This window comes from Patulibacter brassicae, assembly GCF_033949425.1.
Classification (GTDB): Bacteria; Actinomycetota; Thermoleophilia; order Solirubrobacterales; family Solirubrobacteraceae; genus Patulibacter; species Patulibacter brassicae.
This window is the reverse complement of record NZ_JAXAVX010000011.1, coordinates 54969-110783: the sequence shown is the minus strand read 5'-3', so window position 1 is coordinate 110783 and position 55815 is coordinate 54969. Positions and strand designations below refer to the sequence as shown.

The following is a 55815-nucleotide window of genomic DNA, read 5'->3' as shown; positions in this document are numbered from 1 at the left end:
TCGATCCGGTCGTGGACGACGCCGATCCGCAGCACGCTCTGGAGCCGCTCGTCGTCGTAGCGGCCGCAGAAGATCGACGCGAAGTACCGCACGAGCGTGTCGCCGAGCCGGTCGATCGACGAGTTGCGCTCGATGATCGCGCGCAGCTCGGGCTGCGTGAGCACGTGGTCGTAGAACGACGTCTTCACCGCGTCGCCGACCTCGCGCACGTCCCCGACGGACGCCAGGAGCTCGAGATCGCGCTCGTTCAGCAGGACGAACGCGAGCAGGTCGGTCCAGCGCCGCTCGCCGACGCGCAGCGGCGCGCCGCGCGTGTCGGGATCCAGCGGCGCGAGCGCGACGGCGGAGGTGCCGGTCGTGCCGTCGAGGTTCTGGTGCATGTGGGGCCTTCCGCCGGAACGGTGGTCGCCGGCGGGATCCCGCCGGCGCGGACGCCCCGGTCGATCGGCAGGGCGACCGGCGACTTGACGGCCGTCCAGGTCCCGTCCGCCCCCGGCGGCCCCGCTGCAGGAACCGCCGGCCCGGGTCTCCTAGCCTTGCGGGTGATGATCTTCTACGAGCCCGACGCGCGCGACCGCGCGCTGCTGCCCCACGACCCGTTCAAGGCGCTCGTGGCCCCGCGGCCGATCGGGTGGGTCTCCACGCGCGACGCGGCCGGCCGGGTGAACCTCGCCCCGTACAGCTTCTTCAACGCCGTCGCCGACCGTCCGCCGATGCTCCTGTTCAGCAGCGCCGGGATGAAGGACTCGGCGAGCTTCGCGATCGAGACGGGCGAGTTCGTCTGGAACCTGCCGACGTTCGCGCTGCGCGAGGCGATGAACGCGAGCTCCGCGCCGCTGCCGCGCGGCACCTCGGAGTTCGAGCACGCGGGCCTGACGCTCGCCGACTCCCGGCACGTCGCCGCGCCCCGGGTCGCCGAGGCGCCCGTCGCGATGGAGTGTCGCGTCACCCAGGTGCTCGAGCTGCGCGACGTCGAGGGAACGGACATCGACCGCCACGTGATCATCGGCCAGGTCGTCGGGGTCCACCTCGACGAGCGGTTCGTGCTGCCCGACGGGCGCGTGGACACCGCCGCGCTGCAGCCGATCGCCCGTTGCGGCTACCTCGACGAGTACGCGGTCACCGACGAGCTCTTCGCGCTCCGGCGGCCGACCGGCGGCTGAGCCCCGTCGCGCGGGCGCGATCGCCCCGACGCCCGGTCGACTGCCCTCAGGCCGCGGCGGGCTCGGCCGGCGCTTGCGCGGCGTCGAGCTCGAGCGCGCGGTCGCCGAGGGCCCGCAGCGCCTCGACCGCCTCGGCGACCGACGACGGCTCGTCCGGCGCCTGGCGCAGGAACGCTTCGACGGGCTCGCGCAGCGCGATCGCCGTGTCGGTCCGCGGGTCCGAGCCGGGCTGGTAGGCGCCGATCGCGATGAGGTCGGCCCGGTCGCGGTGGTCGGCCAGCAGGCCCCGCACGCGCGTGGCGGCCGCCCGCTCGTCGGCGCCGGTGAGGTCGCCCACGAGCCGGGACACGCTCTGCAGGACGTCGATCGCGGGGTAGTGGCCGCGGTGGGCCATGTCGCGCGTCAGCACGACGTGCCCGTCGAGGATCGAGCGGACCGCGTCCGCGATCGGCTCGTTCATGTCGTCGCCGTCGACGAGCACCGTGTAGAGCCCGGTGATCGACCCGCGCGGCGAGGTCCCAGCGCGCTCGAGCAGGCGCGGCAGCTGCGCGAAGACGCTCGGCGTGTAGCCGCGGGTGGCGGGCGGCTCGCCGATCGCCAGGCCGACCTCGCGCTGGGCCGTCGCGAAGCGGGTGACGGAGTCCATCATGAGGACGACGTCCTGGCCCTGGTCGCGGAAGTGCTCGGCGATCGCGGTCGCCGTGTAGGCGGCCCGGATGCGCACGAGCGCCGGCTGGTCGGAGGTCGCGCAGACGACGACGGAGCGCTCGAGCGCCGAGCCGAGGTCCCGCTCGACGAACTCGCGCAGCTCGCGGCCGCGCTCGCCGACGAGGGCGATGACGTTCACGTCGGCGGTCGTCGAGCGGGCGATCATCCCCAGCAGCGACGACTTGCCGACGCCGGAGCCGGCGAAGATCCCCAAGCGCTGCCCGCGTCCGCACGGCACGAGCGCGTCGAGCGCGCGCACGCCGAGGCCGATCCGCTCGGTGATCCGCGGGCGGCTCAGCGGGTCGGGCGGCGGGGCGACCGTCGAGCGCAGCGGCCCGTCGGGCTCCTCCAGCCCGTCGATCGGGCGGCCGAGGCCGTCGAGCACGCGGCCGAGCAGCTCCTCCCCCACCGCCAGCCGGAACGGGTGCCCGCTCGCGGTCACGGTCGTTCCCGGTCCGATGCCGGTGAGCTCGCCGAGGGGCATGAGCAGCGTCCGGCCGGCGCGGAAGCCGACGACCTCCGCCGGGACGGGCTCCAGGCCGGTCCCGCGGCGCGCCGGATGGACGTGGCAGAGCTCGCCGACCTCGGCCCGCAGGCCCGTCGCCTCGACGACGAGCCCGATCACGTCGGCCACGAGGCCGTTCTGGCGGCCGAGGTCGGCGCTCTTCACCGCCTGCAGGTAGTGCCCGAGCCCTCCCGGGCCGTCGGTGGCGTCGGGCTCGGCGAGGACCTCGTGGCTCAGCGGCGGGATCATCGGCGGGCCGTCTCCCGCAGGAGCTGGCGCGCGCGGTCGAGCTTCGCCTCGATCCGCACGTCGACCTCGCCGGCGGCGGTGCGCACGAGCGCGCCGCCGCGGCCGACGCGGCGCTCGCCGAGCAGCTCGCAGCGCTCGATCCCGCCGAGCTCGTCGCGCAGGCCCTCGAGCCCGTCGCGCAGCGCCGGCAGGTCGTCCGGGTGCACGAGGATCGTGATCTGCGACCGGTCCACGAGGCCGCGCAGGCCCCCGCGGACGACGTCGAGGACCCGCTCGGGATCGGCCTCGATCGCTCCGACGACGATCTTCTCGGCGAGCTGCAGGGCGAGCTCCACCGCGTCGCGCTCGAGGCGCTCGGCCAGCTCGCCCGCCGCGCCCCGCGCCTCCTGGACCGCCTCGGCGAGCGCGCAGGCGGAGGGCTCGAGCGTCGCCGCCGTCTCCGCCCGCGCCTGCGCCAGGCCCTCGGCCCGGCCCGCGGCGCGCGCCTGCTCGCGGATCGCGTCGGCCTCGGCGCGGGCGTCGGCGATCGCCCGCGAGAGCTCGCCGACGGTCGGCGGGCGCTCGGCGGGCTGCAGGGTCGGGAACGCGAACGCGTGCGCCGCGCGCTCCGGCTCGACGTCGGGCAGCGCCGCGACGTCGTGGTCGATCAGCGGTCCGTGCACGTCACACCATGTCGTCGCCGTTGCCACGCCCGATGACGAGCGTGCCGGCCTCCTCGAGCCGTCGCACGACGGCGACGATCCGGCCCTGGGCCTCCTCCACCACGCGCTTGAGCTGCGGCGGCTGGAACTCCATCTCGTCGCGGAGCATCTCCGCGGCGCGCTGGGAGAGGTTCGCGAGGATCCGGTCCTGGACCTGGGCGTCGACGCCGCGCAGCGCGAGCGCGAGGTCGCGCTGCTCCACGTCGCGCAGGACGAGCTGGATCGAGCGGTCGTCGAGCCCGGCGACGTCCTCGAAGACGAAGAGCTTGCGGCGCACCTCCTCGGCGAGCTCGGGGTCGCTCTCCGCCAGCGCGTCGAGGACGTTGCGCTCGGTGCCGCGGTCGGTGTTGTTCAGGATCTGCGCGAGCGTGTCGACGCCGCCGGCCGCCTGGTAGTCCTGCTCGATCACCGAGGCGACCTTGTTGCGCACGACCGCCTCGATCCGCTTGACGACCTCGGGGTTCGTCTCGCTCATCGTGCCGACGCGCAGCGCGATGTCGGCCTGCTCGGCGGGCTCCATCCCGGCGAGGACCTGCGAGGCCAGCCGGGTGGAGAGGTTCGCGATCACGAGCGCGCGCGTCTGCGGCGACTCCGCCCGCAGGAACGCGGCGACCTGCTCGGGCGGCGTGCGGCGCAGGAACTCGAACGGCCGCATCTCGATCACGGACGCGAGGCGCCCGATGATCTCCTCGGCGCGGTCGGCGCCGAGCGAGCGCTCGAGCACCTCGCGGGCGAACTCGACGCCGCCCTCGGCGAAGGACTGCAGCGCCACCGTCATCGCGGCGGCCTCCTCGAAGACGCCTTCGATGTGGTCGGGCTGGACCTGCCCGAGCTTCGCCATCTCGAGCGTCAGCGCCTCGATCTCCTCGTCGCGCAGGTGCTTGAAGACCTGCGCGGCGCGGTCGGTCCCCAGCGAGACGAGGAGGATCGCGGCCTTGCGCCGGCCGGAGATCCCGAGCGGCACGAGCGGCCGGCCGGACGGGGTGGTCGGCGTGGCCTCGAGCGCGAACGGATCCGGGTCGACGACCTCGAAGCCGTCCTCGGTGAAGGGCTCGACGGCCATCAGTCCTCACCCATCCAGTGGCGGACCTGGTGGGCGACCTTCTCGGGCTCGCGCTCGGCGAGCTCCTCGATCTGGCGCCGCGCGACCGGGGCCTGGTACTCGCCCAGCGGCGGGACGCCGACGGGCGCGAGCTGCGCGGTCGGCTGCTCGGCGTGCAGCGCGCGGATCGAGCGCGGCGGCTCGAGCTCGTCGAGCCACGCGGCGCTCGCCAGCGGCTCGCCCTCCCGCCGGCGCAGGTGACGGCCGACGAGCACGAGGAAGACGATCGTCGCGAGCCCCAGCAGCGCCCACTTGACGGCCGCGAGGATCCCGCCGGGCACCATCGGCCCGGCGGCCGGCGCCGGTGGAGCGGCGAACGGCACGCGGGTGACGGTCAGCTGGTCGCCGCGCTGGCGGTCGATGCCCGCCGCGGCGGCCACCGCGCTCTGGATCGCGGGGATCTGCGCCTGCGGCACCTTGTCGGAGACCATCACCGCGACGCTCTGCTTCTGCACGCCGCCGGCGGCGATCTCGCGCTTCTCGACGGTCTTGTCGTTGCCCAGCTCGCGGTCGGTCGTCTCGTTCGAGTACCGGGAGTTGCCGCCGCCTCCGGCCCCGCCGGCCGCGTAGCCGGGAACGGTCGACGCGGAGTTGCTGGCGCCACCGGCACCGCCGGTCCCGCGCATCTCCTCGTTCGACGTCTTCTCCTTCAGCGGCACCGAGCGGCGCCCGTAGCGCAGCTGCTCCTGCGTGGCCTTGTCCGCGTCGATGTCGGCGCTCACGCGGACGCGGGCCTTGTCCGGTCCGACGGTCTGCGCGAGGAGCGTCGTGAGGCTCGTCTCCATCGTGCGCTGGTACTTCTGCGCCGCGCTCTGCTTCGCGAGCGTGGCGCCGCCGGTCCCGCCGGAGGCGTCGCCCGCGGCGCCGCTGGGCCACAGCAGCTGACCGGCCGCATCGGTGATCGTGACGTTCTGCGGGCGCAGCGACTTGACGCTCGAGGCGACGAGCCGGGCGATCCCCTGCACCGCCGACGGATCGATGTCCGCCGCGCCGAGGAGGACCGCGGCGCTCGGCTGCGGGGCGTCCTCGGTGAAGAGCGCGTCGTTGTCGTCGGGCAGCACGAGCTGCACGGACGCCGAGCCGACGCCCTGGATCTGGCGGATCGTGTTCGCGAGCTCGCCCTCCATCGCGCGCTGGTAGGTCACGCGCTGCTGCATCTGGCTCGTGCCCATGCTCTGCTCGTCGAAGAGCTCGAAGCCGGGCTGGATCTTGCCGCCGGAGACCCCGCCGACCTCGGCGAGGGCGATCCGCGCGTTCGCGACGTCGGCCTTCTGGACGGCGAGGGCCGTGCCGTTGTTCTGCAGCTCGTAGCCGACGCCCTTCTCGTCCAGCGCGGCGGTCATCTTGCCGGTCTGCGCCGGGTCCAGGGCGGTGACGATCGTCGTGTAGCTCGGCTTCGTGGCGAGCGAGAACATGATGTAGAGGACCACCAGCACGCCGACGGCGGCACCGCCGACGGCGATCCTCCCGCGGGTCGAGAGGTTGGCCAGGAGCTTCGGGAGCGGCATCGGCGCTCCTCAGGGGCGCGTCGTGCTCCGCGCCGCGACGGTGGTGGTCGCGCGGGCGGAGGACGGGCCGGGGATGACGGTCGGGGACATCAGATCTGGGTGTGGAGGACGGTGGTGAGCGCCTCGACGCCCTTCGTGCGCAGGGTGCTGGCCATCTGCATCGCGAGCTTCGCCTTCTCGGCCGCCATGACGACCGACTCGACGTTCTCGGCGGTGCCGGAGGCGAGCGCGGCGGCGCCGTCGGCGGCCGCCTGCTGCGTGCGCTCCAGGCCGCCGATGGCGTTGCTCAGGACGTTGCCGAACGCCGACGCGCCGGCGGGGTCGACGAGCTGGCCGCCGTCGAGCTCGACGGGCGGGGTCGAGATCGGCTGGATCGTCGACTCGGCGCCGAGGACCATGCTCGGATCGATCGGTGGGATCGTCATCGCAGCAGGTCGAGGGTGCGGGTGAACATCTGCTTCGTCGCCTGCATCGCGGTGACGTTCGCCTCGTAGGCGCGGGACGAGGAGATGAGGTCGACCATCTCGGTGACGGTGTCGACGGCGGGCATCTCGACGTAGCCGTCGGCGTTCGCGTCGGGGTGGCCGGGGTCGTAGACCAGGCGCGGCGGCGCCGGGTGCTCGACGACCCCGGCCACCTCGACGCCGCCGGCCGCTCCGGCGCCCCCCGGCGCCGCGGCGGTCCGCATCGCCCCGTCGAGCGCTCCGCGGAAGGCCGTCCCCCCGGAGGCCTCCTCGAGCACGACGGTCTTGCGACGGTACGGTCCGCCCTCGGCGGTCCGGGTGGTCTGGGCGTTGGCGAGGTTCTCCGCCGTCACGTCCATCTGGAGGCGGTTCGCGGTCAGCGCCGAGGCGCTGACGTCGATCGCGCCGAAGAGGCTCATGCGCCGCTCCCGATCGCGGTGGTGAGGATGTCGATCCGGCTGCGGGCGACGCTCACGAGCGCCTGCTGGTCGAGCGCGTTCTTCGCCAGCTCGGCGGACTCGCGCTCGAGGTCGATCCCGTTGCCGTCGGCCGACTGCGCCCCGCGCTCGACCGCGGGCGTGAAGGCGGCCGAGGTCTCCCCCGTCGCCATCGCGCTGCGCAGCTGCGCGTGGAAGTCGACGTCCTGGCGCTGGTAGCCGGGCGTGTTGACGTTGGCCAGGTTCGCCGTCAGCAGCTGCTGACGCATGGCGGCGCCCTGGATGGCGCTGTTCAGCGCCTGCTGGGTCGGGTCGATGAGGCTCACGGCAGGGGTGGTCGTCGTCCGATCCATCCGTGGATCGTGGCCACGTCCCGTCCGTGGGACGCCCTCGTCATCGGCCGTCCGCGATCGCCCTTGACCGGCCCCGGCCATCCGTCCAGGAGCGTCCTTCGGGACGGCCCACCGGTGCGTGTCGGCGTGCGCTCACCGAGCGCACCGGCCCGACACGCGATCGCGGCGACGACGGACGTCGCCCCCGGCGGCGACGCGACGGTCGGACCCGGTCCGACGCGCGCTCGACCGGCGCCGGCCGCGTGGAGCGCGCGCTCCGCGGGTCAGATCACGTGATCGACGCCGCCGACGGCCCCGACCGGCCCGCCGTAGGCGGCAGCGGTGCGCCGGCCGGTCTGCACCGCCTCGCGCCGGCCGTCGAGCCGGGTGCGCTCGTCCAGCAGCCGCCGGCCGAGGGCGTCGCAGAGCGCCGCGGCACGTCGCAGCGCCGGGCGGGCGGCGTCCGGCGGCACCCCGGGCAGCGCCGAGACGATCTCCACCCAGCGGCCCTGGAGCCGCTCGACCTCGTCGAGCCGGCCGGCCTCGGCGGCGGCGAGCTGGCGGCCGACGAGCTCGACGAGCTCGTCGTAGGCGGCCAGGCGCGCGTCGCCGTCGGCGGGCAGCGGCGCGCGCTCGCGCGGCTCCGGCACGGTGAACCGCGCGGGGTCAGGTCCCGATCGCGGCATACGCCTGGCGCAGCTCGGCGGCCTGCCGGACGATGTCCAGCACCTTCGCCGGATCGCGCTCGATCCGGGCGGCGTCGAGGTGGCGACGCCAGAAGAGGTAGATCGCCTCGAGCCGGGCGGCGATCTCGCCGCCCCGCTCGTGGTCGAGCGTCACCACGAGCTCGCTGATGATCGCCTCGGCCCGCTGCATGCGGGCGGAGGCGGTGGTCGTGTCGCCGGCCTCGAGGGCTGCGGCGGCCTGGCGCAGGAAGCGACCGATGCCGTCGTACAGGAGCACCACGAGGCCGACCGGCGAGGCGGTCAGGACGGCACCGTCGCGGTAGGCGTTGGGGGCGGCGTACGTGCTCACGCCCCCGTGATCGGTCGCGCTCCCGCCGGCTGAAGCCCTCGTCGGTCGTCCATCGGTCGACCGTCGACCGGCCGACGCCCGCGCCGGCACGTCGATCCGCGCGCCGCGCGGACGACGAGCCCCTGGTGCGTCGCGTGAGCCCCGGCCCCCGGGGCCCACGCGACGCACCAGCGGTCAGATCCGTCCCCGCGCCGCTCGGAGAAGATCGTCGATGTCGCGGCACACGTCCGTCGGTCGGAAGCGCACGTCCTGCCAGGCGAACCGCGCCGTGCGGATCCCCGCCTTCAGCAGCTCCCGATCACGGCGACGGTCGGCCTCGAACGCGCGAGCGCGTGCGTGGGTGGAGCGCCCGTCGAGCTCGACCGCGAGCCGGTGCTCGGCGAACCACAGATCCGGGACGACGCGCCGACCGTCGGCGAGCGTCAGGGGCGCATTGACGCGGAACCCGTCGACGCCGGCCCGGCGGAGGACGCGGGTCGTGAAGCGCTCCAGCAGGCTCCGGTACTCCTCCCCGCTGATCGTCAGGAAGGGCTCCCACGCGCGTCGGAGCTTCGGCACGCCAGGCCACCGCTGCCGCGCCACGAGCTCCTGCAGGAGCGGCACGTCGAGGAGCCCGATGCGCTCCAGTCCGTCGAGGTGGTCCTGGAGCCCTGCGACCGGGACGACTGCTGCCAGATCGACGAGTGCGCGCGGCCAGCGGCAGGCGACGAGTCCGTGGCGGTCCCGGCGGAGATCGGCCTCCGGGAGCCGCCGCGTCCGGCGGACGGCCGCCCCGGACAACCGCAGGGGTCCTCCGACGACGAGGACCTGCGGGACGGCCGGCCACGGTGCCGCTCCCACGAGGGCCAGCGCCGAGGCCCCGCCCAGCGCCCCTCGCCCGCACGTCGCGAGCACGGCGGCGTGTGCCTCCCCGTACGGCGACAGCTCGGGACGACCCACCGCGTACACCGCCGGGTGTCGGTCGTGCAGCGACCCGCTGCGGCGACGCCGGTCGATCGCCGACGTGGACAGGCCGGCCTCGAGGAGTTGCCGCCGCCCGGCCGCGCCTCCCTGACGCCTCGCGATCGCCAGCGCTCGCTCCCACCCCGTCACCCGACGATCGTCTCGCGGTCCTGCGTGTCCGGACCAGGGCGGACGGGTCAAGACGTCGTGCCGCACCAGTGCCAACGCTGGCGCGGACCACCCGGTGCCGGTCTGGTGCGTCGTGTGAGCCCCGGCCCCCGGGGCTCACACGACGCACCAGGCCACGAACGACGAGCGGACGACCGCGGCGGGCGGGCGGGCCGGTCTACGTGCCCAGCGCGGCGATCTGCGACGACAGCCAGCTCGACTGCGCCTGCCACCCGGACATCGCGGTCTCGAGCCGGCCGAACTGGGCGGTCAGGGCCGCCTCCTTCGCCTCGAGCAGCGAGTCGAGGTCCGCCATCCGGCGGCTGATGTCGGCGAGCGTCGCGTCGGACGCCGAGACGCGGGCGGTCAACGTGCCGCTCGTGCCGGTGAAGCTCTTGATCGTCTCGGCCAGCCCGCTCAGGACGCCGGAGGGGTCGCCGAGGGTGCTGCGCACCGCGGCGGGGTCGGCGGCGAGCGCCGCGCGGAGCTTCGTCTCGTCGAAGGTCAGCTTGCCCTTCACCGCGTCGGCCGAGTACGTCGCCGTCCCGCTCGGCGCGCCGGTGCTGATGCCGAGCGCCTCGAGCGGCAGCGACATGCCCCCGCCCGCGTCGGTGGCGACCAGCGCGTCGCGGATGCCGTTCAGGACGGCGTTCATCGTCGGGTCGGCGGCGAGCACGCCCTTCGTGCCGCCCGGGTCGTTCGCGGTCTGCTTGCGCAGCAGGTCGACCGCGCTGTTGTACGCGTCGACGAACGCCTTGCCGGCCTTCGCGACCGCGTCGGGATCGACGCCGGGCACGCCGACGTTCACCGTCGTGGGCGACGACGTCGTCGCCAGGAGGGTCAGCTGGACGCCGGGGATCGCGTCGGTGAGGACGTTCGACGCGGCGCTGTGCGCCACGCCGTCGACGAGGACGGAGGCGTTCTGGCCGGCCCGCAGCTGCTCGTCGGCCAGCACGCCCGGCGCTGAGGCGCTGAAGCCGCTCGCCGCGCCGGTCTCCCGCGAGGCGAAGACGATCCGGTCCTGGCCCGCGACCGTCGTGCGCGACGCCACGACGTGGAGGCTCGCGTCGCCGTTGATGCGGGTGACGAGGTCGTCGAGCGTCGTACCCGCCCCGACCTGGATCGTGTCGCTCCAGCTGCCGCCGGCGAGCGTGATCGTGCCGTCGGCGGCCGGCGGCGTGAAGGCGTAGGAGGCCTGCGACGCGCGGGCGAGGCTCGTGACCTCGAGCTGGTAGCCGCCGGCGGCCGCGCCGGCGCTGACGGTGGCGGTCGCCTTCGTCGGATCCGCGACGCTCGCCGTCTGGCGGTTGCCGAAGAGCGCGGGGTCGGTCAGCGCCTGCGCCGCCGTGCGGAGGCCGTTGAGGGTCGTGATCGCCGTCTGGACCGCGGTCCTCGCGTTTGTCTCGTTCGTCTGCTGCGTCGTGAGGCGGACCCGCGGCTGCTTCTCGATCGCCATGAGGCTCGTGATGATCGAGTTCGTGTCGAGCCCCGAGGCGAGGCCGCCGATCGACATGCTCGGCACGTCAGGCCTCCCGGTCGACGCGCCCCGGCAGGGCGCCGCCGCGCTGCGGCTCGGCGTCGCCGGCCACGATGTCCATCGCCTCGGTCGGCGGCACGCGCCGCACGACCTGCCCGTCGACGTCGACGAGGTCGATCTTCACCCGCATCGCGTCGCTGGTGTCGTAGCGCAGCTCCAGGCCCTGCTCGCGCAGCTCCTGCAGCCGTGCGAAGCCGGCGTCGATCTGCGCGAGGACCTCCGGCGGCGGGCTGGAGCCGACGCCGTCGAACTGCTCGGCGTCGTCGAGGGCGCGGACCGGCTCCGGTGCGTCGGCGGGCAGGGAGCGGCCGGCGCGCTCGGGCGTCGTCACGATCGAGATGCGGTCGGTGCTGCGAACGTCGCTGATCATGGTCTCCGGGGTCCCGCGGCGCCGGGATGGTCGGGGTCGAACGCCGGACGGTCACGCCGGTGATCGTCCGAACGTCCGCAACCTTGAATGCTCCGTGCTCGGCCGCCCACCCCTCCCGGACGGATGTCGCCGCCGTCGGCCTCCGGTTCTCAGGTTCCGTGTGACGTCGCGCACACGACCGTGCGGCCGACCGGCGCGGAGGCGGCGCTCAGGCCGTCGCCGCCGCGGCGGAGAGCCCGAGCAGCTCCACCGACCGCTCGCGCATGAGGTTCTTCTGGACCTTGCCGGTCACCGTCATCGGGAACGGCTCGCCGCAGACGACGTAGCGCGGCACCTTGAAGTGCGCCAGGCGGTCGGCGCAGAACGCCCGCACCCCGTCGGCGTCCAGCGGCGCGGCGCCCTCGCGGACCTGGATCCACGCGCAGAGCTCCTCCCCGTAGCGCTCGTCGGGCACGCCGACGACCTGCGCGTCGGCGATGTCGGGGTGGGTGTAGAGGAACTCCTCGACCTCCCGCGGGTAGACGTTCTCCCCGCCGCGGATGACCATGTCCTTCGCGCGACCGACGACGTTGAGGTAGCCCTGCTCGTCCATCGTCGCCAGGTCGCCCGTGTGCATCCAGCCGGCCGCGTCGATCGCCTCGGCCGTCTTCTCCGGGTCCTCCCAGTAGCCGCGCATGACGGAGTAGCCGCGGGTGCAGAGCTCGCCGACCTCGCCGCGCGGCACCGTCCGTCCCTCCGGGTCCACGACCTTGACCTCCAGGTGCGGACCGACCCGGCCGATCGTCCCGACGCGCCGCTCGAGCGGGTCGTCGCGCCGGGTCTGCGTCGAGACGGGCGAGGTCTCGGTCATGCCGTAGCAGATGGACACCTCCGCCATGTGCATCTCGTCGACGACGCGGCGCATCACCTCGGTCGGGCACGGCGACCCGGCCATGATCCCCGTCCGCAGGGACGAGAGGTCGTGCGTGGCGAAGCCCGGATCGCCGAGCATCGCGATGAACATCGTCGGCACCCCGTAGAGCGACGTGCAGCGCTCCGCCGCGACCGCCTCCAGCGTCGCCGCAGGCTCGAAGGCGGGGGCCGGCACCACGATGCAGGCCCCGTGGGCGAGCGCGGCGAGGTTGCCCATGACCATGCCGAAGCAGTGGTAGAAGGGCACCGGCACGCAGATCCGGTCCTCGGCCCCGTAGCCGCAGAGCGCCCCGACCGAGAGGCCGTTGTTGAGGATGTTGTGGTGCGTGAGCGTCGCGCCCTTCGGGAAGCCCGTCGTGCCGCTCGTGTACTGGATGTTGATCGGGTCGTCCGGGTCCAGCGACGCGAGGCGCTCGGCGACGGCCGCGGCGTCCACGTCCGTGCCGGCGAGCGCCTCCCACGCCGGGTCGCCGAGGACGATCGCCTCCTCGAGCGCGGGCAGCCCGCCGGCGACCTCGTCCACCATCGCGCGGTAGTCGCTGGTCTTGAAGCGCGCCGCCGAGAGCAGCAGCCGGACGCCCGACTGCCGCAGCGCGTAGGCCAGCTCGTGGGTCCGGTACGCCGGGTTGACGTTCACGAGGATCGCGCCGACCGTCGCCGTGGCGTACTGCGCCAGCACCCACTCGGCGCCGTTCGGCGCCCAGATCCCGACCCGATCGCCGGCGGCGATCCCGCGTCGCAGCAGCCCGGAGGCGAGGCGGGCGACGCGCGCCTCCAGCTCGGCGTACGTCCACCGCACGGACTGGTGGCGCACGACGAGCGCCTCGCGGTCGGGGTGCTCCGCGGCGATCCGCCGCAGGCACGCGCCGATCGTCTCGCCGAGCAGCGGGGTGCTGGACGGGCCGTTGGCGTACGAGGCGCGGGCGGGCATGGCCGACGGTACCGCGCCCGGCCGCCGCGCCTCAAGGGTCCCGGCGCGCGGCCGATCACCGCGACGATGGACCGTGGACTCTCGATCGCGGCGGCCGGCATGGTCGCCGAGCAGGCACGCCAGGACCAGCTCTCCGGGGACCTCGCCAACGCGGCGACGCCGGGGTACAAGCGGGACCGGACGACGCAGACGAGCTTCGGCGAGGTCCTGCTGAGCAACACCCGCGACGGCCGGGCGGTCGGCACCGTCGGCTTCGGCCCGTACGCCGACGCGACGACGACCGACCTGCGCCCGCAGGCCTCGCGCACGACCGACGAGCCGCTCGACTTCGCGATCCAGGGCGAGGGCTTCTTCCGGGTCCGCACCCCCGACGGCGTGCGCTACACGCGCAACGGCCAGTTCACGAGCTCGGCCGCCGGCCTGCTCGTGGACCGGGCGGGCAACGCCGTGCTCGGGGCGGACGGCGGCACGATCCGCGTGGGGGCCGACGGGCGCGTGGCGCCCGGGTCGGTGGGCGTCGTCGAGCTGCGCGACGCGCGCAAGGTCGGCGAGGGCTTCTTCACCGGCACCCCGGCCGGTGCGGCGGCGGGCACGGTCCGCTCCGGCGAGCTCGAGGGCTCGGGCGTGGACCCGACCCGCGCGATGGTCGAGATGATCGCGTCGCTGCGCTCGTTCGAGGCCGGGCAGCGGTCGATCACGACGATCGACGGCACCCTCGGGCGGGCCGCCAGCCAGGTCGCCAACCCGACCGGCAACGCGTAGCCCCGTCCCTCGGCCGATCGTCCGGACGCGGCTCAAGTCCCCCTGGACGACGCCGACTACCGGGCCATGCTGCAAGGCCTCTACGCCGCCGCCGCGGGCATGTCCGCCCAGCAGTCGCGGATGGACGCCGTGTCGAACGACGTCGCGAACGTCAACACGACCGGCTACAAGTCGCAGCGCCTCGCCTTCCGCGACCTCCTCTACGTCCGCCAGGGCGTGGAGGGCGTGCAGGTCGGCTCCGGCGCCGCGGCCGAGACGCTCGGGCGCAGCCGCGCGCAGGGCGCCCTGACCCAGACCGGCCGATCGCTCGACGTCGCGCTCGCGGGCCAGGGCATGCTCGAGGTCCGGCGCCCGGACGGCACGACCGCGCTGACCCGCGCGGGCGACCTGCAGGTCGACGCCCGCGGCCGCCTGACGACGGTCGACGGCTCGTTCGTGCAGGGCGTGCGCCCGCTCCCGGCCGGCACCTCGGCCGACAGCCTCTCGATCGCCGCCGACGGCACGGTCACGAGCGCCCAGGGCACGCAGCTCGGGCGGCTGCGGATCGTCGCCGTCGCCAACCCGGACGGACTCGCCCCGGTCGGCGACAACCTCCTCCAGCCGACCGCCGCCAGCGGCGCGCCGCGCCCCGATGGCGCGACGACCGTGATCCAGGGGCACCTGGAGGCCTCGAACGTCTCGCTCGCCGACGCGATGACCGACCTCGTCGAGTCCCAGCGCGCGTTCTCCATGGCCAGCCGGGCGGTGCAGACGCAGGACCAGATGATGGAGATCGCCAACGGGGTCCGCCGATGACGGTGCCCGCCGTCGCCGGGGGCGTCCTGCCGAGCCTGCCCGTCGCGGGCGTCCCTCGCGCGGTGCGGGAGGGCGCGCGCGAGGTCCAGGACGCGTACCGCAGCGCGCTCGCCTTCGAGCAGGTCCTCGTCCAGCAGCTCGCGGAGGGGCTCACGGAGACCGCGACGCCCGCCGGCGAGGACGCCGGCTCGGCGACGAGCCAGGCGTACCGCCAGCAGCTGCCCCAGGCGCTCGCGGACGGCGTCGGCGCGGCCGGCGGCCTCGGTCTCGCGGCGCAGCTCTACCCCGGCTTCCTCCCCACGACCTCTCCCCCCGACCCCCAGCGGAGCACCCCATGACCGGCGGATCCCTCTTCGGACGCGAACTGCTCATCCACCTCGACGAGCAGCAGCGCTCCTTCGAGCGCCTCCAGATCGCCCTCGAGCTCCAGGCCCAGGCGATCCGGGAGCGCGACGTCGACGGCGTCCTGCGCCAGAGCGGCCTCATCGAGGTCGAGGGCACGTTCCGCGGCACGGTGGAGGCACGCCGCCAGGCGCTCCTGCACCGCGGTGCGGGCCTCCTCGGCGTCGACCCGGGGACCGTCACCCTCACGGACCTCTGCCAGCTCGTCGAGGGCCCCGAGGCCAACGAGGCGCAGGAGCGCAGCGACCGGCTCGTCGAGCTGCTGGAGGACGTGCGGCGGCTGCACGACGTCAACCGGGCCCTGCTCCGCCAGGAGATCGTCTTCCTCGAGCACCTCCTCTCGCTGTCGGGACGCAGCTTCCCGTCCACCTACAGCGCGCCGCGCGGCGCCCGCCGTCGCTCCTCGGAGGCGGCGGAGGCGTCGTTGCGCGCGCTCGACCTCCAGGCCTGATGCCGATCTCGAGCTTCACCGGACTGGAGACCGCGCGCCGCGGGCTGCTGGCGCAGCAGCGGGCGATCGAGGTCTCCGGGCACAACATCGCCAACCAGGCCACGCCGGGCTACACCCGGCAGCGGGCCGAGCTCACCGCCGCGCCGGCGCTGTCGCTCGTGCTCGGGGCCGGGAGCGCTCCGGTGGCGCAGCTCGGGACCGGCGCCAACCTCACCGGCATCGGCCGGATCCGCGACCAGTTCGCCGACGTCCAGTACCGCGCCCAGGTCACGCGGCTGGGCGACGTCAGCACCCGCGGCGAGCTCCTCGGCCAGGCCGAGACGGCGTTCGCCGAGCCCGGCGCGAACGGCCTGTCGGCGGCGATCGACAAGGTCTGGCGTGCGTGGAGCGACCTCGCCAACGACCCGACCTCGCTGCCCGCGCGGCAGGTGGTGCTCGACGCCACGCGGACCGTCGCCGACGCGTACGCGCAGCTCGACAGCCAGCTGGCCGCCGTCCAGCAGCACGCGGGCGAGGAGTACGCGGCGCTCACCGCCGAGGGCGGGCCGATCCACCTCGCGGCGAAGGAGCTCGCCGACCTGAACGACGCCATCGGCGCCGCCTACGCGCGCGGCGACGACCCGAACGACCTCCTCGACCGGCGCGACCTCGTGCTGGACCAGCTCGCCGAGTACGGCCAGGTGCAGGTCCAGCAGACGCTCGACGGCGGCGGGCAGCCCGTGAAGGGCAAGATCGACGTCCTGCTCGGCAGCGATCCGACCCCGATCGTCTCGGGCGGCGCGTCGCGCGAGCCGTGGGCGCTGGCGTTCGCCGCCAGCGGCCCCGGCACCGGCAAGCTCGGCGCGCTCGCGGGGATCGCGTCCGCCGGCGGCTCGGTCGACCAGTACCGCCAGGCGCTCGCGTCCTCGGCGCAGGCGCTCGCCTCGTCGATCAACGCGCTGCACCAGGGCGCCGGCGGCCCGGCGATCCTCGTGTCGGCGACCGGCCCGATCACGCCCGGCGTGGCGCGGCGTCCGCTCGACGTCGACGCCGCCATCGATCCGGCGCAGGGCGGCAGCCTCTCGGCGTTCGTCGCCGGCTCCGCGCCCGGGCTCAACGACGTGGCCACGAAGATCGGCGCGCTCGCCGGCTCGGCCGGCCCGCAGCAGTACCAGGCCCTCGTGGGCAAGATCGGCGGCGACGTCGCCGCGGTCACGCGCGAGGAGAGCACCGTGCGGGCCCTGACGACGGCGCTCGCGGACCGCCGCGACGCGGTCTCCGGCGTCTCCCTCGACGAGGAGATGGCCGACCTCATCCGCTTCCAGCGCGGCTACCAGGCGTCCGCGCGCATGCTCTCCACGGTCGACGAGATGCTCGACCAGCTCATCAACCGCACCGGGCGGGTCGGGCTGTGATCGCCCCACCCGCCCCCGCGTCCCGGCCCGTCGGCGGGCGCCCGTCCCGCCGACCCGGCCGCCTCGGCGTCCCGGGCCGCGCGCACCGTCCACACGACCACGCCGCCCGTCCCGGCGAGGAGGCTGCGGCATGACGACCCGCATCACCGGCGCGATGAGCCAGCGCCACCTGCTGACGAACCTCGCCGGCAACACGCGTCGCCTGAACGACGCCTTCGACCAGCTGTCCTCGGGGAAGGCCATCAACCGTCCCTCCGACGACCCCTACGGCGTCACCCGCGCGATAGGGCTGCGCAGCGAGCTCTCGCAGGTCGCCCAGCAGCAGCGCAACGTCGAGAACGCCCAGGGCTGGAACACCGCCTCGGACTCGGCGCTCTCGTCGGTCAGCGACCTCCTGCGCCGGGCGCGCACGCTGCTCATCGGCGCCGGCAACGACGTCGGCGGCCAGCAGTCGCGCGACGCGGCCGCGGCCGAGCTCGACCAGCTCATCGAGTCGGTGAAGTCGGCGGCGAACACGACGTACGCCGGCACCCACGTCTTCGCGGGGTCGAACACCGGCACGCCCCCGTACGCGACGGGCTCCGACGCCTACACCGGCGACGCCGGCGGGATCGTCCGCACGATCGGCCCGGGCGTCGACGTGCAGGTGAACGTCGACCTCGGTGGCCAGGTGCTCGGGTCCGGCGGCGCGGACGGGAAGGTCCTCGCGACGCTGCGCGACATCGCCGCGCACATGCGCTCGGGCACGACCGCCGACCGCGAGGCGCTGCGCTCGACCGACATCCAGGCGCTCGACGCCGGCATCGACGCGCTCGGCGCGCTGCGGGCGCAGGTCGGCGCGACCGGCAACCGGCTCGAGGGCGCCTCCGAGCGGCTCGCGCAGGTCGAGGAGAACGCGACGAAGCAGCGCTCCCTCATCGAGGACGCCGACTACGCCTCGGCGATCATGCAGTACTCGACGGAGCAGTCCGTCTACCAGGCCGCGCTGAAGTCCGGCGCGCAGATCCTCCAGACGTCCCTCGTGGACTTCCTCCGGTGAGCACCATGCCCCACGTCCTGGACAGCACCCGCTTCGGCCGGCTCGAGATCGCCGAGTCGTCCGTGATCCGCTTCCCCGACGGGCTCGTCGGGCTCGACGGCTCGCGGTTCGTCCTGCTCTCGGCCAACCCCGCCCGCGACCCCGCCCCGACCGGCGCGTTCGCGTGGCTGCACTCGCTCGACGACGCGACGCTCGCGCTGCCGGTCACGCGGCCGCAGCGGTTCTTCCCGGAGTACGTCGTCGAGCTCGACGAGCACGACGCGCCGGCCGGCCTGCGGGCGCTCGAGGACCCGGACGCCGCCGAGATCTGGGTGACGGTCCGCGCCGCCGCGCGGCTCGAGGAGTTCGTCGCGAACCTCCGCGCGCCGATCGTCGTCGCCGGCGGCCAGGGCTGGCAGGTCCTGAACGCCCACCGCGACGCGGCCCTGCGCGTGCCGCTCGGGACCGGTGCCGTCGCGCCGGGGCCCGCGCCGGCGCCCGTCCGCACGACGAGCACCGCCGCCGCCTGACCCCGGAGCGCGCCGCCCGGTCGACCGAGGTCCCACGGATCTCGGTCCCGGCGGGGTAACCTGCCGTCCATGACCGCGTCCGGAGCCGCTCGCACGTGCTGATCGTCAGCCGCAAGGCGGGCGAGCAGGTGATGATCGGCGACGACGTCGTCGTCACCGTCGTCGAGGTCAGCGGGCAGACGGTGCGGCTGGGCATCGAGGCGCCCCGCTCCCTCCCGGTCTACCGCGCCGAGCTCTGGGCCTCGGTGCGCGACGAGAACCGCGCCGCCGCCGCCTCGGCCGACGACGCCCCGCCGCTGCCGGAGGACGCATGAGCGACGCCCCGCCCCCCGCGCGCCGGCTCACCGACGCCGACGTCCAGCTGCGGCCGTCGCGGCCCTTCGCGGCGAACCTCGCCATCGTCGTCGGGGCGTTCGCCGGCGCGACGCTCGTCGCCGAGCTCGCGGGTGCCGCGAACCTCGGGACCGCAATGAGCTTCGGGCAGATCGGCTTCGCGATCGCGCTCGTGTACGTGCTCGTCCGGCGCTGAGCGACGCAGCCGCTGGCGCGTTCGACCACGTCGCGCGCTACCGTGCTCGCCGTGCTGCGTCGCCGTCTCCCCGCCGTCCTCCTCGTCCTGCTCGTCGCCCTCGTGCCGGCCCTCGCGGCCCAGGCGTCGGATGCCGGGCTGCGCTCGATCGTGCGCAAGCACGAGGCGCCGCTGCGCAAGGCGCAGGCGGACGTCGCCGACTCGCTGGTGAAGGTCGTCCGGCCGAACCCGTCGACGACCCAGGCCAAGCGCCTGAAGGCGCGCGTGAAGACGCTGCGCTCCCGCGTGGCGACCGTCGCCCGCGCGCTGCGCGACGAGGACGGCGACGGCTTCGCGACCGCCGAGGCGCAGGAGCAGGCCCTGCGGGGGCTGACGCAGCTGCGGCTCGGCTACACCGACATCGACAAGGCCGTCTCGCGCTTCGCGGTGCCGAAGAAGAAGCTGCCGAAGAGCGCCGCCGGGATGCGCAAGCTCTACAAGCAGATCGAGACCGAGGTGAACCGCGGGCTCAAGCGGATCACCACCGGCAACGCCGACCTGAAGCGCGCGTTCGACGTGATCCTCGGCCGCGTCGTGCCGACGACGCCGGCGGTGCCGCCGACGGAGACGACCCCGGCGCCCGCTCCGGAGCCCGTGCCCGTGCCGGTCGACCCGGTCCCGGTGCCGACCGAGACGACGCCGGCTCCGGCGCCCGCCGGCTGAGTCGCCGGCCGCGGGCCCGCGCCTCCGCGCCCGCGTCGTCGTCCCGGAGCCCCGGCTCCGGACGCCGGCGCCCGCACCCGAAGCGCCGTCCGCCGCGCCGCCGGAGCGCCGTCGACCGGGACTCAGCGGCGTCGGGCGCGACCCGGGCGCCCGACGGCCGCCGGCGGCGGCCGGTGGCGCTCGAGCGCCGCCGCGAGCGCGAGGGGCGCCCCGCCGAGCAGCAGGGGCAGCAGCGCCAGCGGCAGCGCGATCGGTCGCGCGCCGCGGTCCTCCCCCGCCCCGAGCGCGCCGACGACGAGCAGCACGACTGCCCCGCCGAGCCCGAGCAGGACCGTCGCCGTCACCCCGGTGCCCGTCGGTGCCCGCGCTGCCGCAGCGGCCATCGCCAGGAAGCCCAGGGGCAGCAGCGCCAGCGCGACGGCGCGGTCGTCGGACCCCAGTCCCAGGCCGTCCAGGAGCTCGAGCAGGTCGTCGCCGGCGGGCCAGCCCACCGCGGCGCCGAGCGCGGCGACCGCCGCCAGCGCGCCGGCGAGCGCCCCGAGCGACGCGAGCCGCGCCACGCCGACCCGGCGCGCGGGGCCGCTGTCCGCAGCGCGACGCGTTCGCAGGAGCACCGCGAGCCCGAGCAGGACCAGCGCGAGCGCGAGGCGGCCGCCGCGCGGCGCCCACGCGATGAGCAGCAGCGCCCCGACGCCGAGCGGCGCGGCAGCCGCCGGGACGAGACGAGCCGCCGGCCGCGGGGCGGTCACGTCGACGTGTCCCGACGGGCGACGACGCCGGCGGCGTCGGACCGGACGTCGACGACCGAGGCCGTCATCCGTCGCGGCGCGCCGGCAGGACGCCGAGCTCGGTCAGCCGCCGGTCGAACGCCGCGATCCGCTCGGTGTCTGCGTAGAAGTCGTCCTGCTCGACGACCTTGCCCCAGCGCGTGCGCACGACGATCGCGGTGCGATTCGCGTAGAGCTCCTCGCCGGCGGGGCCCACGGCCCGGTCGTCGAACCGCGCGACCGCGGTGAGCGCCCACGGCGGGCCGCCGATCCACAGCTCGCGGATCTCTCCGCGCAGGCCGGCGGCGACGAAGTCGCGCAGGAAGCGCTCGATGGCGGCACGGCCGCGATGCTCGCCGGCCCACCGGTGCTCCCCCTCGGCGAAGCGCAGCACCGCATCGTCGGCGAACCCCGCCAGGAACGGCCCGGGGTCGCCGTCTCCGAGGCGGGCGACGTCTGCGCGGAGCTTCGCCAGGAGCGCGGCTCGCAGGGCCGCGCGCCCGGCGAGGGCGGCACCGGCGCCGAGGAGGACGGGGCGAAGAGCGGACACGGGACGGCTCCTTGGGGCGGAAGGGACGGGCTACCGACCCTACGACCCACGTGACGGAGGCGCCAGCGCAGCCGGACGCCACGCCATGTTCGGTATCCGGATCCGCTTTCACGGGTCGGCCGATATCGCGGCGTCGTATGATCGCCCCATGGCGTCGATCGTCGGCTTTCCGAACCCGGTCAACGAGAAGGCCGCGCGGGTCGTCGCCGGCGTCGTGGCCCTCACCTCGCTCGTGGCGCTCGTCACGGGCTGGCACTGGCTCCTGCTGCCCCTCGCCTACGGGTTCATCGCCCGGGCGATCACCGGCCCGACGCTCAGCCCGCTCGGACGCTTCGCGATGGACGTCGTCGCCCCGCGCCTCGGCGAGCCCAAGCGCGTCCCGGGCCCGCCGAAGCGGTTCGCGCAGGCGATCGGCGCGGTCGCCACGACGATCGGCGCGGTCGTCGGCGTGCTGCTCGGCGTGGAGGCCGTCGCGATCGTGATGCTCGCGATGATGGTCGTCTTCGCGACGCTCGAGTCCGTCTTCGCGTTCTGCGTGGGCTGCCTCGCGTTCGCCGGCCTCATGCGCATCGGGGTGATCCCCGAGGACACCTGCGAGGCCTGCAACGACATCTGGTCGCGCTACGGGCGCGACGGCGCCGCCGGTCCCGGACCGGCCGCCACCGACGCCGCCTGACCGGCGCGCCGCGCGACCGTCAGGTCCGTGCGGCGGCCAGCGCGACGAACGGCTCCAGCGCGGCCGGGTCCCGCAGCGACTCGCGCGACGCCGCCTGCTCCGGCGGGGTCCCGGTGAGGATCCGCTTCACCGGCACCTCGAGCTTCTTGCCCGAGAGCGTCGTCGGGATCGCGGGCACGAGCCGCAGCTCGTCCGGCACGTGGCGCGGCGAGAGCGATCGCCGCAGCGCTCGCGCGCAGGTGGCCGCGAGCTCGTCGCGCAGCGCCGCGCGCCGGTCCTCGTCCTCGGGCACGCCGCCCGCCGGGGCGACGAAGAGCAGCAGCCGCCCGGCCCCGCCCGGATCCTGCTCGTCCTCGAGATGGACGACGAGGCTGTCCGCGACGCCCTCCTGCTCCTCGACGACCCGGTAGATCTCGGCGGTGCCCAGGCGCACCCCGCCGCGGTTGAGGGTCGCGTCCGAGCGCCCGCCGATGACGAGCGACCCGTCGTCGCGGACCGTCACCCAGTCGCCGTGGCACCAGCGACCGGGGAAGCGCTCGAAGTACGAGGCGCGGTAGCGCGACCCGTCCTCGTCGCCGAGGAGCCCGATCGGCATCGACGGCATCGGCGAGCCGATGACGAGCTCGCCGGTCTCCCCGTGGAGGGCCGTGCCGTCCTCGCCGAGCGCCCGGACGTCGCAGCCGGGCCAGGCGCCGGAGATCTCGCCGGCGCGGACCGGCAGCAGCGGCGAGCCGCCGACGAAGGCCGTGCAGACGTCCGTGCCGCCGGAGATCGAGCTCAGCAGCAGGTCGTCGACGTCCGGCGCCGCCGGATCGACGGGCCGCGGCGCGACCGCCTCGTAGACCCAGCTCCAGCCCTCGGGCGGCAGCGGCGCTCCCGTCGAGCCGACGAGGCGCAGCGCCGAGAGGTCGGCGAGCTCGCGGGGCACGAGACCGGCCTTGCGGCAGGCCATGAGGAACGGCGCGCTCGTGCCGAGCTGCGTCACGCCCTCCTCCCCCGCCATCCGCCAGGTCTCGCCGAGGTCCGGCGCGCCCGGGTCGCCGTCGAAGAGCACGATCGCGGCGCCGACGAGCAGGCCGGAGACGAGGTAGTTCCACATCATCCAGCCGGTCGTCGAGAACCAGAAGAACCGGTCCTGCGGTCGTTCGTCGGGGTCCTCGTCGCCGGAGCGCAGGTCCTGCATGAGCGCCAGCGCCTTGAGGTGCTCGAGCGTCATGCCGCCGTGACCGTGCACGATCGGCTTCGGCAGCCCGGTCGTCCCGGACGAGAAGAGGACGTAGAGCGGGTGGTCGAAGGGCACGGGCTCGCACCGCAGCGCGGCGGGCTCGGCGAGCAGCGCGTCCCACGTCAGGCGGGCCGGTCCGGCGCCGTGGAGCGCGTCCTCGCCGTCGGGGTGCAGGTAGGGGACGGCGACGACGTGGCGCAGCGACGGCAGCGATCCGACGATCTCGGCGGCCTGCGCGCGCCGGTCGATGGCCTTCGCGCCGTAGCGGTAGCCGTCGCCGCAGAGCAGGACGTCGGGCTCGAGCTGCCCGAGCCGGTCGACGACGGAGCGGACGCCGAACTCCGGCGGACAGGACGCCCAGGTCGCGCCGAGCGCCGCGCTGGCCAGGAGCCCGATCACCGCCTCGGGGACGTTCGGCAGGTACGCCGCCACCCGGCTGCCGCGCCCGACGCCGAGTCGGGCCAGGCCCGCCGCGCACCGGGCGACCGCGTCGCGCAGCTCGTCGCGCGAGAGGGCGATCCGCTCGCGGGTCTGGGAGCGGGCGATGATCGCGGGGGCGTCGCCGCGGTGGGCCAGGGCGGCCTCGGCGTAGTTCAGCGTGCCGCCGGGGCACCAGCGGGCGCCCGGCATCGCCGCGTCCGCGAGGAACGCCTCGGGACGAGCGTGCCAGGGCACCCCGAGCGCGTCGGAGACGTGCCGCCAGAAGCCGTCGGGATCCTCGACCGACCACGCGACGAGGTCCCCGTGGCCGTCCAGCGGGCGGCCCGCCGCGGCGCTCGCGGAGGCCACGAAGCGGCCCAGTCGCGTGCGGTGCCGCGCCTCCTCGGCCACGCCGCGCAACAGCGCGCCGCGGGCTGCGTCCTCGGTCACGTGGAGTCCTCCCTCGCCATCGGTCGACCGTCCCCCGCAGCCTATGGCCCGCGCGGCGCGCCCGCGGGCGTCCTGCGCCCACCCCTGCGGCGTCGCTCGCCCACCGGAACGGGACGCGCGGGCCGTCCGCCCGCCGCGATCCGCGACGGGCACCCGTCCGGCGCCGCGCACCGGCCGCTACCCTCCCGCGGGTGCACGCGCTGCTCGCCGACCTCGCCACGCCGCTGGCCCTGATGCCCGAGTGGCTCAGCCCGCGGCACATCTTCGAGGAGTACGGCCTGATCGCGATCGTCGCGATCATCTTCGCCGAGACCGGCCTCCTGATCGGCTTCTTCCTGCCCGGCGACACGCTGCTGTTCAGCGCCGGCATCCTCGCGAAGCTCAACCCGAACGGCGACCCGCTGTGGCTCATGCTCACCGCGGTCCCGATCGCCGCGATCGCCGGCAACCTCGTCGGCTACGAGATCGGCCGCCGAGCCGGCCCCGCCATCTTCACCCGCGACGACTCGCGGTTCTTCCGCAAGGAGCACCTCGTCCGCTCCCACGCGTTCTTCGAGCGCTACGGCCCCCTGACGATCTTCCTCGCCCGCTTCGTGCCGATCGTCCGGACCTTCGCCGCGGTCGTGGCCGGCGCGGTGCAGATGGAGTACCGGAAGTTCGTCATCTGGTCGATCCTCGGCGCGGTCGCCTGGTGCACCGGCCTCATCCTCGTCGGCTACGGCGCGGCCTCGCTGCTGCCCCGCAGCACCGCGGAGTGGATCGAGGGGCACATCGACCTCCTCATCATCGGCGTCGTGCTCGTCACCGTCGCCTCGGTGGTCTTCGAGGGCTTCCACGGCAAGCACCGGCGCGAGAAGGCCGCGGCGGCCGGCGCCGACGCCGGGCAGGCCACGGCCGACGTCGTCACGGGCGCCGCCCCCGGCCCGGAGGCCGTCGACCCCGCCACCGGCGAGCGCCGCGAGGCCGCCGGCCGCGCCGACTGACCGGCGCGCGGGACGCGCCGCCACGACGGGCGCGACGCGGCGACGGCCGACGCCGCGCACGTCGCACGCCCCGCCGGCTCGGGCGCGCGACGCACGGCGCACGCCGACCGCGCCCGGCACGTCGCGTGCCGCGCCGGCCGACGCACGTGACGCACCGCGCACGCCTCGGCCGCGGCCGGCTTGCCCGCGCGCGGCGGCCCCGCGACGCCCTACTTCTCGCGCGTGCCCTGCTCGCGCATCGCCTTGCGCGCCAGGCGGCGGATCTCGCGCTGGCGCCGGCGCTCGGCCCGGGCCGCCGCGGCCGAGCCGCGCACGGGCGTGGCGCCCGGCTCCTCGAAGCCGTTCGGCGGCGCGTCCGGCGCCGGCAGCTGCGGCGCCGGGGCCGGCGTCGTCGCGCTGCCCCGGGACGTCGTCGACGTCCGGGCCGGCGTCGGCGGCGTGCCGGCCGTCGTCGTGCCCTGGCCCAGCGACACGATCCGCCACTCGCCGTCGGCCTCGCGCAGCTGCAGGACGTCGCGGGAGGGCCGCTGTCCCGCCGCGGTCGTCTCGATCCCGACGCTCGCGCGGTCGTCGGCGACCGCGACGCTCGTGATCCGCACCCGCGGCTCGCGGACCTCGCCCAGGCCGGTCGCCAGCGCGCGCTCGCACGGCAGGCCGATCGCCGCCAGCCGCTGGCGCAGGTCGTCGGCGAGCAGGTCCTCGCAGATGAGCCCGTAGTCCTTCGCGGCGACCGCGTTGCCGAACCGCTCGACGCTCGCGCGCGCCCGGTCGCCGTCGTCGACGGTCCACGAGCGGATGGCGAGGACGACCGCGACGATCGCGGCGAGGGCGAGCACTCCGGTGATGACGCGACGACGCACGGGGTCAGCCTATCTGTGGCGCGACGGCCGGGTCCCCGACCGCGCCGGCTTCGCGGCGGAGCGCCGTCGATCCGCCGACGGGCCGCGGTCCGAGCGGTCCCGGGTCGTACGATCAGCCCATGTCCGGGTCCGGGAACCTGCCGTGGATGCGCTGCTACCGGTGCTGGTCGACCTCGCTGGAGCTGCACGTCCACTACGACGGCATCCACCGCGTCGACGCCACCACCGGCACGCCCGCGATCGCCGTCGAGGAGCACCAGGAGGCCGTCGTGCAGTGCCTGGACTGCATGCACGACCAGCCGCACATGCTCTTCCGCGACGGCCGGCTCGTCGCCGACGACACGCGCTGGGAGCGGCTCGTCATGGGCACGCCGTGGGTCGCGTCCTGCACCGTGACGGTCGCCGCCGACGAGGTCGAGAGCTGCTCGGGCCCCGAGGCCGGCGAGCAGCTGAGCTTCGCCGCCCTCGGCGACGCCGGCACCCAGGAGTTCTTCAGCCACGTCCGCTTCCACACCCACGAGGACGACCGGATCGTCGTGCACCTCCTCGTCGAGCTCTACGCCCGCTCGGCCGACGAGGCGGGCGAGGTCCTCGAGCAGTCCGCCCAGGGACCGCTCGTCATCACGTCCCTGGCCGAGGAGTCGCGTCCGCCCGCCGTCTCCTCCGACGGCGGGGGCCATCCGTGAGCACCGGTCCGGCGGTGCCGCTGGAGCCCGGCGACGAGCTCGACCTGCTCCTGCGCCCGCTGACGGCGGCGGACCATCCCGCGGTCCTCGCGCTGAACGCGGCGTCCGTCGCCGTGCTCAGTCCGCTCGACGAGGCCCGCCTGACGGAGATCGCCGCGCGCTGCACCGCGGCGTTCGTCGTCGAGGACGCCGCCGGCGCCGTCGTGGCCTTCTGCCTGGCGCTGCCCGAGGGCACGGACTACGACGGCGACCACCACCGGTGGTTCGCCGAGCGCTACGACCGCTTCCTCTACCTCGACCGGATCGTCGTCGCCGCGGGCGCCCGGCGGCGCGGGGTCGGATCGCTGCTCTACGACGCGTGCGAGGCGATCGCCGCCGCGCACGGCCGGATGCTCTGCGAGGTCGACGTCGAGCCGCCCAACCCGACCTCGCTGGCGTTCCACGCGGCCCGCGGCTACGTCGAGGTCGGCCGCCGCACCGGCCCGACCGGCAAGGCCGTCGCGCTCCTCGCGAAGGAGCTCCAGGACGGCTAGGCCTCGCGCTCCGCGATCGCCCAGAGCCGCCGGATCGCGAGGGTCGCCGCGGCCGCCGTCGAGGCCTCCTGCCCGCGCGGGTCGGCCGGCAGGTCCCGCAGCAGCGCCCGCAGGCGGCCCCGGTCCGATGCGCAGCGCTCGATCCACGCCTCCACGGCGTCGCCCGGTGCCGTGCCGGCGTCCGCGGCGGCCAGCGCGGCGCGGGCGATGTCCGCCCGCGCCTCGAGCAGGTCGTCGCGCAGCCCCTGCGCGGCCCAGCGCGTCGTCCGCTCCCCGCGCGGCAGGGCGTCGATCGCGTCGTGCAGCGCCTGCAGGCCGAGCAGCGGCTCCGTCCGCAGCGTCGCCACCGCGACGTCGAGGACCGAGCGGTCGATCCGCTGGGCGCCGGCGACCACCCACGGCGCCAGCTGCAGCGCCGGACCGGCGTGGACGGCACGGGCGAGCTCGGCGGGCACGCCCGCCTCGATCGCCGCGACGACGCGCGCCTCGCGCGCGTCGCTCGGCGCCAGGTCGTCGAGCCGCTCGCGGATCTCGGCCATCCCCTCGCGGTGACGCTCGATCGTGACGGCGAGGTCCTCGTCGCCGTCCCGCGCGCCGGCGAGGTGGAAGCGGCTCGTCGCGCGCACGAGCTCGTCGACCACGGCGCGCAGGCCCCAGCGGACGTCGGGCTCGACGTCGGTCTCCTCGACGGCGGCCCACCACCGGCGCGCGTCCGCGGCGCCGATCGCGATCCGCAGGGCCCGGACGACCCGCGAGGGCGGCACGGCGAACTCCGCCGCGCGGCGGGCCACGATCGTCGGCCCCATGGTGTTGACGACCTCGTTGGCGAGGATCGTCGCGACGAGCTCGCGGCGCAGGGGGTGCTCCGCCACGAGGTCCCCGAAGCGCTCCCGCAACGGCGCCGGGAAGTACGCGGCGAGGTCGCCCTCGAGGCCTGGGTCGTCGGGCAGCGGCGAGTCGAGGAGGGCGCGGCTGATGGAGAGCTTCGCCGACGCGACGAGCACCGAGAGCTCCGGACGGGTGAGCCCCCGACCCGCCGCCCGTCGGTCGGCGAGCTCCTCGCCCCCGGGCAGGTCGAGCGTCGCGCGGTCGAAGTGCCCCTCGTGCTCGAGGCTCGTCATGAGCTCCTCGGCGGCCTGGGTGCGCTCGGCGGCCCGGCGCTCCTCGCCCGTCAGGACGCGCGCCTGGGCCACGCTGTCGTCGAGGACGTGCGCCACGACCTCGTCGGTCACCTGCTCGAGCAGCGCGTTGCGCTCGTCCCCGTCCAGCAGGCCGCGACGGACCGCGTCGTCGAGCAGGATCTTGAGGTTCACCTCGTGGTCGGACGAGTCCACGCCGGCGGAGTTGTCGATGAAGTCCGCGTTGATGGCGCCGCCCGCCATCGCGAACTCGATCCGAGCGGACTGCGTGAAGCCGAGGTTGCCGCCCTCCCCCACGACCCGGCAGCGCAGGTCGCGCGCATCGACGCGGATCGCGTCCGAGGCGCGGTCCTCGGCGTCGGCGTCGCGCTCCCACGACGCCTTGACGACCGTCCCGATCCCACCGTTCCACAGCAGGTCGACCGGCGCGCGCAGGATCGCCTGGATGAGCTCGCTGGGCGCGAGCCGCTCCGCCTCGATCCCGAGGGCCTCGCGGATCTGCGGCGTCGTCTCGACGTGCTTCGCGGTCCGCGGGAAGATCCCGCCGCCCTCGCTGAGCAGGGCGCGGTCGTAGTCGTCCCAGCTCGAGCGCTCGAGCTCGAACAGCCGCCGGCGCTCCTGCCAGGAGGCCTCGGCGTCCTGCGGGTCCGGGTCGAGGAAGACGTGCCGGTGGTCGTAGGCGGCCACGAGGCGCAGCGATCGCGACAGGAGCATCCCGTTGCCGAAGACGTCGCCGGACATGTCGCCGATGCCGACCGCCGTGATCGGGTCGGACTCCGGGTCCACCCCGCGCTCGAGGAAGTGCCGCTTCACCGACTCCCACGCCCCGCGCGCCGTGATGCCCAGCGCCTTGTGGTCGTACCCGGCCGAGCCGCCCGACGCGAACGCGTCGCCGAGCCAGAACCCGCGCCGGACGGCGATCTCGTTGGCGGTGTCGGAGAACGTCGCGGTGCCCTTGTCGGCGGCCACCACGAGGTAGTGGTCCTCGCCGTCGAGCACGCGCACGTGGTCGGGATGCACCACCTCGCCGTCGCGCAGGTCGTCGGTGACGTCCAGGAGCGCGCTGATGAACGTCACGTAGCCGCGCCGCACCGCCTCGCGCGCCGTCGCCTGGTCGGTCGGCGCCGGGCCCCGCAGCAGGAAGCCGCCCTTCGCCCCGGCCGGGACGATCACGGCGTTCTTCACCATCTGCGCCCGCATGAGGCCGAGGACCTCGGTCCGGTAGTCCTCCCGATCGGACCACCGCAGGCCGCCGCGCGCGATCATGCCGCCGCGCAGGTGGATGCCCTCGACGTCGTGGCCGTGGACGTAGATCTCCCACAGCGGCGTCGGGTGCGGGATCGCCGGGACCTCCGCGCTCTTGAGCTTGAAGGCGAGCGCACCGCGTCCGGGGACGTAGGCGTTCGTCCGGTACGTCGCGTCGATCGCCTGCAGCTGGTTGCGGAGGATCCGGTCGTGATCCAGCGAGGAGACCTCGTCGAGGTCGGCGAGGATCTCGTCGCGCAGCGCCTGCTCGGCGGCCTCGTCGCGGGGCTCGTCGACCCGCGGCGCGGCGCCCGGGTCGTCCGAGCCGGGACCGCCGAAGCGCAGCTCGAACAGCCGCACGAGCTTCTCGGTGATGGCGTGGTGCTGGACGATGACGTCGTTCTGGTAGCGCTCCGTGAACCGCGAGCCGATCCGCTGGCGGTAGCGGCGGTAGGCCCGCAGGACCTCGAGCCGATCGTGGGCCAGCGGTGTCAGGACGACGAGCCGGTTCAGCGTGTCGGACTCCGTCTCGCCCCGCCACGCGGCCGTGATCGCCGCGGCGACGCGGTCGCCGCAGCGGTCGAGGTCGAGCGGGCCGTCGGGGCCCAGCACGCCGAAGTCCTGGATCCACACCGGCTCGCCGCCCCGCAGCTGCGTCGGGCGCTCCTCGACGACGTGCAGCCCGAGGTGCTCGAGGATCGGCATCGCGCGCGAGAGCTCGACCTTCGCGCCGCGGACGACGAACGCCACGCGGGTCGTCCCGGCGTCCTGCGCCTCGCCCGGCTCGTGCTTCAGCGTGACGAGCAGGTCGTCCGAGCCGGTGCTGAGCTGCTGGAGCGCCTCGATGTCGTGGACCGCGCCGACCGGGTCGGCACCCGCCTTGTAGTGACCGGGCAGCCGCGGGCTCCAGCGCGCCGCCAGGACGCCGCCGCGCTCCTCGCCGTGGCGCGCCACGAGCGACTCGCGCAGCCGGTCGTCCCAGCTGCGGGCGATCCGCTCCGCGGCCTCCTGCAGGCCGTCGACGTCGACGCGGCGCAGCCCGTCGGGGTCGTAGAGCTGCAGGTGCAGGTAGGCGTGGTCGCCCTCGCCGAGCACCTCGTGCGTCGCCATCCGGTCGGTCCCGAAGCGCTCGCGAGCGAGGTCGCGCAGGGCGTCGCGCACGCCGGCGTCGTAGGAGCTGCGGGGCACCGCGACGACGATCGTCGCGGTGCGCCCGTCGGCGGTCTCCCGCGCGTGGAGCGCCACCCGGCCGGGCCCGAGGTCGACGAAGCGCACGAGCGTGCGGCGCACGTCGGCGGCCGAGAGCGCGAACAGCTCGTCCTTCGGGAAGGAGTCGAAGAGCGCGACGATCGCCTTCCAGTCGTGCGAGCCGGGCAGCACCCGCTCGTCGCGGAGGATCCGGTGCAGCGTGCCGCGCAGCAGCGGCATCTCGCTCGCCGGCGACGCGTAGGCGCGCGACGCCACGAGCAGCACGACCCGCCGCAGGAGCGCGCCGTCCGGACCGTCGACCCGCACCGCGACGTCCTCCATCCGCGCCCGGCGGTGGACCGGCGACAGGGCGACCGTGTGGCCGATCGAGATCAGCTCGCCGCCGCGGAGGCGCTCGAGCGTGCCCTCGGCGGGCGGGTCGATCGGCTCGCGACCGGCGGCACCGGCCTGCTCGGGCGCGAGCAGCCCCAGCGCGCTGCCGGCGACGAGCGCGCCGTCGTCGAGCCGGTGGTCGGCCGCGCCGAGCAGGACGGCGTTCTCCTCGCCGAGCCAGCGCAGGAACGCGGCGACCTCGTCCGGGTCGTCGCCGGGGTCCTCGTCCGTGGCGGTCTCCGCGTCGTCGCGGGGACGCAGGCCGTCGCGGCCGACGCGTGCGAACGTCCGCCCGTCGCCGTCGCGCGCGACGGCGTCGGCGATCTCCTGCACGCGGTCGCGCAGGGCGCGGAAGTCGGCGACGATCCGGCGCGCGTCGGAGAGGGCGCCGCGGACGGCGTCCTCCAGCGCGGCGACCTCCTCGGGGCGCAGCCGGCGATCGAGCTCGACGTGCACGAGCGACTCCGCGCGCGTGCCCTCCTGCTCCTGGCGGGTGCCGGGATCGTCGGGCGTCGTGTCGCTGTCGAGGGTGATGATCCGCCGCAGCCGACGGCGCTCGTCGCGCTGCACGCCGACGACGGGGTGGCGCACGACGCGCGGCTCCAGCCCGTGCGCGCGGACCTGCTCGAGGATCGTGTCGACGAGGAACGGCTGGTCGGCGGCGTTCGTCTCCAGGACGCTGCCGGGCGTCTCGTAGCCGTCGTCGTCGCGGGTCGGGGTGAAGACGCGGACCGCGACCGTCCCGTCGGCGCGGCCGGCGGCGAGGACGAGGAGCCCGGCGAGGACCGCCGCCTCGTCGCCGACGTCGCCCGGCGCGTCGCGCCGGAGGTACTCCCCGACGAGGGCGTCGAGGCCCTCGAGGCCGTCCGCCGCGGTCGCGGGGATCGCGTCGAGCACTGCCTGGACCATCGACTCGTCCTGCACGGATCGTCCTCTCCCGGCGCCGTCCTCGCCGGCACCGCTGTCGGGGGACCCGACCCTAACGACGCCGGACCCGCCCCCGTGATCGTCGGGTGAAGCCGCCGGCGCGAGGCGGACGGACGGACGGACCGCCGCGGCGGCCCGGAGCACGCGGCCCCGGGCCGCAGGACGGCGTCGCTCAGCTCGCGGGCGCGGGCTGCGGGGCGGGCGCGTCGCTGGACGGCGCGTCGCCCGGGGCGGGCTGCTCGCCACCCGGCGCCGGCTGCTGATCGCCCGGCGCGGGCTGCTCATCGCCCGGCGCCGGCTGCTCATCGCCCGGCGCGGGCTGCTCGGGCGTCGGCGTGCCCGGGACGGCCTGCGCGAGCGCCTTGCGGACCTGGGCCTCGGTGCGATCCAGCTCGTCGGCGAGCGTCTCGAGGAACGCGTCTTCGGCGGCGCTGCGCGCCGCGTCGAGCGCCTTCGTCACGTCGACGGCGTCCTTGTCGAGGACCTTCGCGAGCGCGGCGACGAAGGCGGCGCGCTCGTCGACCGGCCCGTCGTGGCCGCGGCCGCGCTCGCCCTGCTCGTCATCGGGCGCGGTCCGCGCGTCGGCCGCGGGCGGCGCCGGGGTCGTCGGCTCGGCCGGCGTCGTCGGCTCGGCCGGCGTCGTCGGCTCGGCCGGGGTCGTCGGCGTCGTCGGCTCGGCCGGCGCGTTCGGGGCGTCGCCCTCGCGGACGAGCTTCCGCGCCTCCTTCACCGCCTCGCGCAGCTGCTTCGCGCTCACGCCGAGCTCCTCGGCGAGCGTCTGCTTCGCGGCGTCCCGCGCGTCGTCGCTCGCGTCGCGCAGCGCGGCGCGCAGGTCCCCCCGCGAGACGTCGAGCGCCCGGGCGACGCGCTTGAGCCAGGCGCGCTGCCCGTGGTCACCGCGGTGCCCGCGGTCGCTGAACGACGGCGCGTCGCCGCGCGTGCCGTCGGGGGAGCCCGAGCCGGGGGTCGCCGACGCGGCGGCCGCGCCGAAGGAGCCGGCGGCGGTGGCACCGGCGGCGAGCAGGGCGATGGTCTTCGTGCGAGCGGTCATAGGAACCTCCTCGTTCGAATGGTCGGCCTGGAGCGCGGGCGGCGACCACGGAGGGCCGCCGACCGCCGGGGGAGACCAGGCGCTGGTCGGGACCGGCGACGACGTGGCCGCCCGGTCCGTCGGACACCTTGGGTGCCGCACCTGAAGCGCAGATCAACGGCCGCCGGATCGCCCGGGCCGGCCCGAGTTCCCGCCCGTGCGTACCGCGTCCGGGCACCGGATCGTGGCGCGACGCCACTCGTCGAGCGCGTCGTCGGGCGCCCGTGGTCCCTACAGTTCCCGCGGTGCGCAGCCTCCCGCTCCTGGTGTTCGTCGTCGGCGCCGGGACCCTCGGCGCCGAGATGGCCGCGGCGCGGCTGCTCGCCCCGTACTTCGGCGACTCGACGCTCATCTGGGCCAACACGATCGGCGTCGTCCTCGTGTCGCTCTCGCTGGGCTACTGGCTCGGCGGGCGCTTCGCCGACGACCACCCGGAGGAGCGCAAGCTCCGCCAGCTCGTGCTCGTCGCGGCGCTGCTGTTCGCCGCGATCCCGCTGATCGCCGGACCGTTCCTCGACCTCGCCGTCCAGGGCCTCGACGAGATCGACGCCGGCGCGTTCGTCGGCTCGCTGATCGGGATGCTCGGGCTGATCGCGGTCCCGCTGATCCTCATCGGCGCCGTGTCGCCGTGGGCGGTGCGCCTCGCCGTCGACGACGTCCGGACCGCCGGGCGCACGGCCGGGCGCCTCTCGGCGTTCGGGACGACGGGCAGCCTCGTCGGCACGTTCCTCTCGTCGCTCGTCCTGATCCCGTTCGTGGGCACGCAGCGGACGTTCCTCCTCTTCGCGCTGGCCATCGCGCTCGTCGGCGCCATCGGGCTGCCGCGCCGCGCGCTCCTCGTGCCGGTCCTCATCGCCGCGCTGCTCGCCCTGCCCCCGGGCGTCACGAAGCCGGCCAGCGGGGACGACGTCGTCCTCGACGAGGCCGAGACGACGTACCAGTACGCCCGCATCGTCGAGCACCGGACGCAGGACGGCGACGGCGTGGCGATGGGGCTGCCGGCCGGCGTCGAGCGGCGGCTGGAGCTCAACGAAGGCCAGGCGATCCACTCCGTCTGGCGCGCCGACACGTACCTCACCGGCAACTACTGGGACGCCTACCAGGTGCTGCCCTTCTCGGTCGCCGGCGCGCTCACCGTGGAGGGCGCGCCGCTGCCCCCGCGACGCGTGGCCATGCTCGGCAACGCCGGCGGCACGGTCGGCCGCGCGATGCTGCACTACTACCCGCAGGTCCAGCGCTTCGACGGCGTCGAGATCGACGGCAAGGTCTCCGAGCTCGGCCGGAAGTGGCTCGGGATGCCGCAGGGCGGCCGGATGCGGGTCCACACGAAGGACGCCCGGCCGTTCCTGCGCGAGGCCGCCGACCGCGGTCGCGACGCCGGCGGGCGCTACGACCTCATCGGCATCGACGCCTACCGGCAGCCGTACATCCCGTTCTACCTGACGACGGAGGAGTTCTTCCGGCTCGTCCGCGACCGGCTGACCCCGCGCGGCGCGGCGATCGTGAACGTCGGGCACCCCGAGGGCAGCGACCAGCTCGAGCGCGTCCTCTCCGCCACCCTGCGGACCGCGTTCCCGACCGTGCTGAGCTACCGGATGACCCGCACGAACACCCTCCTGCTGGCCACCCGGACCGCGGCCTCCGCCGCGCGCCTGGCGACCGCCGCCCGCACGCTGCCGGCCGAGCTGCGCCCCGTCGCGGAGCGCGCAGCTCGCGACCTGCGCGACGCGCCCCGCGGCGGGCGGACCTACACCGACGACAAGGCCCCCGTGGAGTGGCTCGTCGACGGCTCGATCCTGGAGTACGCCGCCGGCGACTAGCGCGCTCGGCGCCGACGCGGCCGGTCAGCGCTCCGTCGGTGCCTCCGCCCCCGACCGAAGGCCCGGGGTCTCGCGGCCGGCGACCGGGTGCGGACCGGTGATCTCGACGTCGCCCCCGGGCAGCCGCGCCAGCAGCCCGGCGAGCTGGTCGAGCTCGGAGGCGGAGAGGTGCTGCGTGAACGCGGCGTCGACGTTGCGGACGTGGGAGGCCGCGGCGGCAGCGAGCACCCGCCAGCCGTCCTCGGTGAGCACCGCCGCGCGCACCCGGCCGTCGGCCTCCCCCGCCTCGCGCCGCACGAGACCGCGCCGCTCCAGCGAGCCGAGCAGGCGCGTGATCCCGGACTGCGCGACGACCATCCGTCGCGCGATGTCGACCGGGCGCAGGCGACCATCGGCCGCCCAGGAGAGCTGCAGCAGGACGTCGTAGGCGGCCAGCGTCAGGTCGTGGTCGCGCAGCAGCGCGGCCTCGAGGCGCTGGCGCTGCAGCAGCTGGACCCGCATGAGCCGGACCCACGCGACCGGCATGCCGCCGTCTTCCACCGGGATGCTTGACATGTTCAGCATCTACGTTAGCGTCGCCCCATGTCCTTCACATGGCAAGGAGTCGGATCCGAGCGGCCCGATGACGCCGCGGAGCCGACGCCCCCGCGCGACGCCGCCGCGTCGGCGCTCGACGTCGACGCGTCGGCGCTCGACGTCGACGCGGTCCTGCGCCGAATCGGGATCACGCACCCGCCGGCACCGAGCGCGGAGGCGCTCGCCCTGCTCCAACGCGCCTGGGTCGGGGCGATCCCGTTCGAGAACCTCGACGTCGTGCTCGGTCGGCCGATCCGACTCGGGCTCCCGGCGATCGAGGACAAGCTCGTCCACCGTGGTCGCGGCGGCTACTGCCTCGAGCACGTCCCCCTCTTCGTCGCGCTGCTCCGAGCGCTCGGCTGGGAGGCGCATCAGGCGCTCGCCTCGATGACCGGCCTCGAGACGCAGCACGCGCCGCCCACGCACGCGACGGCGATCGTGCGCCTCGGCGGCGAGCAGTGGATGGCCGACGTCGGCTTCGGCGGCGGGCCGCTGCTGCCGCTGCCGCTGCGCGACGGCGCGGAGGTCGGCGGCGACGGCACCTGGGCGCATCGCCTCGTGCGGCGCGGAGACCGCTGGCAGCAGCAGACCTGGCGAAAGGGCGGCTGGACGCCGACCCACGCGACCACCGCCGAGCCCGCGACGGCTCCGGCGATCGCCGAGGCCAACCGGTGGGTCTCCACGGATCCGGCGTCGCTGTTCGTCGGCCGCGCCGTCCTCATGCGCGTCACCGAGCACGAGCGGACCGTGCTCGTCGATCGCGAGCTGCGCGTCGCGCGTCCCGGGACCGCGGAGGAGACGCGTCGCACGCTCGACCCGGACGAGCGGATCACGGAGATCGTCGAGGGGTTCGGCGTGGCCCTCGACGACGACGAGCGGGCCGCGCTGCGCTGACCTCCCCACCTGCGCACGAAGCCCGTGCTCCGGCGAGGCGCATCGAGCGAACGCCCGAACCGCGGGGCCCCGGCGCTCCACGAGTCCGGACCGGCCGGTGACCTCCAGCCACCGCTCGATAGGTTCGGCGGGAGCCTTCGCGCCACCACCCCCCACCGCATCAGGAACGAGTCAGCACCGTGAAGATCCGCGCCGCCGTCCTCGAGGAGTTCGGTCAGCCCCTCGCCGTCCGCGAGGTCGACCTCGCCGAGCCCCGTGCCGGGGAGGTCCTCGTCCGGCTCCACGCCTGCGGCGTCTGCCACACCGACCTCTACACCGCGTCGGGGGCCGATCCGACCGGGTACGCGCCGTGCGTGCTGGGGCACGAGGGCGCCGGCGTCGTGGAGCGGGTCGGCGACGGCGTGACGCTCGTGCAGCCCGGCGATCACGTCGTGACCCTCTTCGCGCCCGAGTGCGGGCGGTGCGTGCACTGTCGCGACGGTCGGACGAACCGCTGCACCGCGATCCGCGATCAGCAGAACGCCGGCTACCTGCCCGACGGCACGACGCGCCTCTCGCTGGACGGCGAGCCGCTGCGGCACTTCATGGGCACCTCGACGTTCGCCGAGTACACCGTGATGCCCGAGATCGCCCTGGCCAAGATCGACAAGGCCGCCCCGCTGGAGGGCGCGTCGATCTTCGCCTGCGGCCTCTCGACCGGGCTCGGCGCGGCGATCTACACCGCCGGGGTCGAGCAGGGCGCGACGGTGGCGGTCTTCGGCTGCGGCCTCGTCGGTCTCGGCGCGGTGGCGGGGGCGCGGATCCAGGGCGCGTCGCGGATCGTCGCGATCGATCTCGCCGACGTGCGCCTGCAGAGCGCCAAGCACCACGGCGCCACCGACCTCCTGCGGATCGTGGCCGACGCGCCCGGCGGCGGCGAGGCTCGCCCGGGCGCCGACGGCGTCCTGGAGACCTCCGACGCGGTGGCGTGGATCAAGGCCCAGACCGATGGATTCGGTGCGGACTACACGTTCGAGGCGACCGGCAACGTCGCGGTGATGGGCCAGGCCGTCGAGGCCGCGCGCGAGGCGTGGGGCTTGGCGACGATGATCGGCGTAGCGGGCAAGGGCGAGACGCTCGACATCGTCCCGCGCCTGCTCATCACCGGCCGTCGCGTGACCGGCTCCTCGTTCGGCGGCGTCAAGGGCCGGACCCAGGTGCCGAAGCTCGTGGACCGCTGGCTGGCCGGCGACGTCGACGTCCCGTCGCTGCTGAGCCACGAGATCACCCTGGACCAGGTGAACCACGGCTTCGACCTCATGCACCACCAGGACGGCATCCGCTCGATCATCAGGTACTGAGGGGCGGGCCCCAGCCCGCGCGTCGTCTGCACGCCCCGCTCCATCAGCAACCGACTACGGCTCCCCACGGCGGGCGCGGTCGGCGGCGGGGCGCGGACGTCCCGCCGAGACCGCTCCCGCTCCCACCAGGGGCGGGCCCCAGCCCGCGCGTCGTCTCCACCACCGCCCGCGGACGACCACCGGAAACGGCTCCCCGCAGCCGACGCGGACGGCGGATCGGACCGTCGGCCCGCCGAGCACCGGGCGGTGCGAGGATGGCGGCATGGCGAAGCCCCTGATCGTCACCACCGAGAGCAGCCAGTGGCTGACCAACAGCTACCTCGTCGCCGATCGGCCCGGCGGCACCGGCGTGCTCATCGACTCCAACGGCGACCTCCAGCCGCTGCTGGACGCCGCGCGCGAGCACGACGTCACGATCGAGAAGCTGCTCCTCACCCATCACCACTGGGACCACGTCGTCTCCCACGCCGAGGACGCCCAGGCCGCCGGCGGCGTCCCCGTCCTCGCCGCGAAGGAGACCGCCGAGCTCATCGACGGCGTCGACGAGACGTTCGTGCACGGCGAGATCATCGAAACCGGCGACCTGCTCGTCGAGGCGCTCCACACCCCGGGCCACTGCAGCGACCACCACGCCCTCGTCGTGCGGCTGCGGGGGGACGGCGCCGACGTCGCCCCCACCCTCTTCTCCGCCGACGTCCTCTTCCGCGGCACCGTCGGCGGCACGGTCAACGGCGGCCCCGACGGCTTCGCGCAGCTCAAGCGCTCGATCACCGAGCTCTTCGCTCCGCTGCCCGACGACACCGACGTGCGCCCCGGCCACCGCGCGCCGACGACCCTCGCCGCCGAGCGCGCCGACAACCCGTTCCTGCGCGTCTGGGCCGGCACCGACCCCGAGGGCGACGAGGCCGTCGAGATCGTCGAGCTGCGCGAGGACCTCGACGGCCCCGCCACCCTCGTCCTCTGGGCCCCGGACTACGACGGCGGCAACAAGGCCTGGGTCCGCTACGCCGACGGTCGCGACGTCATCGTGGGCGGTTCCCGCGTCAAGCGGACGTAGGCGGCGCCGGCCCGCGCGTCGGCCCCACGGACCTCCTCGGGCAGCGACGCGGCGTTCGCCGCCGGCGGCAGGGCGCGACACGCTCGCCGTGACCGCCCCCCCCGTCCTCGGGGCCCGCTCGAGGGGTTCGGCACCGGTCCATCCGGCGACGTCGGCAGGATCGGCGGCGATGACGACCGCCTCCCCCGCGCCCGTCCCGGACGCCCCCGCCGGGCACGTCCCCGACCTCGCCGGCACGGTGCCCGAGGCGTGGCGGCCGTACGTCGACCGGGCGGCGCTCGGGCGGGTCGAGCGGTTCCTCGGGGCCGAGGTCGCCGCCGGGCGGCGGATCCAGCCGCTGCGGGCGCAGGTCTTCCGGGCGCTGCAGCTCGTGGCGCCCGACGACGTGCGCGTCGTGCTCTGCGGACAGGACCCGTACCCGACGCCGGGCGTGCCGATCGGCCTGGCGTTCGCCGTCGCGCCGGAGGCGCCGATCCCCGGATCGCTGCGCAACATGTACGCCGAGCTCGAGGCCGACCTCGGCATCCCGCCGGCCTCGACGGGCGACCTCACGCCGTGGGCCCGCAGCGGGATGCTGCTGCTCAACGCGTCGCTCACCGTCGCCCCGAACGCGCCGGGCTCCCACAAGCCGGCCGGCTGGCACGACGTGACCTTCGAGCTGCTGCGCCGCCTCGCCGCGGCCCGCACGGGGATCGTCTTCCTCGCGCTCGGCCGCCACGCCCAGGACGTCGTCGCGCGGCTGCCGACCGACGGGCACCGCGTCGTCACCGCCGCCCATCCGTCGCCGATGTCGGCACGGCTCTTCCACGGGTCGCGCCCCTTCAGCCGCACCGACGCCGCCCTGCAGGAGCTCGGCGGCCCGCCCTTCGACTGGCGCCTCGGGTAGCCGCCGTCCGCCGAACCTCGGGCCGCCTCGCCCTGCTGGCCGGCGAGGGTGCCCGGCCACGGACGGTCCGCCGGCACCCGTGGCGCGGCGACGGCTCGGTCCTCGCCGCCGAGGACCGGCGGCGGCCCCCGCCGTCGTCCACGTGGCCCGACAGCCCCCCGGAGACGGAACGACCCGCGGCCCTCGCCCACCGCCCTCGCCGGCTCGAGGGCGTCCGCCGCGGCGCCCCCGACGCTCGCCCGGACGGACCGTCTGGTCCGCATGTCCGCCAGGCGCCCCCCGGACGTCGGGGTGGGACGTCTACACTCGCGGCGTCCCAGGCCCGCTGGGACGCCCCCGAACGAGGAGCCACGAACGTGACGATCGTCGACCAGGTCCACGCCGCCGCCCGCCGGACCGGCCTCGAGCTGCGCGGCCTGAAGGCCCTGCACCACGCCGGGATGATCGAGGGCGGCTCCCCACAGGTGGTGGCCGGGTCGCTGAAGGCGCTGCGCGCGTACGGGTCGTTCGGCTCCGTCTCCCGGATCGCCGCCCTGCGCCACGGCGACCGCCCGGCGATCGTCGACGGCCGCGGCAGCATCTCGTTCGCCGAGCTCGACCGCCAGGTCGACCGGCTGGCGAACGCCTTCCGCGACCGAGGGCTCGGCGCCGGGGCGAAGGTCGGCATCCTCTGCCGCAACCATCGCGCCGCGCTGCTCATCGCCTTCGCGGGCGCCCGCGCGGGATCGACCGTCGTCTACCTGAACACGGGCTTCTCCGCCCGGCAGGCGAAGGAGGTCTCCGAGCGCGAGGGCGTCGCCCTCCTCTTCCACGACCCGGAGTTCGCCGACGTCGTGGCCGGCATCGACCTCGCCCAGGGCACCGTCGCCTGCGCGACCGAGCCGGGCCAGGAGGACGGGCTCGGGGAGCTCGTCGCCAGCGGCGCCGACCATCCGGTCGAGCCGGGCGAGACCGGTCGGATCGTCCTGCTCACGAGCGGCACGACCGGCACGCCGAAGGGCGCCCCGCGCCCCGACCCGCGCGGGTTCATCAGCCCGGGCGCCGTCCTCGAGCGGATGCCGATGAAGGCCGCCGAGGCGACGGTCATCGGCCCGCCGGTGTTCCACGGCACCGGCCTGCTCATCGCCGTGATCTCGATGGGCCTCGGCTCGACGCTCATCCTCCGGCCGAGGTTCGACGCCGAGACGCTGCTGGACGACGTCGCCGAGCACCGCGCCACCGCGGTCTGTCTCGTGCCGATCATGCTCCAGCGGATCCTCGCCCTCGGCTCGGAGGCGATCGCGTCGAAGGACCTCTCCTCGCTGCGGTGCGTCTTCACCGCCGGCTCGCAGCTGCCGGCCGACGTCTCGCGTCGCGCCCAGGAGGAGCTGGGCGACGTCATCTACAACCTCTACGGCTCGACCGAGGTCGCGCTCGCGACGATGGCGACGCCCCAGGACGTCCACGAGGCGCCCACGAGCGTCGGCCGGCCGCTGCTGGGCACCCGGATCCGGATCCTCGACGAGCAGCGCCGCGACGTCCCGCCGGGGGTCACGGGCACGATCTTCGTCGGCAACGTCATGCCGTTCGAGGGCTACACGGGCGGCGGCGGCAAGGAGATCGTCGACGGGCTGCTGGCCACGGGCGACGTCGGCCACTTCGACGAGCAGGGCCGCCTGTACATCGACGGCCGCGACGACGAGATGATCGTCTCCGGCGGCGAGAACGTCTTCCCGCGCGAGGTCGAGGAGCTCCTCGCGACCCACCCCGCGATCGCCGACGCCGCCGCGGTCGGCGTCGAGGACCCCGACTTCGGCCAGCGGCTGCGCGCGTTCGTCGTCCTGCGCGAGGGCCACGAGCTGACCGCCGAGGAGGTCCAGGCGTTCGTGAAGGACAACCTCGCGCGCTACAAGGTGCCGCGCGACGTCCTCATCCTCGACGAGCTGCCGCGCAACCCGACCGGCAAGGTCCTCAAGCGCCAGCTCGTCGAGCTGCCCGCCGAGGCGTAGGGCCGCCCCGGCGGGTCGCGACGCTCAGCCGACGGGCGGGGCGACCGGCGCGGTGCCGGCGCGCGCCGCCTCGGCGTGCTCGCGGCTCGCCCGGCCCGAGAGCAGCGCCAAGGCCAGCAGCACGCCGGCGGCCGCGAACACGGACCCGAGCAGGAACGCGTCCTGGAAGCCCTCGGTGAGCGCCACGCGCGGGTCGCGGGCGCCGGCCTCCAGGACGTCGCCGGTCCGGGACGCCGCGATCGTCGAGAGGATCGCCAGGCCGAGCGCGCCGCCGACCTGCTGGCTCGTGTTGATGAGGCCCGACGCCAGCCCGGCCTCCTCCGGCGAGGTCCCGCTGACCGCGGCGATCGTCACCGGCACGAACGTCATGCCGAGACCCGCGCCGGCGAGCATCGACGGGCCGAGGACGTCGGCGGCGTAGCTGCCGCCCGGCCACGACACCTGCGAGAACCAGAGGAGCCCGGCGGAGGTGAGCACGAGACCGGCGACGAGCGTCGGCTTGAACCCGATCCGCGTGACGAGCACGGACGCGAGCCCGGCCGCGCCGATGATGACGACCGACAGCGGCAGGTACGCGAGTCCCGTCTCCAGCGGCTCCTCGCCGAGCACGTTCTGCAGGTAGAGCGTGATGAAGAAGAACATCGAGAACAGCGCCATGCCGGTCAGCAGGCCGATGACGTTCGCGCCCGTCAGCGTCCGGTTGGCGAAGATGCCGAACGGCACGAGCGGCCGATCCTGCGCCCGCTCGACCGCGACGAACACGGCGAGCAGGCCGAGCGCGAGCGTACCGAGGCCGAGGGTCTGGGCCGAGCCCCAGCCGGCGTCGTGGACGTCCACCAGCGCGTAGACGAGGACGGCGAGCCCGGCGGTGACCGTCAGCGCGCCGACGATGTCGAAGCGGCGCTGCTCGTGCTCGTCGCGGCTCTCGGCCAGCAACCGCGGCGCGAGGGCGGCGGCCCCGAGGGCGATCGGGACGTTCACCCACAGGACCCACTCCCAGCCCGCCCACTCCGTGAGCATGCCGCCGAGCAGGACGCCGGCGGCGCCGCCGGAGCCGGCCACCGCCCCCCACACGCCGAGGGCCCTGTTGCGCTCGGCGCCCTCGGCGAACGTCGTCGTGACGAGGGAGAGCGCCGCGGGCGACACGAGCGCCGCGCCGAGGCCCTGGAGCGCCCGGGCCGCGATGAGGACCTCGGACGAGGACGCCAGCCCGCCGAGCAGGGACGCGACGGCGAACAGCGCGAGGCCGGTCATGAACAGCCGCCGGCGGCCGAGGAGGTCCGCCAGGCGCCCGCCGAGCAGCAGGAAGCCGCCGAAGACGAGGACGTAGGCGTTGACGACCCACGACAGGTCGTCGCCGAGCCCGAGGTCCTCGTCGATCGAGGGGAGGGCGACGTTCACGATCGACGCGTCGAGGACGACGATGAACTGGACGGTGGCCAGCAGCGCGAGCGCGAGGCCCTTGTGGCTGCCGGGAGCGCGGTCGGATGGCACGGTGGGACGACTCCTGGGACGGGACGGGACGGGACGGGACGCGCCGCGACCGGACGGACACGGCGACGACGGGAGGGTACGCCCGCATCCTCGCGCGCACAACGGTCAGATCCCGTCCTGAATCCCCCGACCGCGCGCGGCGGTCCCGTGCCCACGCGCGCGGGCCGCCCCGAGGGCGGCCCGCATCGCCGGCGCGTCGGGCCGGCAGGGTGGCGCGGGCGAGCGCCCGCGCCGGCTCAGCCGAGCTTCGCCGCGAGCTCGTCGAGCTGCGCGCGCACGGCGGCCGGGAGCCGGTCGCCGAACTGCTCGAGGTACGCGGTGATCTGCGGCAGCTCCGCCTTCACGGCGTCGGCGTCGACCGTGAGGAGCTCCTCGAGGTCGGCGTCGCTGATGTCGAGGCCCTCGACGTTCAGGTCCTCCTTGCGCGGGACGAGGCCGATCGGGGTCTCCACGACCTCCGGCGGGTCGTCGCCGCAGCGGCGGAAGATCCACTCCAGGACGCGGCTGTTCTCGCCGAAGCCGGGCCAGATGAACCGCCCGTCGGCGTCCTTGCGGAACCAGTTGACGTAGAAGACCTTCGGCAGCTTCGCGCCCGGGGTCTGGCCGACCTTCAGCCAGTGGGCCATGTAGTCGCCCATGTTGTAGCCGGCGAACGGCAGCTGGGCGTACGGGTCGAACCGCAGCTGGCCGACCGTGCCGAACGCGGCCGCGGTCTGCTCGGAGCTCATCGTCGCGCCGAGGAACACGCCGTGCTCCCACGACGTCGCCTCGCGCACGAGCGGGAGCACCGTCGCGCGGCGACCGCCGAAGAGGAACGCATCGATCGGGACGCCGGCCGGGTCCTCCCAGTTCGGGGCGATCGACGGCGCCTGCGCGGCGGCGACCGTGAAGCGGGAGTTCGGGTGCGCGGCGGGGTGCCCGGACTCCGGGGTCCAGTCGTTCCCGTGCCAGTCCGTGAGGTGCTCGGGCGTCTCGTCGGTGAGCCCCTCCCACCAGACGTCGCCGTCGTCGGTCAGCGCCGTGTTCGTGAAGATCGTGTCCGACTTGATCGCGGCGATCGCGTTCGGGTTCGTCTTCTCGCCGGTGCCCGGGGCGACGCCGAAGAAGCCGGCCTCGGGGTTGATCGCGTAGAGCCGACCGTCCTCGCCGAACTTCATCCAGGCGATGTCGTCGCCGACGGTCTCGACCGTCCAGCCCGGCAGCGTCGGGATGAGCATCGCGAGGTTCGTCTTGCCGCATGCCGACGGGAAGGCGCCGGTGACGTACTTCACCTCGCCCTCCGGCGAGGCGAGCTTCAGGATGAGCATGTGCTCGGCGAGCCAGCCCTCGTCGCGCGCCTGGATCGACGCGATCCGCAGGGCGAGGCACTTCTTGCCCAGCAGCGCGTTGCCGCCGTAGCCCGACCCGTAGGACCAGATCTCGCGGGTCTCGGGGAAGTGGACGATGTACTTCGTCTCGGGGTTCGTCGGCCACGGCACGTCGGCCTCGCCCTCGGCGAGCGGGGCGCCGATCGAGTGCAGGCACGGGACGAACTCGCCGTCGGCGCCGAGCGCCTCGAGCGCGCCCTTGCCCATGCGGGCCATGATCCGCATCGAGACGACGACGTACGGCGAGTCGGTGATCTCGACGCCGATCTTGCTCTTGTCCGAGCCCAGCGGGCCCATCGAGAACGGGACGACGTACATCGTGCGGCCGGCCATCGCGCCGCGGAAGAGCTCCTCGAGCTCCGCGCGCATCTCGGCCGGCTCGCGCCAGTTGTTGTTCGGCCCGGCGTCGATCTCCTCGGCCGAGCAGATGAACGTGCGGTCCTCGACCCGCGCGACGTCTGACGGGTCGGACCACGCCAGGTAGCTGTTCGGGCGCTTCGCCTCGTCCAGCCGCCGGAAGGTCCCGTTGTCGACGAGCTCCTGGCAGAGCCGGTCGTACTCCTCAGCCGAGCCGTCGCACCAGACGACGCTCTCGGGCTGCGTCAGGGCAGCGATCTCCTCGACCCAGGCGAGGAGTTTGCGATTCTCGGTGAGGACGGTGGTGTCGGGCATGGTGTGAGCCTTCCGGGAGCCTCCAGGAATTCGAGGGATTGAACAGCACGCATGCGCGCCTCGCGCATCGCGGTCCGGCGCGCTACAGTGCGGTGTTGCCTGCGGGGTCGACTTGTCGATCCCGCGTTTTGCGTCCTGAGGACCCTCGGCCGCGCAGGACTGCGAGCATCCCCCTCGATGCTCCGCCGCGGCCCAGCGACCCCCGTGTTCGAGACGGTCCGGCTCGAGGACGGGCGCGTCCGCCTCTGGGACCAGCACCTCCTGCGGCTGCGTCGCGCCGGCGCCCGCGGCCGGCACCTGACCGCGGCCCGCGCGCTCGTCGACGTCCACCGGGCCGCGACGCGCGGCGGCGGGTCCGTCGTGCTGCGGATCGACGTCGACCCGCGCGAGGGCGTCGCCGTCCGCGCGCGTGCGACTCCGCCGGCGGCCGCGTGGTCGCTCGCGCTCGTCCCCGGCTACGCGCCCGGCGAGGCCGCGCGCGAGGAGAAGCGCGCCGATCGTGCGTGGCTCGTCGGTCCCGAGCGCGCCGCCGCGGCGGCCGGCGCCGACGAGCCCCTCCTCGTGGCGACCGGTCCCGACGGCGCCGTCGACGACGGCGCGCGCGTCGGCGAGACGGCGCGGGCGAGCCTCTTCCTCGTCGACGCGACCGGCCGCGTGCGCACCCCACCCGTCGACGGCCTCCTGCCCGGGGTCACCCGCGCCTGGGCGCTCGGCGCCGCCGGGGCGCTCGAGGCACCGCTGACCGTCGCCGACGTCCGCGCAGCGCGCGCCGCGTTCTGCACGAACGCCGTCCGGGGCGTGGTCCCGGTCCGGGAGGTCGACGGGCGCGCGCTCGCGCGCGACCCGCTGATCGGCGAGCTCGCCACGGCCTGGCAGCGCCTGCGCTGACACCGGGACCGGCGCCGGGCCGGGTCGCCGCACGGCGCCCGCGGCGGGCGGTCCGGCGTCCCGACTCAGCCGGGTGCCTCGCCCGGCTCGAGGTGCTCGCCGGGCGGCAGCGGCAGGCGCGCCTGCGCCAGGACGACCCGGTCGCCGCGGATCGGCACGCCCTCGGCCCGCAGCCGAGCGCGCTGCTCGCCCCCGACGGCGAGCGAGCCGTCGGCCCGCACGACGCGGTGCCAGGGCACGTCCTCGTCCGTCTCGCGCAGCACGCGACCGACGAGCCGCGGCGCGCGCGGCTCGAGGTCGCCGTACGTGCGGACCCAGCCCTCGGGGATGGCGCGGACCGCGGCGAGGATCCGCTCGGCCCGCGCCCCGTCCACGGCCGGCCTCAGTCGGCCGCCGGCCGCACGCCCGGCGTCCGGGCCACGGCCTGTCGCTGGCTCTCGTCGCGGATCTCCCCGACGAGCTCCTCGAGCACGTCCTCGAGCGCGACGACCCCCTGCGTCGTCCCGGTCGCCGAGCGCACCTCGGCGAGGTGCGCCGCGGCGCGCTGCATCGTCCCCAGCGCGCTGCGCAGGCGATCCGTCTCCCGGACGCTCGGCAGCTCGCGCACGAGCGACGTCGGCAGGGGCGCGTCGCGCGGGATCTTCCCCGCGTGGAGGAGGTCCTTCACGTGGAGGTAGCCCCGCAGCTCGCCCGAGGAGCCGACGACGGGGAACCGCGAGAACCCGGTGCGGCCGGCGACCTCCTCGACCTGCTCGAGCGTCGCCCCCGCGGGGACCGTGACGAGCCGGTCCTCGGGCAGGAGCACCGACCGCACGTCGCGGTCCTCGAACTCGAGCGCGTCGAGCAGCAGCTGCCCCTCGCCGTGCTCCAGCAGGCCCTCGCGGTGGGACTCCTCCACGAGCCCCGCGACCTCGTCGCGGGTGAAGACGCTCGTGATCTCGTCCTTCGGCTGGACGCCCATGAGCCGCAGCGAGACGTTCGCGACCCAGTTGAGGAAGACGATCAGCGGCCCGAGGACGCGGACGACGAGCACGAGCGGCGGGCCCAGCAGCATCGCGGCGCGATCGGGCCGGGCCAGCGCGAGGTTCTTCGGGACCATCTCGCCGATCACGACGTGGAGGGTCACGACGATCGACAGCGCGATGACGAAGGAGATCGGGTGCAGGAGCGCCTCGGAGACGCCGAGGTCCTCGAACGGCCCTTCGAGCGTGTGGGCGACCGCGGGCTCGCCGAGGGCACCGAGGCCGAGCGAGCAGATCGTGATGCCCAGCTGGGCGCCGGCCATCATGAGCGAGACGCGCTCCATCGCGCCGAGCGTGACCCGCGCCGCCCACGAGCCCTCCTCGGCCCGGGGCTCGATCGTCGTCCGGCGAGCGGAGATCAGCGCGAACTCCGCGCCGACGAAGAAGGCGTTGGCGCCGAGCAGGAAGACGGCGAGCAGGATCGCGAGCCCGTCGCTCATCGGTGCTCCTCCTCGTCCTCGTGCTCGATCGGCCGCACGGTGGCGCGGAGCTCGTCGACGCGCAGGCCGTCCATCCCGACCACCTCGAGGGTGACCTCGTGCCGCGGTCGCTCCTCGTCCGGCAGCAGCAGCACGACGACGTCCCCGACGTCGGGCACGCGCTCCAGCAGGAGGGCCACGAGGCCGCCGAGGGTCTCGTAGTCCTCCCCCTCCGGCAGCTCGACGCCGATGACCTCGCTCGCCTCGTCCGGGCGCAGGAGGCCCTGGAGGCTCCACGAGCCGTCCGGCTCGAGGTGCGCGGGCTCCTCGCGGGCGTCGTGCTCGTCGGTCACCTCGCCGACGATCTCCTCGATCAGGTCCTCGAGCGTCACGACGCCGACGAAGGCACCGAACTCGTCGACGAGGACGGCGATCTGCATCGCGCCCTCGCGGAGCGTCGACAGCAGCGGGTCCAGCTCGAGCGTGTCGGGCACGACGAGCGGCCGGCTCATGATCTCGTCGACGCGGACCCGCTCGCGCCGCTCGTACGGCACGGCGAGCGCCTGCTTGATGTGGACGATCCCGAGCACCTCCTCCGAGCGGGGGCGGGTGACGGGGAACCGCGACCGGCCCGACGTCCGCGAGCGGCGCAGGACCTCGGCGGCCGACGCCTCGGGCGCGATCTCCTCCACGCGGATGCGGGGCGTCATGACGTCGAGCGCGCGCCGGTCGCCGAAGGCGATCGAGCGCTGCAGCAGCTGGGCGGTCTCGGGCTCCAGGGCGCCCTGCTCCGCGGAGCGGCGCACGAGCGAGGCGAGCTCCTCGGCCGAGCGCGCGGACGCGAGCTCCTCCTGGGGCTCCACGCCGATCCGGCGCAGGATCGAGTTCGCCCAGCCGTTCAGCAGCCGCAGCGGCAGCGCGTTGGCGGCGGTGAACGCGCGCTGGAAGCCGACGACGCGCCGCGCGGTGGCCAGCGGCAGCGCGATCGCGAGGTTCTTCGGGATCAGCTCGCCCGCGACCATGGTCGCCATCGTCGCCAACGCGATCGCGATCGCGACGGAGACGCCCTTCAGCGCGTCGTCCGGGACGCCGGCGGACCCGAGCGGCCCGTCGATCAGCCGGGCGATCGCCGGCTCGGCGAGGAAGCCGATCGCGAGGTTCGTGATCGTGATCCCGAGCTGGGCGCCCGAGAGCTGCGTCGAGAGCGACGTCAGCGCCTTCTGGACGCCGACGGCGGCGCGGTCGCCGCTCGCGGCGGCGCGCTCGACCGTCGGGCGGTCGACCGTGACGAGCGCGAACTCGGCGGCGACGAAGGCGCCGCAGGCGAGCACGAGCAGCGCGGCGACGAGGAGCAGCAGCAGCTCGGTCATCGCACCGCCTCCGGCGAGCGGCGCTCGCCACGGGGCGTCCACCGGCGGGACCGGTGGCAGGCGCGGTGGTCAGGGGCAGCCTGGCCTCGGCGCGTCAGCGCGGAGCCAGGCTGGGGACTGGAGGCCGGATCCTCGCCGGCGGCGGCGTGCATCGGCGTGAAGGGTACCCGGCCCGCGGACGGACCGTGCCGATCCGCCCTCCTCGTCCCCGCATCGTCGTGCGCGCGGAGCCGGCCGGGCCCCGACCCGGCCCGCGCGGACGGGCCGGGTCGACGGGCGGTGCGTCAGGCGCCGGGGTGCTTCTTCGGGACGAGGACGCGGCGCTTGAACTCGGCCACGAGCACGCCGTCCTGGTTGTGCACGCGCGTGTGGACGATCACGACGCCGCGGTCGGGCTTGGACCGCGAGGCCTTCTTCGACAGGACCTCGGTCTCGACGAACAGCGTGTCGCCGTGGAAGACCGGGTTCGGGTGCGAGAGCTCGTCCGTGGCGAGGTTCGCGATCGCCAGGCCGCTGATGTCGGACACCGAGATGCCGAGGGCCAGCGAGTAGACGTACGGGCCGACGACGACGTTCTTGCCCTGCTGCGAGCGCGACGCGTAGACGTCGTTGATGTGCAGCGGGTGGTGGTTCATCGTCAGGAGGCAGAAGAGGTGGTCGTCCCCCTCCGTGACGGTCTTCGCCGGCCAGTGCTTGTAGACGGCGCCCTCCTCGAACTCCTCGAAGTAGCGCCCGTACTGATGGGCGCCGGAGGCGTGACGGACCTCGGGCAGGTCGTCGGTGCCGGGCGTGAAGGTGGACTCGTCGGACATCGCTACTCCTGGTCGGATCGACGCGTGCGGACCGCGCGGGCGGGCGGTCGCTCTGGGCCGGGGAAGCATGGCGCGTCGCGGCACGGGGCGTCGGGCCGCGGATCTCCCGGGGTTCGCGGGCGGGCGCGGCCGAGCGCCGCCACGCCAGGATGATGCGCGCCACCGAACGAGGTTTTTGGAAGCGTAAACTCGGGACGGTGATCGGCTCGCCCGAGCGCCACCCCGAGGGACCGTGGCTCCGCGGAGCGGCGCGCGCGTGACCGCGCCGGCCGGCGAGACGCTGCTCGACCGACCGCGCGAGCACCCGGCGCGCGAGGCCGCCGACGACGCGCTCGGCGACGTCCGTCGGATGCCGCGGATCGCGCTGCTCGGGCCGGCGTTCGTCGCGGCGGTCGCCTACGTCGATCCGGGGAACTTCGCGACGAACATCGCCGCGGGCGCCGAGCACGGATACCTCCTCGCCTGGGTCGTCGTCGCGTCGAGCGCGATGGCGATGCTCGTCCAGTACCTCTCGGCGAAGCTCGGGCTGGCGACGGGGCGCAACCTCCCCCAGCTCGCCGCCGGCTTCGGTCGGCGGACGCGCTTCGGCCTCTGGATCCAGGCGGAGGCGGTCGCGATCGCCACCGACCTCGCGGAGTTCGTCGGCGCCGCCATCGGCCTGCACCTGCTCTTCGGCATCGGCCTGTTCCCCGCCGGGCTCGTGACGGCGGTCGTCGCGTTCGGCGTGCTGGCGCTGCAGCAGCGGGGCCACCGCCGGTTCGAGGTCGCGATCGCGGCGCTGCTGGGGCTCGTCGCGCTCGGCTTCCTCTACGACCTCGTCGCCGTCGGGCACCAGTCCGCCTCGGGCATCGCCGGCGGCCTCGTCCCGGGCCTCGCCGGCTCGGGCTCGCTCGTGCTCGCCGTCGGCATCATCGGCGCCACGGTCATGCCGCACGTCGTCTACCTGCACTCGGCGCTGACGCAGGACCGGATCCGTCCCCGGGACGCCGCGGAGCGCCGCCGGCTGCTGCGGTGGCTGCGGATCGACGTCGGCCTCGGCCTCGGGGCCGCCGGCGTCATCAACCTCACGATGCTGCTCGTCGCGGCCGCGCTGTTCCACCGGATCGGCGCGACCGACGTCGACTCGATCGAGGCCGCCCACCTCGGGCTCGAGCGCTACGTCGGCGGCGGGGCGGCCCTCGCCTTCGCGGTCGCGCTGCTCGCGTCGGGCCTCTCGTCCTCGAGCGTCGGGACCTACGCCGGCCAGGTCGTGCTGCAGGGGTTCATGGGCTGGCGGATCCCGCTGTTCCTGCGGCGCGCGATCACCATGACCCCGGCGCTCGTCGTGCTCGCCCTCGGCCTGCCGACGACCGACGTCCTGGTCATCTCGCAGGTGGTCCTGTCGTTCGGGATCCCCTTCGCCCTCGTGCCGCTGATCCTCTTCACGCGGCGGCCCGACGTGATGGGCGACCTCGTCAACCGGCGCCGGACGACGGTCGCCGCGAGCGCGATCGCCGGCCTGATCATCGCGCTCAACGGCTACCTCGTCGTCGACACGATCCTCGGATGAGCGCCGCTCCCGGGTCGCCGGGGGGGGGCTCGCGTGAGTGCGGGCGGTGGCGCTCGGCCGCCCGCCGCCCGGACGGCACCCGCCGGCTCGGTCAGGGGCGGGAATCACCGCCGCCGCGTCGCGGCCACCCGCTCCTGCGCGGTGCGCCAGCGGACCGACGACCCGTCGCGGTGGAGCTCCTCCGCGGTCGCCGGATCGAGCAGCCGGCGCCCCTGGGCGTCGAGGCCGGGCGCGGCGACCGCGACCGGTGCGACGAACTGCGTCTCGACGCTCACCGAGCGCTCGCGGACCGTGGGTCGCCCGCGGCGGTAGCTCAGGCGTCCGAGGCCGTCGGCGACGCTCGTGATCCGCGCCACCGGCCGCCGGGTCCCGCGGTCGAAGACGAGCGTCACCCCGCTGGGGGCGTCGGCCGGCGCCGGCTCCTCGGCCGCGGTGGCGGTCGTCGCGGTCGTCACGGCGCCGCCGTGGTCAGCGTTCCCGAGCCGGATCGCGATCCGGTCGGGCGCGGCGAAGGGCGCCGGCACGGGAACGACCTCGGCCGCGTCGCGATCGGCGAGGGCCTCGAGCGCCGCGGCGCGCTGCGGGCCGTCGAGCTGCGGGGAGACCGCCAGCGCCATCAGCGCGTCGTCGACCGCGGGCTCGCTCGGCACCGCCGTCCGGTCCCGATCGGGGAGCGGCTCGCCCCGCCGCACGACCGGGGCCGGGTCGGGGCGCGCGGCGCGCAGCGCGTCGTCGGCGGCGAGGTCGCGCGCCAGCCGCTCCCGCACCCAGCCCACCACGTCGCCCGGGTCCTGCGGCACCGCCTCGGGATCCCCGATTCCGCCCGGCAGCCAGAAGAGCGTCCGCCCGTAGCGCGGGTCGTCCCCGCCGGCGCTCCGGACGTGGACGCCGCGACGGCGGACCTCGCGCTGCGCGGCGGTCGGCCCGTCGAGCGCGCCGACGGCTCGCAGCAGCGGCTCGTTCTCGATCGCGCGCCGCGCGCCGGCGTCCTCCGCGCGGTACGCGTCCCCGCCGGGACCGGTCCAGATCGACTCGGTGGAGCGGGTCTCGAGCGTCGCCGTCTCGACCGGGCAGTCGGCGCAGCGCCGGCCCTCGATCGTCGTGCGGCTGACCTCGGTGACCGGTCCGTAGCGCCAGCCGTCGCCGGCGACCGCGTCGCGCGACGCGTCGGCGGCGGCCCGCAGGACCGCGGCCGCGTCGGCCTCGTCGACGAAGGTCCCCGGGCGCCCGCGGTCGATCGCGACCACCGCGCCCCCGGCGACGAGGACCGCGGCCCCGACCGCCACGGCGGCGCGCGGCCGCCAGGTGGCCGACGAGCGAGCGGACGCGATCGCCGGCCGCGCGTCAGCTCGCGCGGCCCACCGGATCGCGTCGATGCGCTCCGGCTCGGGCTCCGCCGGCGTGCGCAGCGGCGCGAACAGCGCCTCCAGCGGATCGGCGTCCCGCGGGCGGGTGCGCAGCTCAGGCATGGTCGTCCTCTCGGTCGTGCTGGGTGTCTCGTGGGGCGATGACGGACGCGTCCTCGAGCTGGGCGCGCACGGCGGCGCGACCGCGGGAGAGCAGCGCGCGCACGGTCCCGGCGCGGCAGCCGAGCGCGGCGGCGATCGCGGCGTCGTCGAGGTCGTGGGCGTAGCGCAGCGTCAGCGCCGCGCGCTGTCGCTCGGGCAACCCGCCCAGCAGCGTCGCGAGCTCGTCGAGGGACGGGTCGGGAACCGCCCCCACCGGCGTGAGCGCCGCGTGACGCTGCTCGACGTCTCGGCGCCGGCGACCGCGCTTGGCGGCGCGCAGGGCCGCGCGGACGGCGGTTCGGTGCAGCCACGCGTCCAGGGCGGCGGGTTCGCGCAACGTCGCCGCGCAGCGAACGGCCTGGATGGCGACGTCCTGGGCGACGTCGTCGGCGGCCGCGTGGTCCCCGGCGAGCACGCCGAGCGCGGTCCGCCGACCGAGGTCGAGCGCGCGGCGGGCGACCCGGTCCTCGTCCGGGGGCGCGACCGCCGCCTCGGCGGGTCGTCGGGCCATCGGCGCGGAGATCACGGTCGCGGGGTCGGGCGGCATCGGCGGACGAGCGATCGGAGCGGCATCTCGTCATGAAGAGGCCCGTGCTCCCGCCGGATGTTGCAGTGCGGCCCGGCACGCGCGGCGTTGCCCATGGAGCGCCCGTCCGGCACCGGGCGGGGCGAGGGTCCCGTCAGCCCTCCAACAGCTCGACGTCCCGGTCGCCCGCGAGCGTCATCAGCGCCCGATCGAAGGTCACGATCCGGAGTCCCGCCCGTCGCGCGATCGTCAGGAGCAGCGCGTCGGTCACCTGCCGATGACCGACGATCCGGGGCACGTCCGGGTCCGTGGGCGAGACGCCGTCGGCGAGGAAGCGGTGCCCCGCCGCCGCTCGCATGCGCGCCAGGACGCCGATCGCCGCGCCGACGTCGATCGAATGTGGCAGCACCCGCGGGTTGGAGGAGACGCGCACGAAGCCCGACTCGGTGATCGCGCTCGTCGCCCAACCGCGACGGTGGTGCTCGTCGAACCAGGTCCGGATCGCCACGTGGTGCACGTGCGAGTCCCACGCGAGGGCCACCAGCGCGTTGACGTCCAGCAACGCGCCGTCCACCCGTCCGCCCACCTCAGTCCTCGTCGAGGGCGCGGCGGACCATCTCGGGAGTGATCGGCGTCGAGCCGGCCGGCACGCGGATCACCGGCAGCGGCCCCGCGACATCGACCTTCGCCGGCGTCAGACCGCGCCGGGCCAGCTCCGAGACGACCGCGCCGAGCGACCGGCGCTCGCTCGCGGCCAGCTCGCGGGCGACGGCGACCACGTCGTCGTCGAGCTCGAGCGTCGTCCGCATGCCTTCGATGCTACCGCATCAACGCATCACTTCCGGCGACGTCCGCCGTGACGCGCGTCCTCGTCGGGGGACGCGGCGCCGGGCGACGGCGACGCGCCACGAGTCACCCCGAGACCGGTCCAGACCGTCCGGCGGGGTGCTCGCGCCCGGCGAGCGACCGCGGGTAGGATCGGCCGCGATGAGCCGCCACCCCCGTGACTTCTTCAAGCCGCTCGCCGTCGGGGCGCCGGCGCCGCTGCGCGAGATCCCGGTCCCGCCGTCGCGGATGATCCACTTCTTCGACCCGAGCAACGAGAAGATGCGGGCGAAGCTGCCCGACATCGCCGCGAAGGCGGACATCGTCCTCGGCAACCTCGAGGACGCGGTGCCGATCGACCGCAAGGAGTCCGGGCGCGCCGGTCTCGTCGAGGTCGGCAAGACGCTCGACCTCGGCGGCACGCCCCTCTGGACGCGGATCAACGCCCTCGACAGCCCGTGGGTGCTCGACGACCTCACGACGCTCGTCACCGAGATCGGCGACAAGCTCGACGTCATCATGGTCCCGAAGGTCGAGGGGCCGGAGGACATCCACTACGTCGACCGCCTCGTCGCCCAGCTCGAGGCGCGCGCCGGCATCTCGCGCCCGATCCTCCTCCACGCGATCCTCGAGACCGCCGGCGGCGTCGCGCGCGTCGAGGAGATCGCCAGCGCCTCGCCGCGCATGCAGGGCATCTCGCTCGGCCCGGCCGACCTCGCGGCGTCGCGACGGATGAAGACCACCCGCGTCGGCGGTGGCCATCCCGGCTACGTCTCGATCAGCGACCCGACGGACGCCGAGGACCTCGAGGTCGGCCGCGTCCGCAGCCAGCAGGATCCGTGGCACTACACGATCGGCCGCATGGTCGACGCGTGCGTCGGGGCCGGGATCCTCCCGTTCTACGGGCCCTTCGGCGACATCAAGGACACGGTCGCCTGCGAGGCGCAGTTCCGCGCCGCGTTCATCCTCGGCTGCGTCGGCACCTGGTCGCTGCACCCGGTCCAGATCGGGATCGCGAAGAAGGTCTTCTCGCCCGACCCCGACGAGGTCGCGTTCGCGAAGAAGATCATCGAGGCGATCCCCGACGGCAAGGGCGTCCACATGATCGACGGCAAGATGCAGGACGACGCCTCGTGGAAGCAGGCGAAGGTCCTCGTCGAGCTCGCCGAGCAGCTCGCCGAGGACGACGAGGAGCTGAAGGCCGCCTACGGCTTCTAGCTCCGCGGTCCGCCGGCGGCCCGCGCCGCCGGCGACGCGCCGTCGCGGGCCCGAGCGGGACCGACGGCGCAGCCCGAGCGCGTCGATCGTCACGGTCCGGCGCGCCCGGGAGGGACAGGATCGTCCCATGCTCCACGGAGCCCCCGACCTGCCCACCGCCCGGCCCCTCGCCGTCGTCGCCACGACGCCGCTCGAGGTCGCCGAGGTCCGTCTCGCCGCCGTGCTGCGGCGGCTCGCGGCCGCCGTCGCGGACGAGCTCCCGCAGCGCGCGCCCCGCGCCCGCGTCCTGCAGGCCGAGCGCCGCGTCCGCACGCTGCGGGCGCTGCCCGTGCGCCGGGTCGCCCGCGGCGCGACGGACGTCCGGCTCGACGTCGCCGCGGCGTACGGCCGCCTCGCGGCGGTCTGCCACCGGCTCGGGCTCGAGGACGACTGCGCCGCCGCCCTCGGCCTCGCGGCCGCCGAGCGCCGTGCCGCCCGGGGCTCGCGCGCGGAGGTCGTGCTCCGCCCGCCGGTCCCCGGGTCGGCCGCCGCCGGCCGCCGGCTCGGCGCCGTCCGCGGACCCCGGGGCGCCGGCCGGTGCGGCGCACCGGGACCGTCGCGGGACCGTCGCCCGACCCGGACGCCCGTGCTCGCCGCGGGCGTCCGCGCGTGACAGGCTTGCGCGCGATGTCCGAGTACGACGCGTTCGGCAGGAAGCAGAAGGGCGCCCCGGCCGGATGGGGCGGCGCCCCCGGCACCACCGGCGGGCCGACCGACGGCGGATCATCCGGGTCCGGGCCACGGCCCTCGCGCCCGCCCGGCGGCC

General features: G+C 75.3%; 57 protein-coding genes (2 of these 57 running past the window's edge). 26 read left to right on the top strand and 31 right to left on the bottom strand.

Features of this window, described 5'->3' with window-relative positions; all coding sequences use genetic code 11:
* Positions 1-380 carry the beginning of a globin-coupled sensor protein gene (locus SK069_RS16595; RefSeq protein ID WP_319955366.1) on the bottom strand. 988 nt of this gene lie to the left of the window's left edge, so 380 of the gene's 1368 nt are visible here — the first part of the coding sequence; its start codon is at positions 378-380; the stop codon falls past the left edge of the window.
* A 168-nt stretch (positions 381-548) separates the two neighbouring features.
* Between SK069_RS16595 and SK069_RS16590 the strand changes: the two genes are divergently transcribed.
* Complete coding sequence (locus SK069_RS16590; protein ID WP_406628308.1) at positions 549-1163, top strand: flavin reductase family protein; 615 nt, start codon at positions 549-551, stop codon at positions 1161-1163.
* Positions 1164-1209: 46 nt separating this feature from the next.
* On the opposite strand, the gene SK069_RS16585 is transcribed toward SK069_RS16590, so the two are convergent.
* The 13 genes from SK069_RS16585 to SK069_RS16525 all read right to left on the bottom strand — a co-directional run bounded on the left by SK069_RS16585 (position 1210) and on the right by SK069_RS16525 (position 13064).
* Complete coding sequence (locus SK069_RS16585) at positions 1210-2625, bottom strand: FliI/YscN family ATPase (RefSeq protein ID WP_319955364.1); 1416 nt, start codon at positions 2623-2625, stop codon at positions 1210-1212.
* Entirely contained in the window at positions 2622-3287 is a 666-nt protein-coding gene (locus SK069_RS16580) for a FliH/SctL family protein (protein ID WP_319955363.1), read from the bottom strand. Before SK069_RS16580 ends, SK069_RS16585 begins: the two co-directional genes overlap by 4 nt.
* 1 nt (position 3288) lies before the next feature.
* A complete protein-coding gene (fliG, locus tag SK069_RS16575; protein WP_319955362.1) occupies positions 3289-4389 on the bottom strand; it encodes a flagellar motor switch protein FliG in 1101 nt (366 codons plus the stop codon).
* Positions 4389-5936 (bottom strand): flagellar basal-body MS-ring/collar protein FliF, encoded by a 1548-nt coding sequence (fliF, locus tag SK069_RS16570; protein WP_319955361.1) that lies wholly within the window; start codon positions 5934-5936, stop codon positions 4389-4391. The genes fliG and fliF overlap by 1 nt, the downstream gene beginning before the upstream one ends.
* An 89-nt stretch (positions 5937-6025) precedes the next feature.
* Entirely contained in the window at positions 6026-6361 is a 336-nt protein-coding gene (locus tag SK069_RS16565) for a flagellar hook-basal body complex protein FliE (protein WP_319955360.1), read from the bottom strand.
* Positions 6358-6819 (bottom strand): flagellar basal body rod protein FlgC, encoded by a 462-nt coding sequence (flgC, locus tag SK069_RS16560; RefSeq protein ID WP_319955359.1) that lies wholly within the window; start codon positions 6817-6819, stop codon positions 6358-6360. The genes SK069_RS16565 and flgC overlap by 4 nt, the downstream gene beginning before the upstream one ends.
* On the bottom strand, positions 6816-7190 hold the full coding sequence (locus SK069_RS16555; RefSeq protein ID WP_319955358.1) for a flagellar basal body rod protein FlgB: 375 nt from the start codon (positions 7188-7190) through the stop codon (positions 6816-6818). Before SK069_RS16555 ends, flgC begins: the two co-directional genes overlap by 4 nt.
* Positions 7191-7453: 263 nt before the next feature.
* Positions 7454-7819 carry a hypothetical protein gene (locus SK069_RS16550; protein ID WP_319955357.1) on the bottom strand — a complete coding sequence of 122 codons (366 nt, stop codon included), beginning with the start codon at positions 7817-7819 and terminating at the stop codon, positions 7454-7456.
* Positions 7820-7835: 16 nt separating this feature from the next.
* On the bottom strand, positions 7836-8204 hold the full coding sequence (fliS, locus tag SK069_RS16545) for a flagellar export chaperone FliS (RefSeq protein ID WP_319955356.1): 369 nt from the start codon (positions 8202-8204) through the stop codon (positions 7836-7838).
* Positions 8205-8378: 174 nt separating this feature from the next.
* On the bottom strand, positions 8379-9143 hold the full coding sequence (locus tag SK069_RS16540; RefSeq protein ID WP_319955355.1) for an endonuclease domain-containing protein: 765 nt from the start codon (positions 9141-9143) through the stop codon (positions 8379-8381).
* A gap of 349 nt (positions 9144-9492) precedes the next feature.
* Entirely contained in the window at positions 9493-10827 is a 1335-nt protein-coding gene (gene fliD, locus SK069_RS16535; RefSeq protein ID WP_319955371.1) for a flagellar filament capping protein FliD, read from the bottom strand.
* Between the two features lie 10 nt (positions 10828-10837).
* On the bottom strand, positions 10838-11221 hold the full coding sequence (locus SK069_RS16530) for a hypothetical protein (RefSeq protein ID WP_319955354.1): 384 nt from the start codon (positions 11219-11221) through the stop codon (positions 10838-10840).
* A gap of 208 nt (positions 11222-11429) precedes the next feature.
* Positions 11430-13064 (bottom strand): AMP-binding protein, encoded by a 1635-nt coding sequence (locus SK069_RS16525; RefSeq protein WP_319955353.1) that lies wholly within the window; start codon positions 13062-13064, stop codon positions 11430-11432.
* A 66-nt stretch (positions 13065-13130) separates the two neighbouring features.
* On the opposite strand from SK069_RS16525, the gene SK069_RS16520 reads away from it, so the two are divergent.
* The 10 genes from SK069_RS16520 to SK069_RS16475 all read left to right on the top strand — a co-directional run bounded on the left by SK069_RS16520 (position 13131) and on the right by SK069_RS16475 (position 19647).
* Positions 13131-13826, top strand: coding sequence for a flagellar hook-basal body protein (locus SK069_RS16520; RefSeq protein WP_319955352.1), 696 nt, complete (start codon positions 13131-13133; stop codon positions 13824-13826).
* A gap of 66 nt (positions 13827-13892) precedes the next feature.
* Positions 13893-14621: a flagellar hook-basal body protein gene (locus tag SK069_RS16515; protein WP_319955351.1), complete on the top strand. Its 729-nt coding sequence runs from the start codon at positions 13893-13895 to the stop codon at positions 14619-14621.
* On the top strand, positions 14618-14959 hold the full coding sequence (locus SK069_RS16510; RefSeq protein ID WP_319955350.1) for a hypothetical protein: 342 nt from the start codon (positions 14618-14620) through the stop codon (positions 14957-14959). Before SK069_RS16515 ends, SK069_RS16510 begins: the two co-directional genes overlap by 4 nt.
* On the top strand, positions 14956-15474 hold the full coding sequence (gene flgN / locus SK069_RS16505; protein ID WP_319955349.1) for a flagellar export chaperone FlgN: 519 nt from the start codon (positions 14956-14958) through the stop codon (positions 15472-15474). The genes SK069_RS16510 and flgN overlap by 4 nt, the downstream gene beginning before the upstream one ends.
* Positions 15474-16868, top strand: a complete 1395-nt coding sequence (flgK, locus tag SK069_RS16500; protein ID WP_319955348.1) for a flagellar hook-associated protein FlgK — start codon at positions 15474-15476, stop codon at positions 16866-16868. The genes flgN and flgK overlap by 1 nt, the downstream gene beginning before the upstream one ends.
* Before the next feature lie 130 nt (positions 16869-16998).
* Positions 16999-17907 carry a flagellar hook-associated protein FlgL gene (gene flgL, locus SK069_RS16495; RefSeq protein ID WP_319955347.1) on the top strand — a complete coding sequence of 303 codons (909 nt, stop codon included), beginning with the start codon at positions 16999-17001 and terminating at the stop codon, positions 17905-17907.
* Positions 17908-17912: 5 nt separating this feature from the next.
* Positions 17913-18416: a flagellar assembly protein FliW gene (fliW, locus tag SK069_RS16490; protein ID WP_319955370.1), complete on the top strand. Its 504-nt coding sequence runs from the start codon at positions 17913-17915 to the stop codon at positions 18414-18416.
* A gap of 95 nt (positions 18417-18511) precedes the next feature.
* Positions 18512-18730 carry a carbon storage regulator CsrA gene (csrA, locus tag SK069_RS16485; RefSeq protein WP_319955346.1) on the top strand — a complete coding sequence of 73 codons (219 nt, stop codon included), beginning with the start codon at positions 18512-18514 and terminating at the stop codon, positions 18728-18730.
* A complete protein-coding gene (locus SK069_RS16480) occupies positions 18727-18945 on the top strand; it encodes a hypothetical protein (RefSeq protein ID WP_319955345.1) in 219 nt (72 codons plus the stop codon). Before csrA ends, SK069_RS16480 begins: the two co-directional genes overlap by 4 nt.
* A gap of 51 nt (positions 18946-18996) precedes the next feature.
* Positions 18997-19647, top strand: a complete 651-nt coding sequence (locus SK069_RS16475; protein WP_319955344.1) for a hypothetical protein — start codon at positions 18997-18999, stop codon at positions 19645-19647.
* Positions 19648-19769: 122 nt separating this feature from the next.
* On the opposite strand, the gene SK069_RS16470 is transcribed toward SK069_RS16475, so the two are convergent.
* Both SK069_RS16470 and SK069_RS16465 read right to left on the bottom strand, forming a co-directional pair.
* Positions 19770-20396, bottom strand: a complete 627-nt coding sequence (locus tag SK069_RS16470; protein WP_319955343.1) for a hypothetical protein — start codon at positions 20394-20396, stop codon at positions 19770-19772.
* Positions 20397-20460: 64 nt separating this feature from the next.
* Positions 20461-20964 (bottom strand): nuclear transport factor 2 family protein, encoded by a 504-nt coding sequence (locus SK069_RS16465; RefSeq protein WP_319955342.1) that lies wholly within the window; start codon positions 20962-20964, stop codon positions 20461-20463.
* Positions 20965-21112: 148 nt separating this feature from the next.
* On the opposite strand from SK069_RS16465, the gene SK069_RS16460 reads away from it, so the two are divergent.
* Complete coding sequence (locus SK069_RS16460) at positions 21113-21640, top strand: DUF4395 domain-containing protein (protein WP_319955341.1); 528 nt, start codon at positions 21113-21115, stop codon at positions 21638-21640.
* Positions 21641-21659: 19 nt separating this feature from the next.
* Here the strand turns inward: SK069_RS16460 and SK069_RS16455 are convergent, their stop codons facing one another.
* Positions 21660-23735, bottom strand: coding sequence for an acetoacetate--CoA ligase (locus tag SK069_RS16455; RefSeq protein WP_319955340.1), 2076 nt, complete (start codon positions 23733-23735; stop codon positions 21660-21662).
* Between the two features lie 191 nt (positions 23736-23926).
* Between SK069_RS16455 and SK069_RS16450 the strand changes: the two genes are divergently transcribed.
* The gene (locus tag SK069_RS16450) at positions 23927-24718 is read left to right on the top strand and encodes a DedA family protein (protein WP_319955339.1); all 792 of its coding nucleotides are present in this window, start codon (positions 23927-23929) and stop codon (positions 24716-24718) included.
* A gap of 209 nt (positions 24719-24927) precedes the next feature.
* Here the strand turns inward: SK069_RS16450 and SK069_RS16445 are convergent, their stop codons facing one another.
* Complete coding sequence (locus tag SK069_RS16445) at positions 24928-25578, bottom strand: nuclear transport factor 2 family protein (protein WP_319955338.1); 651 nt, start codon at positions 25576-25578, stop codon at positions 24928-24930.
* Positions 25579-25697: 119 nt separating this feature from the next.
* Here SK069_RS16445 and SK069_RS16440 point away from each other — a divergent pair, with 119 nt between their 5' ends.
* Together SK069_RS16440 and SK069_RS16435 are read left to right on the top strand one after the other, a co-directional pair.
* On the top strand, positions 25698-26264 hold the full coding sequence (locus SK069_RS16440; protein WP_319955337.1) for a hypothetical protein: 567 nt from the start codon (positions 25698-25700) through the stop codon (positions 26262-26264).
* On the top strand, positions 26261-26797 hold the full coding sequence (locus tag SK069_RS16435) for a GNAT family N-acetyltransferase (RefSeq protein WP_319955336.1): 537 nt from the start codon (positions 26261-26263) through the stop codon (positions 26795-26797). The genes SK069_RS16440 and SK069_RS16435 overlap by 4 nt, the downstream gene beginning before the upstream one ends.
* On the opposite strand, the gene SK069_RS16430 is transcribed toward SK069_RS16435, so the two are convergent.
* On the bottom strand, positions 26794-31686 hold the full coding sequence (locus SK069_RS16430) for an NAD-glutamate dehydrogenase domain-containing protein (protein ID WP_319955335.1): 4893 nt from the start codon (positions 31684-31686) through the stop codon (positions 26794-26796). The genes SK069_RS16435 and SK069_RS16430 overlap by 4 nt on opposite strands.
* 175 nt (positions 31687-31861) lie before the next feature.
* Entirely contained in the window at positions 31862-32740 is an 879-nt protein-coding gene (locus SK069_RS16425) for a hypothetical protein (RefSeq protein ID WP_319955334.1), read from the bottom strand.
* Between the two features lie 284 nt (positions 32741-33024).
* Here SK069_RS16425 and SK069_RS16420 point away from each other — a divergent pair, with 284 nt between their 5' ends.
* Positions 33025-34599 carry a spermidine synthase gene (locus SK069_RS16420; protein ID WP_319955333.1) on the top strand — a complete coding sequence of 525 codons (1575 nt, stop codon included), beginning with the start codon at positions 33025-33027 and terminating at the stop codon, positions 34597-34599.
* A gap of 24 nt (positions 34600-34623) precedes the next feature.
* Here the strand turns inward: SK069_RS16420 and SK069_RS16415 are convergent, their stop codons facing one another.
* Positions 34624-35154 (bottom strand): MarR family winged helix-turn-helix transcriptional regulator, encoded by a 531-nt coding sequence (locus tag SK069_RS16415; protein WP_319955332.1) that lies wholly within the window; start codon positions 35152-35154, stop codon positions 34624-34626.
* A 27-nt stretch (positions 35155-35181) separates the two neighbouring features.
* Here SK069_RS16415 and SK069_RS16410 point away from each other — a divergent pair, with 27 nt between their 5' ends.
* The 5 genes from SK069_RS16410 to SK069_RS16390 all read left to right on the top strand — a co-directional run bounded on the left by SK069_RS16410 (position 35182) and on the right by SK069_RS16390 (position 41340).
* Positions 35182-36069 (top strand): arylamine N-acetyltransferase family protein, encoded by an 888-nt coding sequence (locus SK069_RS16410; protein ID WP_319955331.1) that lies wholly within the window; start codon positions 35182-35184, stop codon positions 36067-36069.
* Between the two features lie 179 nt (positions 36070-36248).
* On the top strand, positions 36249-37409 hold the full coding sequence (locus SK069_RS16405) for an alcohol dehydrogenase catalytic domain-containing protein (RefSeq protein ID WP_319955330.1): 1161 nt from the start codon (positions 36249-36251) through the stop codon (positions 37407-37409).
* A gap of 262 nt (positions 37410-37671) precedes the next feature.
* A complete protein-coding gene (locus tag SK069_RS16400) occupies positions 37672-38466 on the top strand; it encodes an MBL fold metallo-hydrolase (protein ID WP_319955329.1) in 795 nt (264 codons plus the stop codon).
* A gap of 169 nt (positions 38467-38635) precedes the next feature.
* Positions 38636-39352 (top strand): uracil-DNA glycosylase, encoded by a 717-nt coding sequence (locus SK069_RS16395; RefSeq protein WP_319955328.1) that lies wholly within the window; start codon positions 38636-38638, stop codon positions 39350-39352.
* Positions 39353-39708: 356 nt separating this feature from the next.
* Positions 39709-41340 (top strand): AMP-binding protein, encoded by a 1632-nt coding sequence (locus tag SK069_RS16390; RefSeq protein WP_319955327.1) that lies wholly within the window; start codon positions 39709-39711, stop codon positions 41338-41340.
* Between the two features lie 24 nt (positions 41341-41364).
* On the opposite strand, the gene SK069_RS16385 is transcribed toward SK069_RS16390, so the two are convergent.
* Together SK069_RS16385 and SK069_RS16380 are read right to left on the bottom strand one after the other, a co-directional pair.
* Positions 41365-42834, bottom strand: coding sequence for an MFS transporter (locus SK069_RS16385; protein WP_319955326.1), 1470 nt, complete (start codon positions 42832-42834; stop codon positions 41365-41367).
* A 236-nt stretch (positions 42835-43070) separates the two neighbouring features.
* Positions 43071-44873: a phosphoenolpyruvate carboxykinase (GTP) gene (locus tag SK069_RS16380; protein ID WP_319955325.1), complete on the bottom strand. Its 1803-nt coding sequence runs from the start codon at positions 44871-44873 to the stop codon at positions 43071-43073.
* Between the two features lie 177 nt (positions 44874-45050).
* Between SK069_RS16380 and SK069_RS16375 the strand changes: the two genes are divergently transcribed.
* On the top strand, positions 45051-45761 hold the full coding sequence (locus SK069_RS16375; protein ID WP_319955324.1) for an aminotransferase class IV: 711 nt from the start codon (positions 45051-45053) through the stop codon (positions 45759-45761).
* A 65-nt stretch (positions 45762-45826) separates the two neighbouring features.
* Here the strand turns inward: SK069_RS16375 and SK069_RS16370 are convergent, their stop codons facing one another.
* From SK069_RS16370 to SK069_RS16355, 4 genes are all read right to left on the bottom strand, one after another.
* Positions 45827-46135: an MGMT family protein gene (locus SK069_RS16370; RefSeq protein ID WP_319955323.1), complete on the bottom strand. Its 309-nt coding sequence runs from the start codon at positions 46133-46135 to the stop codon at positions 45827-45829.
* Between the two features lie 8 nt (positions 46136-46143).
* Positions 46144-47223, bottom strand: a complete 1080-nt coding sequence (locus SK069_RS16365; protein ID WP_319955322.1) for a hemolysin family protein — start codon at positions 47221-47223, stop codon at positions 46144-46146.
* A complete protein-coding gene (locus SK069_RS16360; protein WP_319955321.1) occupies positions 47220-48572 on the bottom strand; it encodes a hemolysin family protein in 1353 nt (450 codons plus the stop codon). Before SK069_RS16360 ends, SK069_RS16365 begins: the two co-directional genes overlap by 4 nt.
* Positions 48573-48856: 284 nt before the next feature.
* Positions 48857-49384, bottom strand: coding sequence for a MaoC family dehydratase (locus SK069_RS16355; RefSeq protein ID WP_319955320.1), 528 nt, complete (start codon positions 49382-49384; stop codon positions 48857-48859).
* A 349-nt stretch (positions 49385-49733) separates the two neighbouring features.
* Between SK069_RS16355 and SK069_RS16350 the strand changes: the two genes are divergently transcribed.
* A complete protein-coding gene (locus tag SK069_RS16350; protein ID WP_406628307.1) occupies positions 49734-50933 on the top strand; it encodes an Nramp family divalent metal transporter in 1200 nt (399 codons plus the stop codon).
* A gap of 104 nt (positions 50934-51037) precedes the next feature.
* Here SK069_RS16350 and SK069_RS16345 read toward each other — a convergent pair whose 3' ends face one another.
* The 4 genes from SK069_RS16345 to SK069_RS16330 all read right to left on the bottom strand — a co-directional run bounded on the left by SK069_RS16345 (position 51038) and on the right by SK069_RS16330 (position 53776).
* Positions 51038-52402: a hypothetical protein gene (locus SK069_RS16345; protein ID WP_319955318.1), complete on the bottom strand. Its 1365-nt coding sequence runs from the start codon at positions 52400-52402 to the stop codon at positions 51038-51040.
* The gene (locus SK069_RS16340) at positions 52395-52952 is read right to left on the bottom strand and encodes an RNA polymerase sigma factor (RefSeq protein ID WP_319955317.1); all 558 of its coding nucleotides are present in this window, start codon (positions 52950-52952) and stop codon (positions 52395-52397) included. Before SK069_RS16340 ends, SK069_RS16345 begins: the two co-directional genes overlap by 8 nt.
* 169 nt (positions 52953-53121) lie before the next feature.
* Positions 53122-53553, bottom strand: a complete 432-nt coding sequence (locus SK069_RS16335) for a TA system VapC family ribonuclease toxin (protein WP_319955316.1) — start codon at positions 53551-53553, stop codon at positions 53122-53124.
* 1 nt (position 53554) lies between these two features.
* On the bottom strand, positions 53555-53776 hold the full coding sequence (locus SK069_RS16330) for a hypothetical protein (protein WP_319955315.1): 222 nt from the start codon (positions 53774-53776) through the stop codon (positions 53555-53557).
* Between the two features lie 178 nt (positions 53777-53954).
* On the opposite strand from SK069_RS16330, the gene SK069_RS16325 reads away from it, so the two are divergent.
* The 3 genes from SK069_RS16325 to SK069_RS16315 form a co-directional block, all read left to right on the top strand.
* On the top strand, positions 53955-55010 hold the full coding sequence (locus SK069_RS16325; protein ID WP_319955314.1) for an HpcH/HpaI aldolase/citrate lyase family protein: 1056 nt from the start codon (positions 53955-53957) through the stop codon (positions 55008-55010).
* A gap of 127 nt (positions 55011-55137) precedes the next feature.
* Entirely contained in the window at positions 55138-55662 is a 525-nt protein-coding gene (locus SK069_RS16320; protein WP_319955313.1) for a hypothetical protein, read from the top strand.
* 14 nt (positions 55663-55676) lie between these two features.
* A protein-coding gene (locus SK069_RS16315; RefSeq protein WP_319955312.1) for a hypothetical protein crosses the window boundary here: on the top strand, positions 55677-55815 show its beginning. It continues 1121 nt past the right edge of the window; 139 of the gene's 1260 nt are visible here — the first part of the coding sequence; the start codon lies at positions 55677-55679; its stop codon lies off the right edge, out of view.

Coding starts and splice junctions, on each gene's coding strand:
- SK069_RS16585 (WP_319955364.1), bottom strand. CDS start 2,625: ATGATCCCGCCGCTGAGCCACGAGGTCCTCGCCGAGCCCGACGCCACC.
- fliG (WP_319955362.1), bottom strand. CDS start 4,389: ATGGCCGTCGAGCCCTTCACCGAGGACGGCTTCGAGGTCGTCGACCCG.
- fliF (WP_319955361.1), bottom strand. CDS start 5,936: ATGCCGCTCCCGAAGCTCCTGGCCAACCTCTCGACCCGCGGGAGGATC.
- SK069_RS16565 (WP_319955360.1), bottom strand. CDS start 6,361: ATGACGATCCCACCGATCGATCCGAGCATGGTCCTCGGCGCCGAGTCG.
- flgC (WP_319955359.1), bottom strand. CDS start 6,819: ATGAGCCTCTTCGGCGCGATCGACGTCAGCGCCTCGGCGCTGACCGCG.
- SK069_RS16555 (WP_319955358.1), bottom strand. CDS start 7,190: ATGGATCGGACGACGACCACCCCTGCCGTGAGCCTCATCGACCCGACC.
- fliD (WP_319955371.1), bottom strand. CDS start 10,827: ATGTCGATCGGCGGCCTCGCCTCGGGGCTCGACACGAACTCGATCATC.
- SK069_RS16530 (WP_319955354.1), bottom strand. CDS start 11,221: ATGATCAGCGACGTTCGCAGCACCGACCGCATCTCGATCGTGACGACG.
- SK069_RS16525 (WP_319955353.1), bottom strand. CDS start 13,064: ATGCCCGCCCGCGCCTCGTACGCCAACGGCCCGTCCAGCACCCCGCTG.
- SK069_RS16520 (WP_319955352.1), top strand. CDS start 13,131: ATGGACCGTGGACTCTCGATCGCGGCGGCCGGCATGGTCGCCGAGCAG.
- SK069_RS16515 (WP_319955351.1), top strand. CDS start 13,893: ATGCTGCAAGGCCTCTACGCCGCCGCCGCGGGCATGTCCGCCCAGCAG.
- SK069_RS16510 (WP_319955350.1), top strand. CDS start 14,618: ATGACGGTGCCCGCCGTCGCCGGGGGCGTCCTGCCGAGCCTGCCCGTC.
- flgN (WP_319955349.1), top strand. CDS start 14,956: ATGACCGGCGGATCCCTCTTCGGACGCGAACTGCTCATCCACCTCGAC.
- flgK (WP_319955348.1), top strand. CDS start 15,474: ATGCCGATCTCGAGCTTCACCGGACTGGAGACCGCGCGCCGCGGGCTG.
- flgL (WP_319955347.1), top strand. CDS start 16,999: ATGACGACCCGCATCACCGGCGCGATGAGCCAGCGCCACCTGCTGACG.
- fliW (WP_319955370.1), top strand. CDS start 17,913: ATGCCCCACGTCCTGGACAGCACCCGCTTCGGCCGGCTCGAGATCGCC.
- SK069_RS16480 (WP_319955345.1), top strand. CDS start 18,727: ATGAGCGACGCCCCGCCCCCCGCGCGCCGGCTCACCGACGCCGACGTC.
- SK069_RS16460 (WP_319955341.1), top strand. CDS start 21,113: ATGGCGTCGATCGTCGGCTTTCCGAACCCGGTCAACGAGAAGGCCGCG.
- SK069_RS16440 (WP_319955337.1), top strand. CDS start 25,698: ATGTCCGGGTCCGGGAACCTGCCGTGGATGCGCTGCTACCGGTGCTGG.
- SK069_RS16425 (WP_319955334.1), bottom strand. CDS start 32,740: ATGACCGCTCGCACGAAGACCATCGCCCTGCTCGCCGCCGGTGCCACC.
- SK069_RS16415 (WP_319955332.1), bottom strand. CDS start 35,154: ATGTCAAGCATCCCGGTGGAAGACGGCGGCATGCCGGTCGCGTGGGTC.
- SK069_RS16410 (WP_319955331.1), top strand. CDS start 35,182: ATGTCCTTCACATGGCAAGGAGTCGGATCCGAGCGGCCCGATGACGCC.
- SK069_RS16400 (WP_319955329.1), top strand. CDS start 37,672: ATGGCGAAGCCCCTGATCGTCACCACCGAGAGCAGCCAGTGGCTGACC.
- SK069_RS16395 (WP_319955328.1), top strand. CDS start 38,636: ATGACGACCGCCTCCCCCGCGCCCGTCCCGGACGCCCCCGCCGGGCAC.
- SK069_RS16380 (WP_319955325.1), bottom strand. CDS start 44,873: ATGCCCGACACCACCGTCCTCACCGAGAATCGCAAACTCCTCGCCTGG.
- SK069_RS16375 (WP_319955324.1), top strand. CDS start 45,051: ATGCTCCGCCGCGGCCCAGCGACCCCCGTGTTCGAGACGGTCCGGCTC.
- SK069_RS16365 (WP_319955322.1), bottom strand. CDS start 47,223: ATGAGCGACGGGCTCGCGATCCTGCTCGCCGTCTTCCTGCTCGGCGCC.
- SK069_RS16360 (WP_319955321.1), bottom strand. CDS start 48,572: ATGACCGAGCTGCTGCTGCTCCTCGTCGCCGCGCTGCTCGTGCTCGCC.
- SK069_RS16355 (WP_319955320.1), bottom strand. CDS start 49,384: ATGTCCGACGAGTCCACCTTCACGCCCGGCACCGACGACCTGCCCGAG.
- SK069_RS16350 (WP_406628307.1), top strand. CDS start 49,734: ATGCCGCGGATCGCGCTGCTCGGGCCGGCGTTCGTCGCGGCGGTCGCC.
- SK069_RS16345 (WP_319955318.1), bottom strand. CDS start 52,402: ATGCCTGAGCTGCGCACCCGCCCGCGGGACGCCGATCCGCTGGAGGCG.
- SK069_RS16340 (WP_319955317.1), bottom strand. CDS start 52,952: ATGGCCCGACGACCCGCCGAGGCGGCGGTCGCGCCCCCGGACGAGGAC.
- SK069_RS16330 (WP_319955315.1), bottom strand. CDS start 53,776: ATGCGGACGACGCTCGAGCTCGACGACGACGTGGTCGCCGTCGCCCGC.
- SK069_RS16325 (WP_319955314.1), top strand. CDS start 53,955: ATGAGCCGCCACCCCCGTGACTTCTTCAAGCCGCTCGCCGTCGGGGCG.
- SK069_RS16320 (WP_319955313.1), top strand. CDS start 55,138: ATGCTCCACGGAGCCCCCGACCTGCCCACCGCCCGGCCCCTCGCCGTC.